This window comes from Streptomyces sp. NPDC033966, assembly GCF_055575955.1.
On sequence record NZ_JBVIRQ010000009.1, the window covers coordinates 1 to 56,694 of the forward strand.

Sequence of the window (56,694 nt, forward strand, 5' to 3'; positions counted from 1 at the left end):
CAATGGGTTCCTAGACAGCTCCCACCACACCGGAGGTCTTCGCCATGTTCAAGACCTGCCGAGTGTCAACAACGCTCGTGATCAATACACCTAGGGCCGGGGACCGGGACCAGCGCCGGCGCGCAGATCATTCCGGCACTCGCCGGACGACGGCCCCCTGGACCGGACCGGTTCCTCGGGCGCCCGCCTCCTGACATACGATCAGGAGCGCGGGACGTCGCGGTGAACGGGGGGCTGATGTTCAGGTTGCTGGTGTCGCAGACGGACCCGAGGGGCCTGCGGACGATCCTCGACGCGCTCGAGGTTCCCAGGCCTGCCGGCCCCGTCCTCATCGACGTCGCGCCGGGCCACTACCGGACCGAGGGGCTCCGCTGTTGGGGCACGGTCGCCATCAACGCGCTCGGCGGGCGCGGATCGGTCGTCATCGACGGGGCCGCCACGTACAACTTCCAGGTCGAAGGCCATATGACGCTGCGCGGCCTGGTCCTGCGCAACTGGCACGAGACGGGGCGGGCGCTGGCCGTGATGGGCGGCACGGCGGTGGTGGAGGACTGCGAGTTCCTCGCCAGGTCCGGCAACGCCGTCAGCGCCTGGGGCGGGTCCGAACTCTTCCTCCAGCGCAGCACCGTACGGGAGGGGGCCGTCGTCTACTCCGACGCCGCCGGCCTGATCGAGGGCAGCGAGGTCATCGGCTCCTCCCTCTGCGGCATCGCGCTGCGGGACGGCAGCCGGGTCAGTGTCCGCAACACCCGGGTACAGGGTGCCGCGGAACACGGCATCCTCGTGGCCTCGGGAGTGAACGCGCTGATCGAACAGTGCCGGGTCGAGGAGACCGGACAGGCGGGGATCCTGGTGCGGGAGCACGCGCAGGCCGCCATCCGGGCCAGCGAGATCCACCGTTCCACGCAGTGCGGCCTGGTGGTCCGCGACAGCGGGCAGGCCGATGTCCAGGACCTCCTCATCGCCGACCCGGCGGTCGACGGCGTCTGGTGCACGACCTCCGGCGCGCTGAACGCCGCCCGGATGACCGTCCGGGACGCCAAACGCCACGGAGCATCGGCGGACGAGCGGTCGACCGCCACCCTCACCGACTGCGAGGTCGTACGGGCCGGCGCGCACGGGATCCTGGCCGGAGACGGGGGCAAGACGGCCCTGGTCAGGGGACAGGTCTCGGAGTCCGACGTCGGGGCGGGCGTGACGGCCGACGGCTCCCTGATCATGGACGGAACCCGGGTGGCGCGCAGCGGCCGGATCGGCATTGCCGTCGACGCCGGGGCGCGGGTGGTGCTGCAGGGGTGCAGGATCACCGATACGGCCGGGCCGGGGATCGTCACCGCACAGGGCTCCCACGTCGAGATCCGGCAGCTGGTGGCGCAGGGCAACAGGGCCGAGGACCGCCTGGACGTCCCGCCCGTGGCGACGGCCGCCGGGCCGGCGCAGGCCCCGGCACCGTCGGCCGCGCCGCCCGCCCGGCCCGAGCCGGCACGGACCGGGTCCGCCCGGGAGGAGACGCCCGTGACGGCCGAGGCGGTGGACGGCCTCCTCGCCGAGCTGGACGCCATGGTCGGGCTGCGGGAGGTCAAGGACGAGATCCGCAAGCTGGTCAAGTTCCTGCGGGTCGCCGAACAGCGCCGGGCGGCGGGGCTGCCCGAAGGGCCGGTGATCGGCCGGCACATGGTGTTCTCGGGCTCCCCGGGTACCGGCAAGACCACCGTCGCGCGCGTCTACGGCCGGCTGCTGGCCGCGCTGGGCGTGGTCGCCGGCGGCCATTTCACCGAGGTCTCCCGCGCCGACCTGGTCGGATCGCACCTCGGCGAGACGACCGCGATGACCACCGCGGTCTTCAACAGGGCCCGCGGCGGAGTGCTGTTCATCGACGAGGCCTACGCCCTCTCCCGTCGGTTCGGCACCGGGACCGACTTCGGCCAGGAGGCGATCGACACGCTGGTCAAGCTGCTGGAGGACCACCGGGAGGAGGTGGTCGTCGTCTTCGCGGGCTACTCGGCCGAGATGCGCGAGTTCCTGTCCGCCAACCCGGGCCTGCAGTCGCGGATCTCCCGGACCATCGAGTTCGAGGACTACAGCCCGGACGAGCTGGTCGGCATCTTCGAACGACTGGCCGGGCAGTACGGCTTCCTGCTCGCCGAACCGACCCGGGCCGCGCTGGCGGCCCACTTCCGGCAGGCCCGGCGCACCGAGACCTTCGGCAACGGGCGGGAGGCCCGGCGGATCTTCGAGGCGGCCCTCGAACAGCAGGCGCTCAGGCTGGCCGACCGCGAGGACACCCCCTCACCCGGGGAACTGGTCCTGCTCCTGCCCGACGACCTGGACGGCGTCGTCGATCGCGGACTGGGCGCACGGTTCGCGGAGGCCAGGGATTCCGGGCAGCTGGACACGATCCTCGGCGAGCTCTCGGCCATGGTCGGGCTGGAGGGCATCAAGGCGGAGATCCGTGACCTGACCGACCTGATCGTCACCACGCGGCGGCGCCGCGAGGCCGGCCTCCCCGCCGACCCGATGCCGAGCCACCTGATCTTCTCCGGCCCGCCCGGCACCGGCAAGACCACCGTGGCCCGCCTCTACGGCTCCCTGCTCGCCGCCCTCGGCGTCCTGGCCCGTGGCCAGGTGGTCGAGGTGTCCCGCAGCGACCTGGTCGGCCGGTTCGTCGGGAGCACCGCGCTCCAGACCGCCGAGCAGTTCGAACGCGCCCGTGGCGGCGTCCTGTTCATCGACGAGGCGTACACGCTGTCCCGCCCGGGCGGGTCGGGAGCCGACTTCGGGCAGGAGGCGGTCGACACCCTGGTGAAGCTGATGGAGGACCACCGCGACGAGGTCGTCGTGATCGCCGCCGGCTACACCGACGAGATGACGGCCTTCCTCGACGTCAACCCCGGCCTGGCCTCCCGGTTCTCGGCCACCATCGCCTTCCCCGCCTACAGCCCGGAGGAACTGCTCGCCATCCTGGCCCACCACGCGGAGCGTTCCGGCTTCGAGACCCCGGACGCCACTCTCCAGGCGGTAGGCGCCCAGATCGCCGCCGACCCCGAGAGGTTCGCCCAAGGCAACGCCCGCGAGGTCAGAAAGTTCTTCGACGAGATCAAGAGCGCCCACGCCCGCCGCATCGCCGCCCTGGAACGCACCGGCCGCGAAGCGACCCTGGACGATCTCCGCGTCCTCCTCCCGGAGGACGCCGCCCGGTAGCGCGGGGCGGCCGACGGCTCAGCCGGACCGGCGTGCGGTGGCGGCGGGGGACGTCCCCGCCCGGGCCGCCGGCACGGAGCGGGTCCGGTGCTGCTGAACCTCCTCGCCTGCGGGTTTGTCCGATAACCCGAAGAAGTCGGGCTAAGATGCCACGGCACAAGCACCCTGCCCGTCGCGGCCTGCGGTTCCGTACGGGGCGTTTCGCCCAGCGCTTTGGAGAGTTCTCGCCGTGTTCGGACAGCGTTCCCGTTCCCGTGCCGCCGTGACCGGCGCCGCCGTTGTGGCCCTGGCCTTCGCGCTCGCGGGCTGCGGGAGTCACAAGGACGACAAGGGGAAGGGCAAGGGGACCCCGGCGGTGAAGGGCGGCCCGACCGCCCCCGCCGCCTCCCCGTCGGCCGCCGGGAAGGTGCAGATGCCGACCGGTCCGGCCGCCACCATGACCAAGGCCCGGGACACCGCCGTCGGCCCGGTCATGACGACCAGACTGGCCGGCCCGAAGTCCGGTGTGACCGGCCAGGTGTGGGTCTGGCTCCCTCCCGAGTACAACGACCCCAAGTACGCCAAGACCGGCTTTCCGGTGCTGACCCTGTTCGCGGGCGGTCAGAGCAACGGCTACAACACCTGGGCCGGCAGCGAGCTGCCGATCCAGGAGGAGGACGAGCGGCTGGCCAAGGCGGGCAAGGCCCACCCGTTCATCATGATCATGCCGGTGCAGAACTTCAGCGGCGACGAGAAGAAGGCGCTGGACTGTTCGGACATCCCCGGCCAGCCCAAGATGGCGACCTGGATGGCCCAGGACATCCCGGACTGGGTCCGCGCCAACTTCCGCACCCTGAAGGGCCGCGACAGCTGGGGCGTCATGGGCGCCTCCACGGGAGGGTTCTGCAGCGCCAAGCTCGCTCTGCAGTACCCGGACGTCTACAAGGCCGCGGTGCCGATCGACGGCTACTTCATCCCGGACTCGCGCCTGTGGCAGGGCCACAACGAGGAGAAGGCGGCCAACAGCCCCGACCAGCTGGTCACGCAGGGCAAGGCCGACGTGAAGATGCTGGTCACGGCCGGCGGTGCCGACGCCTACGAGAAGGGCGTGGTCAAGAGCTGGATGGCCAAGGCGGCCCCGCCGGTCACCCTGGAGTACTACGAGCAGCCCGGCGGCAAGCACCTGACCTCGGACTTCAAGAAGATGATCCCGGACGCCCTGCAGTGGCTGACCAAGAACCTGGCGGGCCCTGACCACGACTGACCTGCCGTTCAGGGCCCACGGACGATCACCGGACCGACAGCCGTGGGCGGACGCGGAGACCGCCGGCACGGACGTGGCGCAGGCCGTTGCGGCCTCGCCCGGACCGCCCGCCTCCACCGCGGCGAGGCGCGCGGTGCACCAGCTGGTCTTCTCCCGGTTCAGCCGGGAGAAGACCACGCACGGAGCCGGGCTCAGTTGACGTTGACGGCCTTCCAGGCGGCCGCCACCTGCTGGTACTCGGTGCCCGAGGCGCCGTAGAGGTCGGCCGTCGCCTTCAGGGTCGCGGTGCGCGCCCCCGCGTAGTTGGTCGTCGAGGTCATGTAGGTGGAGAGCGCCTTGTACCAGATCTTGTACGCCTTGGTGCGGCCGATCCCGGTGACGGTGGAGCCGTCGTAGGTCGGGGAGTCGTAGGACACCCCGTTGACCGTCTTGGCGCCGCTGCCCTCGGAGAGCAGGAAGAAGAAGTGGTTGGCGACACCGGAGGAGTTGTGGACGTCGAGCCGGCCCACGTTCTTCGACCAGTAGTCGGCGGATGCGCCGTCCTTGCTGGGCTTGTCCATGTAGCGCAGCGGGGTGCCGTTGCCGCGGATGTCGATCTTCTCGCCGATGAGGTAGTCGCCGGGGTCGGCGGTGTTGTTGGCGAAGAACTCCACGGAGGTGCCGAGGATGTCGCTGGTGGCCTCGTTGAGACCGCCCGACTCGCGGCTGTAGTTCAGCTTGGCGGTGGCGGCGGTCAGGCCGTGGCTCATCTCGTGGCCGGCGACGTCCAGGGAGGTGAGCGGCTTCTGGTTGTTCGCGCCGTCGCCGTAGGTCATGCAGAAGCAGCTGTCGGACCAGAACGCGTTGACGTAGGCGTTGCCGTAGTGGACGCGGGAGTACGCGGCCTTGCCGTCGCCGGCGATGCCGTTGCGGCCGAGCTCGGTCTTGTAGAAGTCCCAGGTGACGGCCGCGCCGTAGTGGGCGTCGACGGCGGCGGTCTGGCGGTTGGACGGGGTGCCGTCGCCCCACGCGTCGTCGGCGTCGGTGAAGAGGGTGCCGGTCGCGGTGGAGGAGGCGCCGTTCAGGTCGTAGGTCTTGTGGTCGCCGCGCGCCCCGTCGGTCAGGCTGTACGCGGACCCGCTCTGCGTGGTGCCGAGGGGGACGGTGCCGGAGTAACCGCTGGTGCCGGTCCCGGTGTCGATGGCCTCGTACGCGTAGAGCTCGGCGCCCGTCGCGGCGTCGGTGATGACGTGGCGCTCGCTGGGAGTGCCGTCGTGCTGGGTGCCGGTGACGACGGTCTCGTAGGCGAAGACCGGGTTGCCGGTGGCGGCCCACACGACCTGCCGGGCGCCGGCCGGGGCGGGCTTGAGGCCCCGGGCGGCGGCGGGGGCGATCTTGGCCTCGGTGCCCTTGGTCGTCTTGCGGCTGCCGTCCTTCTTCTGGTGGACCACCAGATCGCCGCCGAGGACGGGAAGTCCGGCGTACGTGCGCTCGTAGCGGGTGTGCACCGTGCCGTCGGCGTCCTTGACGACGTCCCGTGCGACGAGGCGCTCCTCGTCGGACAGGCCGATGGCGCGTGCGGTGCCGGCCGCCTCGCCCTGGGCGGCGGATATCGCCTGGGCGCGGTCGCCCGATGAAAGCGTCAGGGCGGTCGCGCCCGCCTCGCGTTCGGCCGCGGAGCTGACGGCGCCGCTCTGGGCGGCGATCGCGACCATCGCGGCGGAGGCGACGACGGCGGCGGTGCGCAGCATCCGGGTGCGGTTGCGAGAGGTGGGGGATGAGGACATGGAGTGGGTCACTCGCTCTCCTGGTGTCGTGGGGGACACCAGGGACCTTGCCAGAGGGCAGCCCCTCAATGACAGGTACGCAACAATTATTTGACCTGCTGTTATCCGGAGAGCGGAGATCGATGTCCGCTCAACGGCCGAAACCAGAGCATTCCGGCGCCCGTTGCGCGGCGGGCGCCGGAGATGCGGTCCTACTGGACGCCGGGAATCCGGCGGGCCTTGAACGCGGCCGTGACGGCGTCCGCGGCGCTCTGGCCGTACATGCTCCGGGCGGTGTCGACCGTGGCCAGCGCGGCCTCCCGGAAGCCGGTGTCCGGGGCGAAGCGGAACTGGGCGTTCACAATGATGCGGTCGGCGGTCCTGGCGCCGAGGGCGCCGCGGATGTCGAAGAGGGCGCGCGACCAGATCTCGCCGTCGGCGTGGACCTCCCCCACCCGGTCCTCGTAGACCTTCGTCCCGTCGATGCGGCGCAGGCAGTGCGGGGCGGCGCTGTACGGGACCGAGTCCCAGTCGGCGACGCACGCCCGGTCCGCCCCGCGGGGCCAGCCGTACGCGGCGGCGGCGTGGTCGCCGACCTCCACCGCCAGGTAGTCGCCGAAGGCCTCGCCGATCGCCCCGGCCTCCGGCGAGCTGCCGAAGCCGGGCACCTGGGCGTTGTGCACGGCGTGCCCGTACTCGTGGACGATGACCTCGGCGTCCTCGGCGTCGTCGACACCGCCCTTGCCGAAGCGGATCTCGGCCTTCTTGTCGGTGAAGAAGGAGTTGTCGGCGCCCCACTGGTTGATGCGGACCGGCTGGACGCGGTCGTTGGCGCCGGGCAGCTCGCTGCCGAAGCCGAGGCCCTGCAGGTACTCCTGCGCCTCGTTGACCCAGAAGTAGGCCATGACCTGTTCGAACTGCTCGTCGGAGCGGTCGTAGCGCGCGGCGTCCGCGACCGACGCGGGTGCCCCGGTCTCCGACCGCACGGACGCCCATCTGCCCGAAAGGCCCCCGCTGGAGTCGAGGTTGCGCAGGGCCGCGGTGGCGTAGGCCGAGGCGGGTATCGCCGCCGCGGAGTCCTTCGCGTCGGTGAGCGTCTGGTCGCCGGAGGACTGTACGGGGTTGACCATGAAGACGCGGCCCTGCGGAACGGCGCCGCCCGCCGGCCGGGGTGCGGTGGCCGAGGCGGGGACGGAGAGGCCGAGCAGTGCCACGGCGGCGGTGGCCGTCGCGATGAGTCCGCGGGGTGTGCGGGGCATGGACATCCTCCTGTGAGGGGCGCGGGGTGCGGGAGAAAGCGCTGTCGCGTGGTGCGGACGCGATCTTTGCCCACCCGCGGCGCCTTTGACCAGGCCCCAGGAGCACACCTGTCGTCCATTTTTCGGCAAGCACGAAGCCCGGCCCCGTTCCGCGCCGGTTTCACCGGAGCGGAACAGGGCCGGGCCCTGACCCCCGCGGACCTGCTACTGCTTGCCCTTGTCGACGACGAGGTCGGTGGTCCAGGCCTCGCCGGACTTCATCTCCTTGCCGTCGGCGTTGATGGGCGAGTAGACGCCGCCCACGGGCACCGTCTCGCCGGGCGCGGCGGACTGCAGGACGTCGCAGACCTCCGCGAGCGAGGTGACGGGACTGTCCTTCATGCTGGTGATCACGTCACCGGTACCCAGGTTGGCCTTGGCGGCAGGTGAGTTGGTCAGCGTGTACAGGACCACCATGCCGTCGACGTCCTTCAGCGCCTTCTGCGTCTGCGCCACCTTGGCGGCGTCCTCCTCGGGGAAGTAGCCGGCCAGGTCCGGGTTCTTCAGGTCCACCAGCTGCCAGCCGGGGTCGTTCTTCACGTCGCCGGCGGCCAACTGGTCGAGCAGCGGCCGGACGTGATCACTGCTGATGGCGTAGAACTGCCCCTGCACCCCGCCCCCTTCGAGGGAGAGCGTGTTGATCCCGATCACTTCCGCCCTGCCGTTCAGCAGCGGCCCCCCGGAGTTGCCCGGGTTGACGGTCGCCGAGTGCTGGATGGTCGAGGGATAGCGCGGCAGGGTCGGGTCCGGGGCGGAGTCCCTGACGTCCGGGTTCTGCACGGCACCGGTGGTGAACACGGGCTTCTGCGCACCCTGCGCCTCGATCGAGTCGGGGTAGCCGAGGGCGGTGACGTTGTCGGCGAACGCGACCTTCTCGCTGTCGCCGAACTTGACCTCCTTCAGGTCCGGTTGGGGATGGGAGAAGGTCAGCACGGCGAGGTCCTCGCACGGGTCGATCCCCAGCAGCCGGGCGGGTACGGGGGACCGGTCCTCCACGGCGACCCGCAGGGACGGCGCACCCTGCACCACGTGCGCGTTGGTGACGATGAGCCCCTTGTCCGCGTCGTAGATGACCCCGGTACCGGACGCGTAGTTCCCGATCACGTGCACCGTGGCCGGCGCGGCGCGTTCGTAGATGTCCTTGGGTGACAGATCGCCGGCGAACGCCACCCCACCGCTGCCGGCCGTGAGCACCACCATCGTGGCCATCGCCACGGCACCCCTGGTGCGTCCCCTCATGAGCCCGCCGCCTTTCTTGCTGCACGGACGACCCCTTTTCAGGCTAGCCCCGCACCCGGAAGGTGTCCTGCCGTAGCCGCGTCCGCCCGGCAGTGGGGATCAGCGGCCCGCCGTGATGTGATGGAGGCATGATCGATGAGTTCCTGGCCCATGGCCTGCCCGAGGTGGAAGAAGCCGTCCGCAAGGCCGCGGCGGTGGAGATCATGCCGCGGTTCCGGCAGCTCGCCGAGCACGAGGTGGACCAGAAGAGCGGTCCGCACGACCTCGTGACCGTCGCCGACCGGATGGCCGAGGAGCACCTCACCGCCTCGCTGACCCGGCTGCTGCCCGGCTCCGCCGTGGTCGGAGAGGAGGCCGTGCACGCCGACCCGAACGTCTACGGAGCGCTGCGCGCCGACGCCCCGGTGTGGATCGTCGACCCGGTCGACGGCACCCGGCAGTTCGTCAACGGCGAACCCGGCTTCTGCACCCTGGTGGCGCTCGCCCTGCGCGGCGAGATCCTCGCCTCCTGGACCTTCGCCCCGGTCCTGGAGGAGATGGCCACCGCCGTGCGCGGGCAGGGCGCGTACGTCAACGGCCGCCGGATCCACAGCGGTTCGCCCGAGCCCGGCGCGGAGCTGCGCGTGGCGACGGCCCATCCCCTGTACACCTCCGAGGAGGACCGCCGCGGCCTCGCCCGGCTCGACGTGCCCGGCGTCACCGCCCGGCCGTGCGGTTCGGCGGGCCTGGAGTACCTGAAGGTGGCGCGCGGGGAGATGGACGCGCTGGCCTTCACCTGGCCCTCCGCCTGGGACCACGCCGCCGGACTGCTGCTGGTCGCCGAGGCGGGCGGCGCGCAGAGCACCGTCGCGGGCGTCCCCTTCCGCGTGGACCAGGACAACGCCCTCCCGTTCGCCGTCGGCCGCGACGAGGCCACCGCGGTCCGGATCCGCGATCTGCTCCGGGGCGCGTGACCGCCGCAGCGGGCGGGTGCGGACGGGTGGACCCGGGGATCCCCCCGGACGGAGTCCGGGGGAGGGCCGGGCCCGGCCCTGATCCACACGACACCCCCTAGGGTGGAGGCAGTGGGCCGCCGCCGGACGAAGGAGCTGTTGTCAGTGCCGTCGATTCTTGACGCAGTCGTGGTGGGGGCGGGGCCCAACGGCCTGACGGCCGCGGTCGAACTGGCCCGCCGGGGCCACTCGGTGGCCGTGTTCGAGGCCGCCGGCGCGATCGGCGGCGGCGCCCGCACCGAGGAGCTGACCCTCCCCGGCTTCCGCCACGACCCCTGCTCCGCGGTGCACCCGCTCGGCGTCGGCTCGCCGGTGTTCAAGACGATGCCACTGAAGCGGTACGGGCTGGAGTGGCTGCACGCTCCGCTGCCCATGGCGCACCCCTTCGACGACGGCACGGCCGCCGTCCTCTCCCGTTCCGTGGCGGAGACGGCGGCCTCCCTCGGACCCCGCGACGCGGGCGCGTACCGGCGGCTGGTGGAGCCGTTCCTCGGCAAATGGGACACCCTCGCCCGGGACTTCATGTCCCTGCCCAGCACCGCCCTGCCCCGCGACCCCCTCACCCTGGCCCGCTTCGGCCTCACCGGACTGCCGCCCTCCACCTGGCTGCTGCGCCGCTTCCGCGACGACCGCGCCCGCGCCCTGTTCGCCGGGCTCGTCGCGCACGTGATCGCCCCGCTGAACGGGATCGCCACCGGGGCCGTCGGACTGGTCTTCGCCCTCGCCGCGCACGCAGGCGGCTGGCCGATGCCGCGCGGCGGTTCGCAGTCCGTCTCCGACGCCCTCGCCGGCTACCTGGCCGACCTCGGCGGCACCGTCCACACCGGCTTCGAGGTCAAGCGGCTCGACGACCTGCCCCCGGCCCGCGCGTACGTCTTCGACACCTCGCCGACCGCGCTGGCCCGCATCGCCCGTCTCGGCCGCGCCTACGACGGCTACAGGTACGGTGCGTCCGTCTTCAAGCTGGACTACGCCCTGGACGGCCCCGTCCCCTGGACCGCCGAGGCCCCCCGCCGGGCCGGCACCGTCCAGATCGGCCCGGGCAGCCGGGACATCGACGCCGCCCTCCAACTGGCCTCCGGCGGCCGGGCCCCGCGCAACCCCTTCCTCATCACCGCCCAGCCCAGCCTGGTCGACCCCGGCCGGGCGCCCGAGGGCAAGCACGTCTTCTGGGCGTACGGCCACGTCCCCGCGGGCTGGGACGGCGACCTCACCGAAGCCGTCGAACGCCGGCTGGAGCGCTTCGCCCCCGGCTTCCGGGACCTGGTCCTGGCCCGCGCCACGGCCGGCCCGCCGCAGCTCGCGGCACGCAACCCCAACTACGTCGGCGGGGACATCGCCTGCGGCGCGGCCTCCGGCCTCCAGCTGCTGCTCCGCCCCAAACTCACCCTGTCCCCGTACACCACCGCCCACCCCGCGGTGTTCCTCTGCTCCTCGGCGACCCCGCCGGGTCCGGGCGTCCACGGCATGTCCGGCCACAACGCCGCCAAGGCGGTCTGGCGGCACCTGCGAAAGGCGAACTGATGGTCCGCATCACCCTCGTCCAGGGCGACATCACGGCCGAGAAGGCCGACGCGATCGTCAACGCCGCCAACTCCTCCCTGCTCGGCGGCGGGGGAGTGGACGGCGCCATCCACCGCCGCGGCGGCCCCGAGATCCTCGCCGCCTGCGAGGACCTGCGCCGCTCCCACTACGGCAAGGGGCTCCCCACCGGCCGGGCGGTCGCCACCACGGCCGGCCGGCTGGCCGCCGGGCACGTCATCCACACCGTCGGCCCCGTCTGGTCGCGCGAGGAGGACCGCTCGCACCTGCTGGCGTCCTGCTACCGCGAATCCCTGCGCGTGGCCGACGAGCTGGGGGCGCGTACGGTCGCCTTCCCGGCGATCTCCACCGGGATCTACGGCTGGCCGATGGACGACGGCGCCCGCATCGCGATCGAGACCGTCCGGGCCGCCCGCACCTCGGTGGAGGAGGTCCGCTTCGTCCTCTTCGACGCCGCCGCCCACGCGGCGTTCGAATCCGCCCTGGACGCCGCTTAGGGAGTGCGCGTCCCGCCCCCCGGGGTGGGGCGCGGATAGGTGCGGGACTGCTTGACGCTGCCGTACGCGAAGCTGGACTCGATCGACGCGATGCCGGGGATGGCGTGGATGCGGTGGCGCACGAGGGACTCGTACGCCTCCAGGTCCTCGATGACCACCCGGAGCAGGTAGTCGCTGCTGCCCGCCATCAGGTAGCAGTCCTGGATGTGCTCGATGACCGCGACGTGCTCCTCGAAGAGGGCGACCGCCTCCGCCGTGTGCCGTTCCAGGCGGATGCGTACGAAGACGGTGATCGGGAGCCCGAAGGACACCTGGTCCACCACGGCCGTGTAGCCGCGGATCAGCCCCGCCTCCTCCAGCCGGCGGACCCGGCGCAGGCACGGGGAGGGGGAGAGGCGGACCCGGTCCGCCAGGTCCTGGTTGGAGAGCCGGCCGTCGGCCTGCAACTCCCGGATGATCTGCAGATCGACCGCGTCCACGACTGCTCCCGAGGGCTTTCCCGGGGGTTCCGGGGGGCTTCTCCGCCGTTTCTTGGCAGATCCTGCCCCAAACGTATGTCCGAGCGACAGAACTGGCAATCGGCTGCCCCGGCAAAAGCCCTAACGTTGCCCGCGAACGGGCCGGACCGGCCCGCTCTCACAGGCTGGAGCAGATTCCTTGGTCGCGACCAACACCACCGGCGCGGCCGCGCCTCACGACACGGCGGTCCCGCCGGCCGGAAACCCCGTCCGGCGCGGACCGTCACCGCAGGCCCGCGGCATGGCCGCGCTGCTGGTGACCGTGGCGATCTGGGCGGCCTTCGCCCTCAGCGCCCGGGGCCTGAGCGCCTCCACCCTCCTGCCCGCCGACGCGGCCCTGCTGCGCTTCGGCGTCCCGCTGCTCGTCCTGCTGCCGGCCCTGTGGCGGCGCAGGCGCCGCATCGCCGCCGTGAAGCCGGGCGCCGCGATCAAGATCGTCTGCGGGGCGGGGGTGCCGTTCTTCCTCGCCGCCATGCACGGCGGATCCCTGACCTCGGCGGCCTTCGTCGGCTCGATCGTCCCCGGCATGGTCCCGCTCTTCGTCGCAGCGCTGATGGCCGCCCGCGGCCACGGACTGCCCAGGGGCACCCAGGTCGCCGGGCTCGCGCTGATCGCGGCCGGGGTGGGCGCCCTCGTCTGGCGCTACGTCGTCCCCGTCGACACCGACGTCCTGGAGGGCGCCGGCACCCTCCTGGTGGCCAGCGGCCTGTGGGCCCTCTACACGGTCGGGCTGCGGGACGTGGACCTCGACCCCGTCGGGTCGATCGGCCTGCTGTGCCTGCCCTCCTTCGCCGTGATCGGGCTGCTGGTCCTGACCGGGGGGCTCCCGACGGGCCTCGCGCACGCGACGGGCGGCGACATCGTCACGTTCCTCGTGGTGCAGGGCCTCGGGGTCGGGCTGTGCGCGGGGCTGCTCTACGCCTACGCCATCCGCAGCCTCGGCGCCGAGCGCAGCTCCGTCGTCGGCAGCCTCAGCCCCGTCGCCGTCGTCCTCCTCGCCATCCCCGTCCTCGGCGAGTCCCCGACCCCGGCCGTGCTGATCGGCGTACCGCTGATCACCGCCGGCGTCGTGCTCGCCAACCGCCGCCGCACCCCCGTCCGTCCCGCCGCCGTCCGTCCCGCCCCCCGCCCCGAGGTTCCCGCAGATGCTTGAGCTCCTTGCCCCGCCGCCCACCGACCCGCTGTGGGACCTGACGTACGAGTTCGGCACCGACGAGCGGGCCGAGCGGCTCAACCTGGTCCTCGGCGTCTACCGCGACCACACCGGCCGCACCCCGGTGATGGCCGCCGTCCGCGAGGCCGAGATACGCCTCGCCGAGCGCTCCGAGTCCAAGGAGTACCGCGGGCTCTCCGGCAACGCGGCCTTCAACCGGGCCCTGCTGGACCTGGTGCTCGGTCCGCAGGGGCCCTCCGACCGGGCCGCGGCCGTACAGACCGTCGCCGGCTCCGGGGCGCTGCGGCTGCTGGCCGACCTGATCTGCCGGACCCGCCCGGGCACCACGGTGTGGATCAGCGACCCCGCCTACGTCAACCACCGCCCGATCCTGGAGGCCGCCGGCCTGGAGGTCCGCACCTTCGGCTGGTGCGACGCCGAGGGCGGATTCGACGCCGCGGGGGTCCTGCGCGACCTGGCCGGGGCGCGCCGCGACGACGTCGTCCTGCTCCAGGGGTGCTGCCACAACCCGACCGGCGCCGACCCGGAGCCCGAGGACTGGGCGGCGCTGGCGGAGCTGGCCGCCCGGGACGGCTGGGTCCCGTTCGTCGACCTCGCCTACCACGGGCTCGGCGACGGTCTGGAGGCCGACCTGGCGGCCACGCGCCTGCTGGCCGAGCGGGTCCCGGAGATGCTGATCGCCGTGAGCTGCTCCAAGAACTTCGGCCTCTACAGCGACCGCACCGGCTGCGCCATCGTCCTCGGCGCGTCGGCCCGGGCGGTGCGGCACGCCGAGACGGCCCTGCAGAACGCCGCCCGGACCCTGTACTCCATGCCGCCCGAGCACGGCGCCGCCGTCGTCACCACGGTCCTGGAAGACGCGGGGCTGCGGGACCTGTGGCGCGCGGAGCTGGACGTGATGCGCGGCCGCATCGAGGCCAACCGGACGGACCTGACCGCACGCCTGACCGCCATGGGGTGGCAGGCGCAGGCGCGCTCGCTCGCGCGCCAGCGCGGGATGTTCTCGATGCTGCCGCTGACGGCGCAGGAGATGCTCCGGCTGCGCCGGGAGTACGCGATCTACGGGACCACCGCCGGGCGCATCAACATCGCGGGCATCCCGGCCGACCGGGTCCCCTGCCTCGCGCGGGGCATCGCGGGAGTGCTGGCGGGCCGCTGACGGCCGACTCGGCAGGGGCAGCAGGCAGCAGGCACACACCAGGCGCCAGGCAGCAGGGCCGGGGCCCGGGGTCGGAGAGCAGCGCCGGGGGCGCGCGGAGCGGGGGAACGCGGAAGTGAGGGAACGCGGTCCCCGCTCCGCGGGCTCCCCGGACGTGACAGTCCCCGGCGGTCCCGCAGGTGCCATGAGCCATCCGCCGTCGCCGATGGCTCCCGTGGCTCCGCGAGAACGGCCGGGGGCCTGGCCAGAGCCTGGACAAGGGTCACGCGGGCCTCGGGACGTCTCCCGAGGGAGGTGCGGCTCTTTCCGGTATTCCGGTGTATCACCGATTTTCCTCCGCGTCATCCCATAGTCAAGGGAAATCGGCAGGCGAAATTCCGGACCGAATGGCCGGATAGAACTGGCCCTGAGCAGGGCCGAGTTGGGGTGTGGCATCATGGCCGCATTGTCCGACCGCTGGGTTCGCCGGAGGACTGAGGGATGAAGTTACCGGGCTCCGCGTTACCGGCGTCGGAGGACAGGCGGCTCAGGCGCCGTCTCAAGAAGGTCCGCCACACCTGCGAGGGTCTGCTCGCCGAGTGGGGCATGGAGCACGGCTGCGGCATCGACGAACTGCACGCATATCTCAGCGAGCAGCGCGGGCGGCCCATCCATTTGATTCCGACGGCCTTCCCCGAACGGCATCTCTTCGGCATATGGCTGAAAACCGATGACTTCGACATCATCGCCTTCGAGAAGGCCGCTTCGGCGTCGCACAAGGAACACATCATTGCCCACGAGCTCGCCCACATCGCCTTCGACCACAACGGATCCGTACAGCTGGACCAGCTCGGCGGCGCGGTGGGCGGAGACATGTCCGGGAGTCCGGCGCCCGCCGCCGCCGGCCCCGCCGCCGGCGGCGGGGCCGGCGGGCTGTTCTCGGACGTCGACCCCGAGGCGGTCCGCGGCGTCCTCATGCGCTCCCGCTACAGCGACGACGAGGAGCAGGAGGCCGAGACCATGGCCTCGCTGATCCTGGCGCGCGCCACCAAGCGCTGGACCGAGCGGGCCTGGGGCGTACCGGACGAGGCCGCCGAGATCGTGGCCCGCATCGAGAGCGGGCTCGGCCGGCCCGACCAGGGGCCCGCGTGATCTACACCGTCCTCGCGTGGGTCTGCGCCTTCGTGGGCCTCGCGGCCTTCGCCTACCGTCTTCCGGACCTGCTGCGCCGCAGGAACGACATCGCCCTGTGGGCGCTGTGCACCTACTTCCTGTGCTCCGGTATCAGCTTCCTGGTCGACCTGGACCAGCTCCGCCTGCACATCTCCGCCTTCTTCGGCCTGCCGAACATCACCTCGCTGATCACCCAGGTCGCCGTGGTCGTGCTGACGGCCGCCCAGCAGGTCGTCCTCGTGTACTGGTCCTCGCCGCCCGCCGAGGCCCGGCGCATGGCGCGCCACCGCGTCCTGTTCTTCGCCGCGGCCCTCGCCGTCCTGGTCGTGGCGTCCTTCGCCGTCGGCCCGGTGGCGCACTCGGAGACGGCCACCTCCACGATCCTGCTCAGCATCCAGCACGGCAGCTACGCCCTCTACATGTCCTTCTACCTGCTGATCTGCGCCATCGGGCAGTTCGAGACGGTCCGGCTGTCGCTGCGCTTCACGACGATGGCCAACCGGCAGTGGCTGAAGGTCGGCATGCGCACCGTCACCGTCGGCGCCAGCATGATCCTCGTCTACTGCGTCACCCGGAGCATCCAGATCGCCGGTACCCGCCTGGACTTCGACGCGGCCGTGCTGGACCCGGTCCAGTGGACCTGCGGCAGCGTCGGCGCCCTCCTCCAGATCGCCGGCTGGACCATCCCCTCCTGGGGCATCCGCATCACCCGCGCCCGCGGCTGGGCCCGCAGCTACGCCTCCTACCGCCGGCTGCGGCCCCTGTGGTGGGCGCTGTACGAGGCCTCCCCGGACATCGCCCTGGACCCGCCCCGCTCCTGGCTGCGCGACCTGGTGCCGCCCCGGGACCCGCACTACCGCCTCTACCGGCGCGTCATCGAGATACGCGACGGCCAGCTGATCCTGCGCACCTCCCTCTCCCTGGAGGACTTCGTCCGGGTGGCCCGCTCCCTGGGCCTCCCCGAGGACCCCACCTCACCCCTGGGCGAGGCGCTCCAGGTGCGCGCCGTGCTCAGCCGCCCGGCACGGGAGCGGGCGGAGCGGGCCGAGCGGTCCGAAGTCTCCGACATCCCCGCGCGGCCCCCCTACCAGGACTTCCGCGACGAGGTGGACTGGCTCAGCAAGGTGGCCTCCTCCTTCGACGACCTCGGCCAGCGCAGCGCCGGCCCGGTCGACGCCGGCCTGCTGTCATGACGGCGCCGGCCGCCCCGCCCGGGGGAGCCGAGGAGCAGGAGGCGGCGCTCCGGCTGGCCGTGCGCACCATCGGCCGCCTGGTGGCCCTGGACGCCGGGCACGGCGCGCGGGCCGCCGTGCCCGCCGTACGGGAGGCCGTGCGGCGGATCCCGGAACTGGCCGCCGACCCCCGGGCCCTGCGCGCGTACGGCCCGGACCGGCTCGCGGCCCTCGCCGAGCTGAGCGAGGTCATCGGCTGGATCCTCTTCGACGCGGGACGCTACCGGGGGGCCCGCCGGATGAACGCGCGGGCGCTGGCCCTGGCGGAGCTCTGCGGCGACCGCTGGACGGCGAGGCTGGTCCTGCTGAACCACAGCATGCTCACCACCCACACCGGGCGGCCGCGCGCCGCCCTGGCGGCGGCCGCCCGGGTGAGCGGGCCCCGGCCGCTCCCCGCCCGCGTCGACGGCCTCGTACTGATCCGGCAGGCCCACGCGACGGCCCTGCTCGGGGCCCGAGAGGAGCCCCTGGAACTGATCGCCCGGGCCCGCGGCCGCTTCCTCGACGGGGTATCCCGCCGGGACCCGCACTGGGCCTGGTGGATCGACGAGGCCGAACTGCTGGGCCACGAGGGCTGGGTCCAGGCCAGGCTGCGCCGCTGGGAGCGGGCCATCCCGCTGCTGCACCGGGCGGCCACCGCCCCGGGCCCCTCCTACCGGCACCTGTTCACCGCGGAGCTGCTCTCGGCCCTGGCCGGGGCCGGGGCCTGGCGCGAGGCGGAGGAGCTGATCGCGCGGGTCGCACCGGCAGCCGCCGCCATCGGCTCGGTACGCGCCACCGAGACCCTCCGCCGGACGGCGGCGGCCCTGCGTCGGGACGCGGCCGCCCCGGCCCCGCTGCGGGACGCGGCGGCCTTCCTGCGGGAATCGCTGCCCGCCTAGACCTCCCGGGCCGGCACCGGGTCCGCCTCCGGGCGGTCCCGCGCACCCGCCGGTCCGCGGACCGCGTACGACACAAGGACTGATTGGACGACTGCATGCGCAGCATAAGGATCTCCACACCCGCCGCGGGCCTGCTGGCGGCGGCCGCGCTCCTCCTCGCCTTCGGCGGACCGGCGCCGCAGGCCTCCCTGGGGACCGGCACCGTCTCGGCGGCGTCGGACGAGGCGGACGCCGCCCGGACGGGCAGCCCGTACATCTCGACGCACCTCTACTTCGGCACCGGCCGGCACGACGGGCACCCGCCGATCACCGAGGAGGAGTTCAACAAGTTCATCGCCGACGTGGTCACGCCGCGTTTTCCCTCCGGGCTGACCCTCCAGGAGGGAAACGGCCAGTGGCGTGACAAGGAGGGCGACATCAACCGGGAGAGATCGTACGAGCTGACGGTCATGTACCCGGTGCGCGAGGCCCGCGCCCGGAACGCGGACATCGAGTACATCCGCCGCCTCTACTGCACCATGTGGGAGCTCGAATCGGTCGGCCGGGAAGACGTCCGCGCCCAGGTCGATTTCTGACGGAGCGGGCCCCGGTCCGGCGATTCCGGACCGGGGCCCCCTCCGCCGTCGCCGGGAACGTGCGGAGCGCCCCGCGCCGGGGGCTCGGATAGGGTGAATCGGTACGAATTAGGCCCCCTCGGGGTGAGGTCGGTGCATTGGACACTTACCAGTCGGCGAGCAAGGTGCCCGATCCGCCGGCAGCGGCGGTCGGGTACGCGGGCGTACTGCGCGAGCTGCTCCCGATCGCCCTGTGGCGGGAGGACGCGGACGGCCGCGTCGTGGAGTGGTCGCTGGCCGCCCAGGACCTGCTGGGCCACCGCCCCGAGGACATCCTGGGCCGCCCCGGCACCGCCGTGCTCGTCCCGGAGGCCAACCGCGAGCTCGCCGACGACCTGACCCGCCGGGTCCAGGCCGGCGAGACCGTCGTCGGGACCCTGCCCGTCCGCCACCGCGACGGACACCGGGTGGCCATGGAGATGTGGATCGTGCCCGCCGCCGACCCCCAGGGCCGTACCGGCGCCATGCTCATCGCCGTCGAGACCTCCGAGGTCCTGCTCATGCGGGACTCCCTCGCCGCCCTCCAGAGCCTCTTCACCCAGTCCCCGATCGGCCTCGCCACCCTCGGCCCCGACCTGCGCTTCCTGCGCGTCAACGACGCCCTCGCCCGGATGAACGGCGTCTCCGCCGCCGAGCACCTCGGCAGACGCCTCACCGAGGTCGTCCCCGGAGTCAACGCCGCCGCCCTGGAGGCCACGATGCGGCAGGTGCTCGAAGAGGGCACCGCCGTCGTCGACGTCCGCCGCACCGGCCGCACCCCCGCCGACCCCGACCACGACCGCACCTGGTCCTGCTCCTACGCCCCGCTGCTCGACGGCGGCGGCCGCCGCCTCGGCCTGATCGCCTCCCTCATCGACATCACCGAGGGCCAGCGGGCCCTGCTGGAGGCCGAACGGGCCCGGTCCCGCTTCGCCCTGCTCGCCGAGGCCGGCACCCGCATCGGGACCACCCTCGACCTGCGCCAGACCGCCCAGGAGATCACCGGCCTGCTGGTCCCGCAGCTCGCCGACTCGGCCGACGTACAGCTCCTCGAAGCCGTCCTGGACCCCGACGAGAGCTCCGTCGCCGCCGCCTCCACCCACGGGGTGCTGCGCAGGCTCGCCGCCACCTTCCCCGACCCCACCGCCCCCACCGCCCGCCTCGCACCGGGCCAGACCTTCCAGATCCCCGCCGGAACCGTCTACGAGCGCGTCATCGCCGAGGGCGTGCCCATGAACCTGTACGTCTCCGACATCCCCGCGCTGATCACCGACCCCCGCGCGGACGCCCTGCGCGACTACCTGGCCACCCTCGGATCGGCCCGCATGGTGCCCCTGGTCGCCCGCGGCAAGGTCCTCGGGGCCGTCGCCGTGACCCGGCTGCGCTCCCGCGAGCCCTTCGACGAGCAGGACTGCGTACTCATCGACGAACTCGTCGCCCGGGCCGCCCTCAACATCGACAACGCCCGCATGTACACCAGCCAGCGCCAGGCCGCCCTCACCCTCCAGCGCAGCCTCACCAACAGCGCCCTCCCCGAGGTCCCCGGCCTGGAACTCACCGGCCGCTACCTGCCCGCCAGCGAGCACGACGTCGGCGGCGACTGGTTCGACGTCATCCAGCTGCCCCGCGGCCGCACCGGCCTCGTCATCGGCGACGTCATGGGCCACGGCATCCACGCGGCCGCCGTCATGGGCCAGCTGCGCACGGCCGTGCGCACCCTCGCCCGCCACGACGTACCGCCCGCGCGGATGCTCCGCTCCCTCGACGAGGTCGTGGCCGACCTGGGCGAGGACGAGATGGCGACCTGCGTGTACGCCGTCCACGACCCCGCGGCCGGCGGCTGCGTCGTCGCCCGCGCCGGGCACCCGCCGCCCGCCGTGGCCACCCCCGACGGACGGGTCGCCTTCCTCCAGGGACCGCCCGGCACCCCGCTGGGCACCGGCGGGCGGGAGTTCCGCACCGAGGAGGTCCCGCTGCCGCCCGGAACCCTGCTCGCCCTGTACACCGACGGGCTGATCGAGTGCCGCCACCGGGACCTCGACGAGGGCATGGACCGCCTCGCCCGGACCCTGCGCCGGGCCGGCCGGCCGCTGGAGGAGCTGTGCGACGGCATCCTGGCCCGGCTGCTGCCCGACGCCCCGCAGGACGACGTGGCCGTACTGCTGGCCCGTACCGCCCGCACCCCGTGAGGAGGTGCCGGGCGGCCCTCACCAGGCCAGGTCCTCCAGGGCGTCCAGGTCCATCCCCAGCGGCACCGGGGGCTCGCCGGCCGACGACGACAGCTCCGCCCAGATGACCTTGCCGCGCTCCGTGTAGCGGGTGCCCCACCGCTCGGCGTACTGGGCCACCAGGAACAGGCCCCGGCCCCCTTCGTCCGTCGTGGCCGCGTACCGCAGGTGCGGGGAGGTGCTGCTGCCGTCGGCGACCTCGCAGATCAGCGCCCGGTCGCGCAGCAGCCGGACCCGGATCGGCTCGTTCCCGTACCGGATGGCGTTGGTGATCAGCTCGCTGAGGATCAGCTCGGCGGTGAAGGAGGCTTCCTCCAGTCCCCAGTCCAGCAGCTGCGCGGCGGCCTCGCGGCGCACCCGCGACACGGCCGCCGGATCGTCGGGCACGTCCCACTCCGCGATCCGGCCCGGCTCCAGCCGCCGGGTGTCGGCCACCAGCAGCGCGATGTCGTCGCTCGGCACCGGGAACAGCATCGCCGCCAGCACGTCCGCGCAGGCCTGCTCGGGGCTGCGGCCCGGCCGCGACAGGGTTTCGCTCAGCAGCGTGAGCCCGCTGTCGAAGTCCCGGTCGCGGTCCTCCAGCAGCCCGTCCGTGAACAGCACCAGCCGGCTCCCCTCGGGCAGCACCAGACGCGCCGTCTCGAAGGGCATCCCGCCCACCCCGAGCGGCAGCCCGGTGGGCAGCTCGGGGAACTCCACCCGCCCGTCCGGGTGCACCAGGGCGGGCCCGGGGTGCCCGGCGCTGGCCATCGTGCACTGCCCGGACACCGGGTCGTAGACGGCGTACAGGCAGGTGGCGCCGGTGATCCCGGTCGGCGGTTCCTCCGCCCCCTCGGCCAGGCGCGGGCCCCCGGCGCCGCCCTCGCCGAGCTCCCCGCCCTCCAGCTGGTCGATCCGGCCGGTCAGCTCGTCCAGGTGGCCCAGCAGCTCGTCCGGCGGCATGTCCAGGGTGGAGAAGTTGTGCACCGCGGTCCGCAGCCGGCCCATCGTCGCCGCCGCGTGCACCCCGTGCCCCACCACGTCGCCGACCACCAGCGCCACCCGCGTCCCCGGCAGCGGGATCACGTCGAACCAGTCACCGCCCACCCCCGCCGTCGCGGGCAGGTAGCGGAACGCCGTGTCCACCGCGCTCAGCTCCGGCAGCACCCGGGGCAGCAGGCTGCGCTGGAGGGCCACGGCGGTGGCGTGCTCGCGGGTGAAGCGGCGGGCGTTGTCGACGGACACCGCCGCCCGCTTCCCCAGCTCCTCCGCGAAGGACAGGTCCTCCTCGTCGAAGGCCTCCGGGGTGTCCGCCGCCCGCCAGAAGTTCGCCATGCCCAGGACCACCCCCCGGGCCTGGAGCGGTACGGAGATCAGCGAGTGCAACCCGTAGTCCAGGGCCTGCTTCGTCCCGGGCTCGTCCTGCGCCCGCCAGCCCATCGCCGCGTGCAGGTCGGCGGCCAGCACCGCGTGCCCGGCGGCCAGGGCCGCCGCCATCGGAGCCGTCGGCACCTCGAAGCGGATCACGTCCCCGACCGGCTGGAGCGGCTGGTCGGTGCGCGTCCCGCTCATCGCCGCCCGGCGCATCCGCGTGTGCGCCCCCGCCGCGGGCGAGGGCTCGTCCCCGCGCAGCACCGGCTCCAGCAGCTCGACGGTGACGAAGTCCGCGAAGCGCGGTACGGCCACCTCCGACAGCTCCTCCGCCGTCCGCACCACGTCCAGGGTGGTGCCGATCCGCACGCCCGCCTCGTAGAGCATCTGGAGCCGTTCCCGGGCCACCTCGGCGCGCCCGGACAGCGCCGCGAGCTCGGTGGTGTCGCGCAGGGTGGTGACACTGCCGGACGGCCGTCCGGCGAAGGGCTCGGTGGGCCGTACGTTGACCGCGAGGAGCCGGTCGCCCGCGAGGTGGACCTCGTCGGTGGCGACCCGCCCCGACAGCAGCAGCTCGGTGGTGCGCGGGTCCAGGCCGAGCTCGCCGACGTACCGCTGCTCGGCGTCGGGCGGCAGGTTCAGCAGCCGCCGCGCCTCGTCGTTGGCGAGCAGCAGCCGGTGGTCGGCCCCGACGATCAGCACGCCCTCGCGCACGGCGTGCAGCACCGCCTCGTGGTGCTCGTTCATCCGGGCCATCTCCACGGCGCCCAGGCCCCGGGTCTGGCGCCGCAGCCGGCGGCTGACCAGGGCGGCGCCGCCGGTGCCCAGCAGCAGGGCGCCAGCCGCCGCGCCGAGCAGCAGCGGCAGCTGGCCCTCCACGGCGTGGCCCACGTTCTCCACCTCGATGCCGGTGGCCACCAGCCCCACGACGGTGCCCCGCGCGTCCCGTACGGGGACCACGGCGCGGACGGCGTCGCTCGGGTCGCCCCTGAACACCTCCGTGAAGGCGTTCCCGGCCGCCGCGCGGGCGAGGTCCCCGGTGGCGCGCTGCCCGATCAGCTCGGGTCTGGAGTCGGTGTAGCGGATCCCGTCGGTGGTCATGACGGCGACGAAGTCCACCCCCGAGGCGCGGCGGGCGCCCTCGGCCAGCGGCTGCAGTTCGGCCGTCGGGTCGGCGGACTTCAGGGCCGCGGGCAGGCCGGGGGCATGGGCGAAGGCCTCGGCGGCGGCCAGCGAACGGTCCCGGGCGCCCCGCTCGCTGTCGTAGCGGGCCTGGAACACCAGGGCCAGCGCGGCCGCGGTGATCAGCACCAGCACGATGACGGCGGTGACGGAGAAGACCTGGCCGGCGATGCTGTTCCGGGCCAGCCACAGGCGCGCGGGCAGGCTCGCGGGCCGCCTCTCCCTGTGCCGACCCGAACGTCCGGTCATGAGCCATTTCTAACACTGTCGCCGCCCGCGGGAGCGCTGGCCGCGGCCGCCCGGTACGCGCGGGGGCTCTGGCCGAAGGAGGCGCCGAAGTGCTGGCGGAAGGTGACCTCGCTGGCGAACCCGGCGCGCCGGGCCACCTCCGGCACCGGATGGTCCGTGCGCTCCAGGAGCTTGCGGGCCTCGTCCAGACGGCGGCTCAGCAGCCATTTGTGCGGCGTGGTGCCGGTGGCCGCGGTGAAGTGCCGGGCGAAGGAGCGCGGGGACATGCCCGCCCAGCGGGCCAGGGTGGCCACGTCCAGCGGCTCGTGCAGCCGGCGCAGGGCCTGCTGCCGTACGGCGGCCAGCGCCTCGGCGGTACGGTCCGCCGCCGGGGTGGGCCGGTCCAGGTACTGGGCGTGGTCCCCGGTGCGGAAGGGGCCGGTCACCATCGAGCGGGCGACGGCGGCGGCGGCCTCCGCGCCGTGGGCCTCGCGGACCAGGTGCAGGCACAGGTCGATCCCGGAGGCCACCCCGGCCGAGGTCCACAGCCCGTCGTCCTCCACGAAGAGCGGGGCCTCCTCGACCAGCACCGCCGGGTAGCGGGCCGCCAGCTGCGGGGCCAGCCACCAGTGCGTCACCGCCCGGCGGCCGTCCAGCAGCCCGGCCTCGGCGAGGACGAACGCCCCGGCGCAGAGCGCGGCCACCGGCACCCCGCGGGCGTGCGCGGCGCGCAGGGCGGCGAGGACGGGCTCGGGCGTCGGGTCGGCGGGTTCGGCCAGTGCCGGTACGACGACCAGGTCGGCCCGGCCGAGCCAGTCGAGGCCCCGGTCGGGCATCAGGGTCAGCCCGCCCGGCAGGGCGATCGGCCCGTCGTCCAGGGCGCAGCGGCGCAGTTCGAAGGGAGGCACCCCGACGCGGCTGCGGTCGGGGCCCCAGACCTCGGTGATGACGGCGAGGTCGAAGCTGCGGATCCCGGGCTGGGCGACGATGGCGACGCGCTGCATGGAGCCACTGTGCCAGAGCCTTCGAGGGTGGTACTGCCAGTCTGGCAGGATCCCATCGGTTCGCGGCCCCGGGGCCCCTGGGGCGGGTGGGGCCGGGCGGACACGATGGAGCCATGACAGAGAACGCGATCGAGATCGCCGCCGACAGCGCCCTGCTCGTGATCGACGTCCAGAAGGGCTTCGACGACGCCTCCTTCTGGGGGAAGCGCAACAACCCGGACGCCGAGGGGAACATCGCCGCCCTCATGGACGCCTGGCAGGAGACCGGCCGCCCGGTGGTGCTGGTGCAGCACGCCTCGCGGCCCGGCTCCGTGCTGGCCCCGGACCAGCCCGGCCACGCCCTGAAGGACTTCGTCGAGGCCCGCCGCGGCCAGGAGGCGTTGCTGGTCACCAAGACCGTCAACTCGGCCTTCTACGGCACCCCGGACCTGGCCGGGTGGCTCACCGCGAGCGGCATCCGCCAGCTGGTGGTGGCCGGGATCCAGACCAACATGTGCGTCGAGACCACCGCCCGGATGGCGGGGAACCTCGGCTACGAGGTGCTGGTGCCGCTGGACGCCACCCACACCTTCGACCTCGCCGGCCCGGCCGGCCTGTCCCTGACCGCCGACGAACTGGCCGCCGCCACCGCGGTCAACCTCCAGGGCGGCCGCTTCGCCCGCGTGGTGACCACGGCCGAGCTGCTCGAAGCCGCTCCGGCGGCTCACACCCCGTAGGGGGTGTCCTGGAGGCGGACGCCCCCGGGCCGGCCCCGGGAAACGGCGAGGCCCGCTACCCCACGGGGTAACGGGCCCCGGGGCCGCGGGCGGCCCGGGTCAGAGGACCTCGGCGGCGATGTTCTCCGCGACGCGCTCCAGCAGCGGACCGGCGTTCGGGATGGACTTCGCCGGGTCCGGCTCCAGGTCCGTCAGCGGGTACGCCTTGCGGATGCCCGCCGCCTCCAGGGCCTCCTGCCCCAGCAGCAGCCGCCCGCACACCGCGACCACCGGCTTGCCCGCCGCCCGCGCCGCCGCCGCGACACCGGCCGGGGCCTTGCCGTGCAGGGTCTGCTCGTCGAGGGAGCCCTCACCCGTGATGACCAGCGTGGCCCGCTCCAGCGCCGGGGCGAAGCCCAGCACCTCCAGCATCAGCTCGATGCCGGGCCGGAACGTCGCGCCGAGCAGCAGCGCCCCGTAGCCGATGCCGCCCGCGCCGCCGGCACCCGGCAGCACCGCGCACTCGGCCGCCTTCGCGCCGATCGACTTCTCCAGCACCACCGCGAAGTGCGCGAGGGCCGCGTCGAGCGCCGCCACGTCCTGCGGCGAGGCGCCCTTCTGCGGGCCGTACACCGCCGCGCAGCCCTTGGGGCCGGTCAGCGGGTTGTCCACGTCGCTGGCGAGGACGAATTCCACCTCCGCGAAGCGGGGGTCGACCCCGGACAGGTCGGCCGACGCCAGGGACGCCAGGGCGCCACCGCCCGGACCGACCGGTTCGCCGTTCGCGTCCAGGAACACCGCGCCCAGCGCGGCCAGCATGCCCGCGCCGCCGTCGGTGGTGGCGCTGCCGCCCACGCCGAAGACGATCGAGCGCGCGCCCGCGTCCAGCGCGGCCTTCAGCACCTCGCCGGAGCCGTACGTGGTCGCCGTCAGCGGGGCGAAGGTGCCCGCCGGCAGCAGCTGGAGCCCGGAGGCCTCCGCCATCTCGACCACGGCGGTGCCGTCGCGCAGGGCGAAAGCGGCCGTGACCTGGTCGCCGAGGGGTCCGGTGACCCGTACCTCCCGGCGTTCGAAACCGGCCGCCACGGCGGCCGCGACCGTGCCGTCGCCGCCGTCCGCGACGGGGAGGGTCTCGATCTCCACGCCCGGTACGGCCTTGCGAAGGCCGGCCGTCACCCGCTCGGCGACCTGAACGGCCGTGAGCGAGCCCTTGAATTTGTCCGCGGCGATGAGCACGCGCGCGGCCTCAGTTACTGCTCCGTCCGTCACCTTTGCTATCCCTTGCTATCGAACAGTGCAGTCGCGCCACCATGAGCTTATCCGGAGGATCCTCCTATGCCCATGAGTGGCCTGGGCCACATGCGGCGCGCCATGCGCGTAAATAGGGATATATCCCCGCATAGTGTGGCCCCATGAGCGCGGAATCACTGGAACAAGCACGTCCGGATGCCCCGGGAACGGGGTCCGGGAGTCCGGCGGGCGACTCTCCCGACCTCGGGGTCGTCGCCGTCGGGGTGGTCGCCGTGCTCGCCGTCGTCTGCTGGGCCGCCCTCGGCAAGGACTCCTTCGACACCGCCTCCGCCGCCGCCCTGGCCTGGGTGCTGGACAACTTCGCCTGGCTCTTCGTGATCGCCGCCGACGTCTTCCTCGTCATGTGCGTCGTCCTCGCGATCAGCCGCTTCGGCCGGATCCGGCTCGGCGCCGACGACTCCGAGCCCGAATTCGGCAACCTCGCGTGGATCGCCATGATGTTCAGCGCCGGCATGGGCATCGGCCTGATGTTCTACGGGGTGGGGGAGCCGCTCACCCACTACCTCGACCCGCCCCCCGCCAGCGGCGCGGCCCCCGGCACCGGGGCCGCCGCCCGCGCCGCCCTGGACTACTCCTTCTTCCACTGGACCCTCACCCCCTGGGCGATCTACGGCATCGCCGGCCTCGCCCTGGCCTACGCGACCTTCCGCAAGGGCCGCGGCAACCGCCTCAGCTCCGCCTTCGTCCCGCTCATGGGCGAGGAACGGGCCAACGGCCGGCCCGGCAAGGCCATCGACCTCCTCGCCGTCTTCGCCACCGTCTTCGGCACCGCCACCAGCCTCGGCCTCGGCGCGCTCCAGGTCTCCAAGGGCCTGAACATCACCACCGGCATCGAGGACTCCACCGGCGTCGAGCTGGTCATCATCGCCTCGCTCTCCGCCGCCTTCGTGCTGTCCGCCTTCTCCGGACTGCACAAGGGCGTCAAATGGCTCAGCACCATCAACATCGTGCTCGCCGCCGCCCTGATGCTCTTCGTCTTCGTCCTCGGGCCGACCGTCTACGTCCTCGACGTCATCCCGGCCGGCGTCGGCAGCTACCTGCACGAACTGCTGCCCATGGCCTCCCGCACCGGCGCCTTCACCGACAGCGCCTGGCTCGGCGCGTGGACCATCTTCTACTGGGCCTGGTGGCTCTCCTGGGCCCCCTTCGTCGGCACCTTCATCGCCCGCATCTCCCGCGGCCGCACCATCCGCGAGTTCCTCGTCGGAGTCCTGCTCGTCCCCAGCGGAGCCACCGTCGTCTGGTTCTGCGTCATGGGCGGCACCGCGATCCGCCTCGACTCCACCGGCGCCGCCGACCTCGCCTCCAAGGTCAAGGAGGGCGCGGAGGCCTCCCTCTTCGCCATGCTCGACGCCCTCCCGCTCGGCACCCTCACCTCCTGGGTGGCCATGGCCCTGGTCATGACGTACTTCGTCACCAGCGCCGACTCGGCCTCCCTGGTCATGGGCTCCCTCACCAGCCGGGGCTCCCTGCACCCGCCCACGTGGCTCGTCGTCACCTGGGGCGTGCTGATGGCCGGGGTGGCCGCCGTACTGCTCGTCGCGGGCGGCCTGAAGTCCCTGCAGACCGCGACCATCCTGGTCGCCCTGCCCTTCGTGATCGTCATGCTGCTGCTGTGCTGGGCGCTGCTGAAGGAACTGCGCGAGGACCCCGGCGCGGGACCGGCCCGCCACCCCGCCCTCCACGGGCTGCGGGACGCCGTCAAGGCCATGGTCGGCGACGCCATCACCGAGCAGGGCCAGACCCGCCACCCCCGGCTGCGCCGCATCGCCGAATCCCGGGGGCGCGACCGCGAGGACGGCGGAGACACCTGAGGGTGATCCGGGCGGGCCCCGCCCGGCGTGGCGGCCCGTACCGCCGGTTAGGGTGGCCGCGTGACCACCACGGATGACTTCGCCACCTACATCGCGAGCCTGCCCCGGGTGCTGGCCGGCGCCGCCGCCCTCTTCCGCGACGAGCGGGGCCGGGTCCTGCTCGTCGAGCCCAACTACCGCGAGGGCTGGGCCCTGCCGGGCGGAACGGTCGAATCGGACAGCGGTGAGTCACCCCGTACGGCCGCCCGGCGCGAGAGCGCCGAGGAGATCGGCATCGACGTCCCGCTCGGCCGGCTCCTCGCCGTCGACTGGAGCGTCGGCGCCGGCCGCCCGCCGCTCGTCGCCTACCTCTACGACGGCGGCGTGCTCGACGCCGCACAGCTCGACTCCATCAGGCTCCAGGAGGAGGAACTGCTCTCCTGGAAGCTCGTCGAGCCCGCCGAACTCACCCACCACCTCCTCGGATCGCTCGGCCTGCGCACCCAAGAGGCGTACCGCGCCCTGGAGTCGGGCGAGGGCACCGTGGAACTGGAGAACGGCCGCCGGCCGGTCAACCCCTGAACGACCCCGCGTACTTGGACTCCTCCGACCAGGGCAGAATCAACAGATGATCACGATGTACGCCTGGCCGAGCACGGCCGACGGGCCCGACGCCCTCCCCATGGTCCACTTCACCACCGACGAGCAGTCGGGCGGCGAGGTCTCCGAGGAGGGGATGCCGATCTGGCTGTTCGACACCGCGATACGCGAGGGCGGCTGGTCCGCCTTCGAGGACTTCGAGGGCTGGTCCGCGCCCGCCGAGGGCTGGCAGGCCTTCTACCGCCGCGAGGACGACGTCCTCGCCGTCACCGGCCCCGGCGCCTGCGAGGGCTGGTACCAGGGCCGGCTCGGCGCCGACGAAGAGTGGATCAAGGCGGCCGCCACCCAGAGCAGCGTGGTCCTGCTCGCCGCCCCCGTCCAGCACCCGTCCCTCTACGCCTACGCCGTCGAAGCCGGCGCCGGCTTCGCCCTGCTCGCCCCGCTCGTGGTGATCTGACCCGGACCGGCCCGCCTCAGCGGGCCGCGCCGTTCTCGAACTCCAGCAGCCGCACCTTGCGCTCGATGCCGCCGCCGTACCCGGTCATCGAGCCGGAGGCGCCGATCACCCGGTGGCAGGGCACGATGATGCCGACCGGGTTCTTCCCGTTCGCCAGGCCGACCGCGCGCGAGGCGTTCGGCTTGCCCAGCTCCGCGGCGAGCTGCCCGTAGGACCACGTCTGCCCGTAGGGGATCCGGACGAGCTGCTCCCAGACGCTGCGCTGGAACGCGGTGCCCTCCAGCCGCACCGGCACGGTGAACTCGGTCAGCTCCCCGGCGAAGTACGCGGCCAGCTGCCGCCGCACCTCGGGGAAGGGCTCCTCGGAGTCCGCCACCCGCTCGCCGAAGGACTCCTCGGCCGGCCGGTGGCGCTGCCCGGTCATGTACAGACCGCTGAGGACCCCGTCGGTGGCGACCAGGGTGAGAGGCCCGTACGGGCTGTCGACGACGGTGTGGATCTTGGTGCTGGCGCTGCTCACGACGGTGCTCCTTGTGCTACGGGCAGATGGTTGATCGGGTGGTCGTCGGTGGCCCACAGGTACTGGACGGCGTACGCGCGCCAGGGCCGCCAGCCGCCCGCCCGGGCGGTCAGGGCGGCCGGCGTGGACGGCAGGCCCAGCGCCCGCGCGGCCTTGCGCACCCCCAGGTCGGACGGGAGGAACGCGTCGGGGTCGCCCAGCGCCCGCATCGCGATGACCTCGGTGGTCCACGGCCCGAAGCCGGGCAGCGCGGACAGCCGGGCGCGGGCCGCCCCCCAGTCGCTGTCGATGCCGAGCGGGAGCGAGCCGTCGGCCAGGGCCGCGACCAGGGTGGTGAGGGTCGTACGGCGGGTGCGCGGCATCGACAGCGACTCGGGGTCGATGCCGGCCAGCGCGGCGGGGGAGGGGAACAGGTGGGTCAGCCCACCGTGCGGGTCCTCCACCGGCTCCCCGTACGCGGCCACCAGCCGGGCCGCGTGGGTACGGGCGGCCGCGGTGGACACCTGCTGCCCGAGCACCGCCCGCACGGCGAACTCCGCCGCGTCGACGGTACGCGGGACCCGGCGCCCGGGAGCCTTGTCCACGAGCGGGGCCAGCAGCGGATCCGTGCGCAGCTGGCCGTCGACGGCCTCCGGGTCGGCGTCCAGGTCGAGCATCCAGCGGCAGCGGCTGATGGCGATGGTCAGGTCCCGCAGGTCGGTCAGCGCGAGCCGGCAGCCGATGTGGTCCGGGCCGGGCGTCAGCGCGACCACCCCGGAGCCGTACGGGAGCCGCAGCGTCCGCCGGTAGGCCCCGTCACGCCACTCCTCCACCCCCGGGACGGCGGTCGCGGCGAGGTGCCCGAAGAGGTTGTCGGGGTTGAGCGGGGCCCGGTACGGCAGCCGCAGGCTGATCGTCCCCGGGATCCGCGGCTCGTCCCGGCCGGCCCCCTTCCGGCCCGCCCGCAGCCGCAGCTCGCCGGGGGTCAGGGCGAAGACCTCCCGCACGGTCTCGTTGAAGTTCCGGATCGAGGAGAACCCGGCGGCGAAGGCCACGTCCCCCATCGGGAGCTCGGAGGTCTCGATGAGCAGCCGGGCGGTCTGGGCGCGCTGCGCCCGCGCCAGGGCCAGGGGGCCGGCACCGAGCTCGGCGTTGAGCTGCCGCTCGACCTGCCGGGTCGAGTACCCGAGCCGCAGCGCCAGCCCCGGCACCCCTTCGCGGTCGACGACGCCGTCCTGGATCAGCCGCATCGCGCGTGCGACGGCGTCGGCACGGGCGTTCCACTCGGGGGAGCCGGGGCTGGTGTCGGGCCGGCACCGCTTGCAGGCCCGGTACCCGGCCTGCTGGCAGGCGGCCGCGCTGGGCAGGAAGCTCATGTTCTCGACCTTGGGCGGAACGGCCGGGCAACTGGGCCGGCAGTAGATCCCGGTCGTCCGGACGGCCGTGAAGAACCACCCGTCGAACCGGGCGTCCTTCGACTGCACGGCCCTTACGCAGCGCTCGGTGTCGGTGTGCATGGCTCCAGCCTGCCGGTCGGCCCGGTGCGGGGCTGGCAGTTTTCCGACATCAAGCCTAGGGCCTGTCCGGTGGACAGGCCCTGGCGCCGCCGGGGACCGGGCCAGGCTCCCGCGGCCCCGCAGCCCCGCGGGCCTGCGGCACCGGCGGCGCACGGTGCGGCCCCCGGCCAGGGGACGTGGCCGGGGCCGTGGCAATATGGGCGACCGATTTCGGCCATCAATCCTGCCAGTGGCTTGAACCAGCCCTACGCCGACATCGGAACGAGCCGGAAGGACCCGCGCGTGAGACCCGAGGCCATCATCTGGACCGTCGTCTGGCTCCTGTTCCTGGGAGCCTCCCCCGTACTGCTGCGCCGGCACTGGCGCGGGGGCGGCATCGCGAGCCGGCCGGATCTGGACTGGGTGTCCTGGTCCCTGCCCTGGGGGATCTCCGCCGGCCCGGCGCTGCGGCGGGGCGTCAACCGGGCCTTGCCCGTCCTGCTCGGCGGCGTCTGGGTCCTCGCCCTCGGCATGGGCGTGCGCGGTGCGCTGCCGATGCTCGGGGTGGAGCTGGGGGACGCGGCGAAGGTCGGCATCCCGGCCACCACCCTGGGGCTGATGGCGTTCGGGACGGTGGTGCTCATACCGGCGGTCGTCCTGTTCAACCGACCCGGGCTGCTGGTGGCGCCCGGCCTCCGAGGGGAACCCGGGCTGCTGGCCGAGCGGCGCGCCGACCGGCGGCTGCGGGCCGAGGCGTCCACGGCGGCGGGCACGCGCGGCCGGCCGTCCCGCCGCGCACAGGGCGGCATGGCAGCGGCCATCGCCCTGCTGGGGCTGGCCGCCTTCGCGATCCTGAGCACCCTGTACGCGGCCGACTGGTGGCGCGCCGGCGCCCTGCACTGGCCGGGCGGCGGCCACGCCTTCGCCGCCTGCCTCGGCCTCGCGGTGCCCCTGCTCGCCGCCGGGGCGTACGCCGCCGGCGTCCGGGCAGCCGACGAGCCCGGGCTCCGCGCGGTCCCGTACTGGCTGCTGACCGGCGCGACGGCGGCCACGCTCGCCGTCACCCTCATGCTGGCCTTCCACACGATGCCCGGCCGGCGGGAGCGGGTCCGCGGCTGCCGCGACCGCTGCTGGCTCCTGTACTCCTACCCGCACGCCGTGGCATGGCAGGTCACCGGCTTCGTCCTGGGCCTGGCACTCACCGCCCTGCTCGTCTTCGCGCTGCTCCGCCTGCGCGCCCGTCTGCGCGCCCGCCGCCGCGCCCTCGCCCCGGCCTGACGGACTCGGCCCGGGCCGCCTGCCGGCCCATCCCGGCCAGGGCCCGCCCCGGCCCGGTGGCCCCGGCCCTGAGGCCGCACGACGAGAAGGGCCCCGGTCGTCTGATGACGTCCGGGGCCCTTCGTGGTGTTGCCGCGTGCTAGGGCAGCTGCGCCGCCCGCGCCTCCCGCCGGTTGTGGCGGAAGGTGTTCGCGCGACGGGTCGTCGCGAACAGCGGGATGGTCGCCGCCAGGGCGATCTGGAGCGCGCAGCCGGTCTGGAGGAGCAGCTGGCCGCCCGGGGCGTCGAACGCCCAGGCCGCCAGGAGACCCATGGCCCCGACGATCCAGCTCAGCATGGCCGCCGCGAGGACACCCCGCGGCTTGGGGTACTCGACCCGGCTCACCATCAGCCAGGCCACCCCGATGATCGCCAGCAGCGTCGGGACGAACGGCAGCTCCAGCAGCACGATGGAGACGACCGTCAGCGCGCCGAAGGGGCTCGGCATGCCCTGGAACATGCCGTCCTTCATCGTCACGCAGCTGAATCTCGCCAGCCGCAGCACGACCGCCAGCAGGACCACGATCGCCGCGAGCGCCGACATCTTCTGGTGCGCGTCGTCGGCGACCATGCCGTAGACCAGCACGAAGTACGCCGGCGCCAGCCCGAAGCTGATCAGGTCGGAGAGGTTGTCCAGCTCCGCGCCCATCGGCGAGCTGCGCAGCTTGCGGGCCACGATGCCGTCGAAGAGGTCGAAGACCGCCGCGAGCAGCATCAGTATCACCGCGGTCGCCGCGCTGTGCCGGGCCATGCCCGACTCGCCGCCACCGGTGAGGTGCGGGATGAGGATCCCGGTGGTGGTGAAGTACACCGCCATGAATCCGCACGTGGCGTTACCGAGGGTGAGGGTGTCCGCTATCGACAGCCGCAGCGAGAGCGGCATGTCGTCCTCGGCGGACTCCTCCTCGGCGGACTCGGGAACCCAGCCGGTGGCAGGAGTCTCGGGGTCAGTCACGGTCAATTCGGGTCACCCCCGCGGTGGTGGCCTGACCGACCTCGACCGCGACCTCGACGCCCTCCGGGAGGTAGATGTCGACGCGGGAGCCGAAGCGGATCAGACCGATGCGTTCGCCCTGCTCCACCTTGGTTCCGGCCGGCAGGTACGGGACGATGCGACGCGCGACGGCGCCGGCGATCTGCACCATCTCGATGTCGCCGAGCTCGGTGTCGAAGTGCCAGACAACGCGCTCGTTGTTCTCGCTCTCCTTGTTGAACGCCGGGACGAACCCGCCGGGGATGTGCTCCACGGACGTCACCGTGCCCGCCAGGGGCGCGCGGTTGACGTGGACGTTCAGCGGGCTCATGAAGATCGCGACGCGGGTGCGCCCGTCCTTCCACGGCATGATGCTCTGCACCACGCCGTCGGCGGGCGAGATGACGCGGCCCTGGGCGATCTCGCGCTCGGGGTCGCGGAAGAACCACAGCATGCCCGCCGCGAGAGCGGTGGCGGGCACGGCCGCCGCGGCCCAGCGTCCGGACTTGCGGGCCCGGGCGAGGCTGAGCGCCGCGGTGGCGACGGTCGGCAGAAGCCACGGCGATGCTCCGCGCGCGAGGCGTACGCCGGAGAGGCTGTCGCGGTGTGCAGAGGTTTGGCTGTGGGGCATGGATGACCTTCGTAGCGGGTGATTGCCGCGCCGCAAACGGGGGGACGGGACGGCGGCTTTACTGGAATGCTATCGGTTGCGCGCAACAACTGGGCAAGCCAGAAGCCGAGTCGATGGCCGCCGACCAGTGACTGCTGGTGACTCTTCTGCGGTGGATCATCGGATGATCCACCGCAAAAGGGACATTCAGCCCTGGAGTCGGTACTCCTCGAGCAGGCGTCGCCCGATGATCATTTTCTGGATCTCGGCGGTTCCCTCACCGATCAGAAGCATCGGCGCTTCACGGTAGAGGCGCTCGATCTCGTACTCCTTCGAGAACCCGTAGCCGCCGTGGATACGGAAGGCATCCTCGACGACCTCCTTGCAGTATTCGGAGGCGAGGTACTTCGCCATCCCGGCTTCGAGGTCGTTTCGTTCCCCGGAGTCCTTTTTGCGTGCCGCGTTCACCATCATGGCATGGGCGGCCTCGACCTTGGTAGCCATCTCGGCCAGCTTGAACTGGATGGCCTGGTGCTCGGCGATCGCCTTGCCGAAAGTGTGACGTTGCTGGGCATAGGAGACACCCAGTTCGAAAGCACGCTGCGCGACGCCGCAGCCACGCGCCGCCACGTTGACGCGGCCGACCTCGACGCCGTCCATCATTTGGTAAAACCCTCGGCCCGTCTGGCCTCCGAGGACCCGATTGGCCGGAATGCGCAGTCCGTCCATGATGAGCTCGGTCGTGTCGACGCCCTTGTAGCCCATCTTGTCGATCTTGCCCGGGATCGTCAGACCCGGACGGACCTCCCCGAAGCCCGGCTCCTTCTCCACGAGGAAGGTGGTCATCGACTTGTGGGGCGCGGTGCCCTCGGGGTGTCCTTCGTCACTCCGGACCAGAACGGCCACGAGGGTGGAGGAGCCGCCGTTCGTCAGCCACATCTTCTGGCCGTTCAGGACGTACTCGTCGCCGTCCTTCACCGCCTTGGACGTGATGGCCGACACGTCCGAGCCCAGCCCCGGCTCCGACATCGAGAAGGCGCCGCGCACCTCGCCCAGCGCCATGCGCGGGAGGAAGTGGTCCTTCTGCTCCTGCGTGCCGTGCTGCTTGAGCATGTACGCCACGATGAAGTGCGTGTTGATGATGCCCGAGACGGACATCCAGCCGCGGGCTATCTCCTCGACGCACAGCGCGTAGGTGAGCAGCGACTCACCCAGGCCGCCGTACTCCTCCGGGATCATCAGGCCGAAGAGGCCCAGCTCCTTGAGCCCGTCGACGATCTGCTGCGGGTACTCGTCGCGGTGCTCCAGCTCGGTCGCGACCGGGATGATCTCCTTGTCGACGAACTCCCGGACGGTCTTGAGGATCTCCTGCTGGACGTCCGTGAGCCCGGCGGTCTGGGCGAGTCGTGCCATGGCTACTTCCCCTGTTCCTTCAGCTGAGGCCGGCCGGGCTGCTCGCCGCCGCGCGCCGTGATGTACGTCTCGGTCGGGACCATCACCTTGCGCCGGAAGACGCAGACGAGGGTGCCGTCCTGCTTGTAACCCTTGGTCTCCACGTAGACGATGCCGCGGTCGTCCTTGGACTTGGACGGGGTCTTGTCCAGGACCGTGGTCTCGCCGTAGATCGTGTCGCCGTGGAAGGTCGGCGCCACGTGCCGCAGGGACTCGATCTCCAGGTTGGCGATGGCCTTCCCGGAGACGTCCGGCACGGACATGCCGAGCAGCAGCGAGTAGACGTAGTTGCCCACGACCACGTTCTTGCCGAAGTCGGTCGTGTTCTCGGCGTAGTTGCTGTCCATGTGCAGCGGGTGGTGGTTCATGGTCAGCAGGCAGAAGAGGTGGTCGTCGTACTCCGTGACCGTCTTCCCGGGCCAGTGCTTGTAGACCGCCCCGACCTCGAACTCCTCGTAAGTGCGTCCGAACTGCATGGCTCAGGCTCCCGGGATCTCGAACTTGGTGGTGCGCTGCATGCCGGCGGCCCGGCCCTTGCCGGCGATGACCAGGGCCATCTTGCGGCTGGCCTCGTCGATCATCTCGTCGCCGAGCATCGCGGAGCCCTTCTTGCCGCCCGCCTCGGAGGTGCACCAGTCGTAGGCGTCGAGGATCAGCTCGGCGTGGTCGTAGTCCTCCTGGGAGGGGGAGAAGACCTCGTTGGCCGCGTCGACCTGGCCGGGGTGCAGCACCCACTTGCCGTCGAAGCCGAGGGCGGCGGCGCGGCCGGCGACCTCGCGGTAGGCGTCCACGTCGCGGATCTGGAGGAAGGGGCCGTCGATCGCCTGGAGGTTGTGCGTACGGGCCGCCATCAGGATCCGCATCAGGATGTAGTGGTACGCGTCCGCCGGGTAGCCGGGCGGCTGCATGCCCACGACCAGGGACTTCATGTTGATCGAGGCCATGAAGTCGGCCGGGCCGAAGATGATGGTCTCCAGGCGCGGCGACGCGGCGGCGATCTCGTCGACGTTGACCAGGCCCTTGGCGTTCTCGATCTGCGCCTCGATGCCGATCTTGCCGACCTCGAAGCCCATCGTCTTCTCGATCTGGGTCAGCAGCAGGTCCAGCGCGACGACCTGCTGCGCGTCCTGGACCTTCGGCAGCATGATGCAGTCGAGGTTCTGGCCCGCGCCCTCCACGACGGTGATGACGTCGCGGTACGTCCAGTGGGTGGTCCAGTCGTTGACGCGGACCACGCGGGTCTTGCCGGTCCAGTCGCCGTTGTTCAGCGCGTCCACGATCGTGTGGCGGGCGCCTTCCTTGGCGAGCGGGGCGCAGGCGTCCTCCAGGTCCAGGAAGACCTGGTCGGCCGGCAGGCCCTGGGCCTTCTCCAGGAACCGCGGGTTCGAGCCCGGGACCGCGAGGCAGGAGCGGCGCGGACGCAGCCGGTTCACGGGGGAGAGGGGCGTGGTCATGCGGGGACCTCCGTGCTTTCAGCGATGTTGAGAGGGTGGAGCTTGTTGGCCTTGCGGATCTCGTCGACGATACGTCCGATGATCTCCGTGATGCCGAAGTCCTTCGGGGTGAACACTGCCGCCACCCCGGCGGCCTTCAGCGTGACGGCGTCGGCGTTCGGAATGATGCCCCCGACGATGACGGGGATGTCGCCCGCCCCCGCCGTGCGGAGCCGTTCCAGGACGTCCGGGACCAGCGCGCTGTGCGAACCGGACAGGATGGACAGTCCCACGCAGTGCACGTCCTCGGCCAGGGCCGCCGAGGAGATCTCCTCGGGAGTCAGCCGGATGCCCTGGTAGACCACCTCGAAGCCGGCGTCGCGGGCCCGTACGGCGATCTGCTCGGCACCGTTGGAGTGCCCGTCCAGGCCCGGCTTGCCGACCAGCAGGCGCAGCCGGCCGGAGCCCAGCTCGTCCGCCGTCCGGGAGACCTTCTCACGGACCAGGGCCAGCGGGGTGCCCTCCTCGGCGGTGACCGCGACCGGGGCCGAGGAGACCCCGGTCGGGGCGCGGAACTCGCCGAAGACCTCGCGCAGGGCGTTCGCCCACTCACCGGTGGTGACACCGGCGCGGGCGCACTCCAGGGTGGCCTCCATCAGGTTCTCGGTCCCGGCGGCGGCCTCCTTCAGCCGGTCCAGGGCCTGCCCGGCGGTCGGGAAGACGAACGGGTCGCCGTTCCCCTGCCGGTCCGAGGACTCCTGCCGCTCGGCCCGCCAGCGGGTGATCCGCTCGACGGTGAACGCCTCCACGGCCGGGTCGACGGTCATGATGGCGCCGTCGAGGTCGGCGGTGAGGGGGTTCTCCTCGGTCTGCTGGAAGCAGTTCACCCCGACGATCTTGTCGTCGCCCGCTTCGATCCGGGCGCGCCGCTCGGCGTGCGAGGAGACCAGCTGGGACTTCAGGTACCCGGACTCGACGGCGGCCATGGCGCCGCCCATCTCCTGGATCCGGTCGATCTCCGCCAGGCAGTCGGCGACCAGGGAGTCGACCTTGGCCTCGATGACGTGGGAGCCGGCGAAGATGTCCTCGTACTCCAGCAGGTCGCTCTCGTGGGCGAGGACCTGCTGGATGCGCAGCGACCACTGCTGGTCCCAGGGCCGGGGCAGGCCCAGCGCCTCGTTCCAGGCGGGCAGCTGCACCGCGCGGGCGCGGGCGTCCTTGGAGAGGGTGACCGCGAGCATCTCCAGCACGATCCGCTGGACGTTGTTCTCGGGCTGCGCCTCGGTCAGGCCGAGGGAGTTGACCTGGACGCCGTAGCGGAACCGGCGCTGCTTGGCGTTCTCGATGCCGTAGCGCTCCTTGGTGACCTTGTCCCAGATGCGGCCGAAGGCGCGCATCTTGCACATCTCCTCGATGAAGCGGACGCCCGCGTTCACGAAGAAGGAGATACGGGCGACCACCTCGCCGAAGCGCTCCTCGGGCACCTGGCCCGAGTCGCGCACCGAGTCCAGCACGGCGATGGCGGTGGACATCGCGTACGAGATCTCCTGGACCGGCGTGGCCCCGGCCTCCTGCAGGTGGTAGCTGCAGATGTTGATCGGGTTCCACTTCGGGATGTGGTTGACCGTGTAAGCGATCATGTCCGTCGTCAGGCGGAGCGAGGGCCCGGGCGGGAAGACGTGCGTCCCGCGCGAGAGGTACTCCTTGACGATGTCGTTCTGGGTGGTGCCCTGGAGCTGGGCGATGTCAGCGCCCTGCTCCTCGGCGGCCACCTGGTAGAGCGCCAGCAGCCACATGGCGGTGGCGTTGATCGTCATCGAGGTGTTCATCTGCTCCAGGGGTATGTCCTGGAACAGCCGCCGCATGTCGCCGAGGTGGGAGACCGGGACCCCGACCCGGCCGACCTCGCCGCGGGCGAGGATGTGGTCGGGGTCGTAGCCGGTCTGCGTCGGGAGGTCGAACGCGACCGACAGGCCGGTCTGGCCCTTGGCGAGGTTGCGGCGGTACAGCTCGTTGGACGCCTCGGCCGTGGAGTGGCCGGCGTACGTCCGCATGAGCCACGGACGGTCCTTCTGGCGCTCTGTCATCTCAGGCGATCCTTATGGCCTTTGAGTGGGCTCGGATTCAGACGTTGCGGAAGCGGTTGATCGCGTCGAGGTGCTCGGCGCGCATCTCGTGGTCGCGGACGCCGAGGCCCTCCTCGGGGGCGAGCGCGAGGACGCCGACCTTGCCCTGGTGGAGGTTGCGGTGGACGTCGTACGCCGCCTGGCCGGTCTCCTCCAGGGAGTAGACCTTCGAGAGGGTGGGGTGGATCTTGCCCTTGGCGATCAGGCGGTTGGCCTCCCACGCCTCGCGGTAGTTCGCGAAGTGCGAGCCGATGATCTTCTTGAGGGACATCCACAGGTAGCGGTTGTCGTACTCGTGCATGTAGCCCGAGGTCGAGGCGCAGGTGGTGATCGTGCCGCCCTTGCGGGTGACGTAGACGGAGGCGCCGAAGGTCTCGCGGCCCGGGTGCTCGAAGACGATGTCGATGTCCTCGCCGCCGGTCAGCTCGCGGATCTTCGAGCCGAAGCGCTTCCACTCGCGCGGGTCCTGGGTGCGCTCGTCCTTCCAGAACCTGTAGCCCTCGGCGTTGCGGTCGATGACGGCCGTGGCGCCCATCTTGCGGCAGATCTCCGCCTTCTCCGGGGAGGAGACGACACAGATCGGGTTGGCGCCGCCGGCCAGCGCGAACTGGGTGGCGTAGGAGCCGAGGCCGCCGCTGGCGCCCCAGATCAGGACGTTGTCGCCCTGCTTCATGCCGGCGCCGTTGCGGGAGACCAGCTGGCGGTAGGCGGTGGAGTTGACCAGGCCGGGGGAGGCGGCCTCCTCCCAGCTCAGGTGGCCGGGCTTCGGCATCAGCTGGTTGGACTTGACGAGCGCGATCTCCGCCAGGCCGCCGAAGTTGGTCTCGAAGCCCCAGATCCGCTGCTCGGGGTCGAGCATCGTGTCGTTGTGGCCGTCCGAGGACTCCAGCTCGACCGACAGGCAGTGCGCGACGACCTCGTCGCCCGGCTTCCAGGAGTTGACGCCGGGGCCGGTGCGCAGCACGACGCCCGCGAGGTCGGAGCCGATGACGTGGTACGGGAGGTCGTGGCGCTTGGTGAGCTCCGACAGGCGCCCGTAGCGCTCCAGGAAGTTGAAGGTGGAAACCGGCTCGAAGATCGAGGTCCACACCGAGTTGTAGTTGACCGAGGAGGCCATGACGGCCACCAGGGCCTCGCCCGGGCCGAGTTCCGGAACCGGGACCTGGTCCAGGTGCAGGGACTTGCGCGGGTCCTTCTCGCGGGTGGTGAGACCCGCGAACATCTCCGCCTCGTCCTTGTGCACGGTGATCGCGCGGTACGAGTCGGGGAGCGGCAGGGCGGCGAAGTCTGCGGCGGTGGCGGACTGCGACTGAATCGCGTCCAGGATGTCCTTCACGGTATTGCCTCCGGCGAGCGCTGATGAGGGTGCGCTGAGGGATACGCGGGTGCGCGGGTACGTGTGGTGTGGTGCTGCGAGGTGCCGTCGGTCCGGCTGAGCTGTGGTGCTGGCGCGCCTGTGGTGAGGGCGAGCGGGGGGCCTGGTGACGCAGGCATCCGGGGCGCGTTCCGTACCGAGTGGGTGTGGGCCGCGGGGACATCCGGACGGGACTCAACGTATGGCACCCCGTGTCACTCGGCAAGGCACTGGGTGCCAAAAATTTCTCTCACTTGCCGATTGACCTGCGCAGATGAGCGATGATCGATCAGAGTTACCCGCGAGTAGGGGCAACTCGGACAAAGGAAAGCGGCCGCCCCCGGAACGGGAGCGGCCGCTGTGACGGAGGTCGCCTTCTGCTGCTGGAGAGGGACCGCCTACTTGTTCTTGAGCGCCTCTTCGATGGTCCGCATGACCTCGTCGAGCGGAGCGTCCGTACGCGCCACCGCGACCAGGACCTCGCCCTCCGTGCGCACCGCCGCCTGTGGGGCCCCGGTGCTCGCGCCCGGCGTGCGGCCGGCGCCGATCCCCGACCCGAAGGTCTTGCGGACGATCGCGAAGGCGTGGTCCAGCTGCGCCTCCACGTCCCCCTGGCCCCCCGCCCGCAGCCAGCGCCGCAGCACGTGGTTGTGGGCGGTCACCACCGCGGAGGCGGCCACCTCGGCCAGCAGCGGGTCGTCGTTGCCGTCGTGGTGGTCGGTCTCGTCGAAGTGGGCGAGCAGATAACGGGTGAAGAGCCGCTCGTAGCGGGCCACCGAGGCGATCTCCCGCTCCCGCAGCGCCGGCACCTCGCGGGTCAGCCGGTAGCGCTCCACCGACACCGCCGGCGAGGCGGCGTACATCTTCATGACTTCCTTGATCCCCCGGCACACCGTGTCGAGCGGGTGCTCGTGCGCCGGAGCCACGTCCAGGACGGCCTCGGCGCGGATCAGGGTGTCGTCGTGGTCCGGGAAGATCGCCTCTTCCTTGGAGCGGAAGTGCCGGAAGAAGGTCCGGCGTGCCACCCCGGCGGTCGCGGCGATCTCGTCGACCGTCGTGGCCTCGTACCCCTTGGTCGCGAAGAGCTCCATCGCCGCGGTGGCGAGCTCGCGGCGCATCTTGAGCCGCTGGGCGGCGGCCCGGGTGCCGGCCGCGCTCTCCTGGGAGTCGGCGGCCGGCGTGGCGCGGGGTGAGGTCTTGGCGGGCTGGGACATAGAGCGAAAGTACTTCATTCGCGCAGGCGCGCGCGCCGGAGGGGGGTGAGAGGGGGGTGGATGCGGGGGAGGGCCCGCACTGGGCTCGGGAGGGTATGTCCGCCGTGAGGGTCCGGCGGACCCGAGCAGCCCTCCCCACGCATCCTGATCGGGGCCCGGCCGGGGGTCAGGGGGCGTCCCCCTACCGGCGGGCGTACTCACGGAATCCGCGGCCGGTCTTCCGGCCCAGGCAGCCCGCCGCCACCAGGTGCTCCAGCAGCGGGGACGGTGCCAGGGCCGGATCGCGGAACTCCTGGTAGAGGACCTTCTCGATGGCCAGCGACACGTCCAGGCCGACCACGTCGAGGAGCTCGAAGGGCCCCATCGGGTAGCCGCCGCCCAGCTTCATCGCGGCGTCGATGTCGTCGATCCCCGCGTAGTGCTGCTCGACCATCTTTATCGCGTTGTTCAAGTACGGGAACAGCAGCGCGTTCACGATGAAGCCGGCCCGGTCCCCGCAGTCCACCGGGTGCTTGCGCACCTTGGCGCAGACCTCGCGGACCGTGGCGTGCGCGTCGTCGGCGGTCAGGACCGTCCGGACCACCTCGACCAGCTTCATGGCCGGAGCCGGGTTGAAGAAGTGCATGCCGATCACGTCCTGCGGACGCGAGGTGGCCCGCGCGACCGCGATCACCGGCAGCGAGGAGGTGGTGGTGGCCAGCACCGCGCCCGGCTTGCAGACCTTGTCCAGGCCGGCGAAGAGCTGCTGCTTGACCTCCAGGTCCTCGGCGACCGCCTCGACCGCCAGGTCCACGTCCGCGAAGGCCTCCAGCGACCCGGCCGGGGTGATCCGGTCCAGGGTCTGCGCGGCGGCCTCCTCGGTCAGTCGGCCCTTGGACACCGCACGGCCCAGGGACTTCCCGATCGCGGCCTTCGCGGCCCCGGCCTTCTCCTCGCTGCGGGCGGCCAGCACCACGTCGTAGCCGGCCTGCGCGAAGACCTGCGCGATGCCGCTCGCCATGGTCCCCGAGCCGGCCACGCCGACCGAGGAGACCGGACGGCCCGCGCCCAGCAGGGACCCGTCCAGCGGGGTCTGCAGGTCACGGACGACCACCGGGCTGCCCGGGGCCTCGTACGTGTAGAAGCCGCGCCCGGCCTTCTGCCCGGTCAGACCCGCCTCGACGAGCTGGCCCAGGATCGGCGCCGGGGCGTGCAGCCGGTCGCCCGAGGAGGCGTACATGGCCTCCAGCACGGTGCGCGCGGTGTCCACGCCGACCAGGTCGAGCAGGGCGAGCGGACCCATCGGCAGGCCGCAGCCCAGCTTCATCGCCGCGTCGATGTCCTCGCGGGAGGCGTACTTGGCCTCGTACATCGCGGCGGCCTGGTTGAGGTAGCCGAAGAGCAGGCCGTCGGCCACGAAGCCGGGCCGGTCGCCGACCGCGACGGGCTGCTTGCCCAGCTCCACCGCCAGCTCGGTGACCGCCTCGACGGCCGTCGGCGCGGTCAGCACGCTGGAGACGATCTCGACGAGCTTCATCGCCGGGGCCGGGTTGAAGAAGTGCATGCCCAGCACCCGCTCGGGGTGCAGGGACTCGGCGGCGAGCCGGGTCACGGACAGCGCGTTGGTGCCGGTGGCGAGCACCGTGTCGGGCCGGACGACCGCGTCGAGCTCGCCGATGATCCGGCGCTTGAGGTCGTAGTCCTCCGGGACCACCTCGATGACGAGGTCGGCCTCGGCGGCGGCGGCGAGGTCCGTGAAGGTGCGGAAGCGGGCCAGGGCCGCCTCGCGCTCCTGCTCGGTGAGCTTGTTCCTGGCCACCGAACGGGCCGTGGCGGCCGCGAGGGCCCCGGCGGCACGGCGGGTGGCGGCCTCGCTGACGTCGATGCCGATGACCTCGCGGCCGGCCCGGGCGAGCACCTCGGCGATGCCGGTGCCCATGGTGCCGAGACCGACGACGGCGACGGTGCGGAGGGAGGACTGACTGGACGTGGACGGAAGGTCCATCGCGGGACTCCAGTGGAAGAGGGTGACGACTGAGGGAGCGCGCGGCGCACAGCGCGCGCGGATGCCGTACGGAAGAGCCGTGCGGAGCACGCCCGGCGGTGCGCCCGGAGAGGGATGGGGGCGCGGCGGGCGGAAACGGCGGAACCCTGTCCCGGGGTCCAGCCGTACGGGTGAAACGGTCGAGCGAACGGACCGACTGGTACGGGGCGGCTGCGTCACCAGGCCGCGTCCGTACGTGTTGGGAGCGAGACTAACCGGCCGGTAACTGGTCCGCCAGAGCGCGGAGATGTGACCTGTACCGCCCAAATGTACCGATCATCGATCATCGATCAACGACCTCCGTGGAACCCCGCCTACCGGTGCCCGCAACCCCCTAGGGTGTCCGCGTGAACGACGTGCTGGAACGCCTGAGGGCGGAGGCCGACGGGTCGGCCGCGTACCCGGAACTGCTCGCGGCGGCGCCGGACGCCCTGGCCGCCTCCCTGACCTCCGCCGGGCTGCCCCTGTGGGCCCGCGAACTCGCCGCGTACCGGCTCGGGATGGCAGGGGACCGGCGGGCCTTCGAGCCCCTGGTCCTGCTGCTCAACCACCGGGACCCGGCCCGCTGCGCCGCCGCCGCGCAGGCGCTCGGAGTCCTCGGCGACCCGCGCACCGCCCGCGCGGCCGCGGCCCTGGCGACGAACTCCCTGCGCACGGCCTACGCCCTGCACCCGGTCCGGCTGCTGACCGCGCTGCGGGCGCCGGAGTCGGCCCCGGCCCTGATCAAGACCCTGTCGCGGCTGCTGGCCCCGCACGACCCGTACTGGCGGGTGGCCCTGGCCTGCGTCGAGGGCCTGGGCACCCTCGCCGACACCCGGGCCCGTGACGTCCTGGTCCGCGCCCAGGCACACCCCCGCCTCGCCCTGGCGGCGACGGACGCCCTGAACCGGCTGATGGCGGGACACCCGGACGCGTAGGCCCTGGCCGGGCGGGGCGGGGACCGCACCGCGCAGCGGCCCTCAGCCCGTCGTCGGGACCACCGCGAAGGCCTCGACCTCCAGCAGGAGCTCCGGCCGGAACAGGGCCGCGACCTGGACCGCCGAGGAGGCCGGCAGCCGGTCCGGGGCGATCACCTCGTCCCGGGCCGCACGGACCGCCGGCAGGTGGGCCACGTCCGTGACGAAGTACGTCAGCTTCACCACGTCCTCGAAGCCCGCCCCGGCCGCCGCCAGGCACCGCCGCAGGTTCTCGAACACCTGCCGGGCCTGCGCGGCCGGGTCGCCCTCGCCGACCACCGCGCCCTTCTCGTCGAAGGCGCACTGCCCCGAGACGGCCACGAACCGTCCGGTGCCCCAGACGACGTGGCTGTACCCGGTGCCCGGGCTGACGCCCTCGGGCGCGGCGACCCGGGTGAGGTGGTTGTCATCGTAAGAAGGAGAAGTCATGCGGGCGATCTTGCCCGCTCCGTGTCAGCCCCGGAAGCCCAGGAGCCCGTGCAGGGCCGCACCGCCCGCCGAGGGCGGCACCGCGCGGGTCGCGGCGGCCGGCTTCGGCGCGGGCTGCGCCTGGCAGGTCGCGTCCGCCGCCTGGCCCGTCCGCAGGTACGCGGACAGCTTCTCGTCGAGGCACTTGTTGCCGCTCAGGGCGATGCCGTGGTTGCCGCCGCCCTCCTCCACCACCAGCGCCGAGCCCGCCAGCTTGTCCCGCATGCTCACCGCCCCCTCGTACGGGGTGGCCGCGTCCTCCGTCGCCTGGAACAGCAGCGCCTTCGGCAGCGCCGTGTTCGTCACGTCCGGAGCCTCGAGAGGCTTCGTCGGCCAGAACGCGCACGGCGCGTTGTACCAGGCGTTGTTCCAGGTCATGAAGGGCGCCTTGGCGTGCGTGCGCCACATGTCGGCCCGCCAGCGGTTCCAGTCCCTCGGCCACGCCGAGTCCCGGCACTGCACCGCCGTGTACACGCTGTAGCTGTTGGTCGCCGACGGGTCCACCGCGCCCAGCCGCTCGTACGCCGCCACCAGCGGCTTCGGGTCCTGCTTCACCGCGTACGCCGCGAAGGCCTCGGCCAGCGACGGCCAGTAGCCGTTGTAGTAGCCGCCCGGCATGTACGTGTCCTCCAGCTCGGCCGGGCCCACCTTCCCGCCCGCCGGTGCCGCGCGCAGCGCGTCGCGCATCCCGTACCAGCGCTCCTCGACCCGGGCCGGGTCGGTGCCCAGGTGGTACGTGGAGTCGTACCGGGCCACCCAGGCCAGGAACGCCTTGTGGCGGGCGTCGAAGGCCAGGTCCTGCGAGAGGTTGTCCTCGTACCAGACGCCGCCCGGGTCGACCACCGAGTCCAGCACCAGCCGGTGCACCCGGTCCGGGTGCAGCTTGGCGTACACGGCGCCCAGGTAGGTGCCGTACGAGTAGCCGAAGTAGCTGAGCTTCTGCGCGCCCAGCGCGGTGCGCAGCACCTCCAGGTCCCGGGCCGCCGAGACGGTGCCCACGTACGGGAGCACGTCCGCGTGCTTCTCCTGGCAGGACACCGCGAAGGAGCGCACCCGCTCCAGGTTGGCCCGCTCGGTCGCCCCGTCCCGCGGCACGGAGTCGGGCCGTACGGGCTTGAAGTGGCCGGACCCGCAGTCGAGGGCGGGCTCGCTCTTGCCCACGCCCCGGGGGTCGAAGCCGATCACGTCGTACTGGGCGGCCACGTCCTTGGGCAGGGCCGAGGCGACGAACCCCGCCAGCGCGCGGCCGCTGCCGCCCGGCCCGCCGGGGTTGACCAGCAGCGGCCCCTGGGAGGTGGCGGCGGTGTGCGGGACGCGGGTCAGGGCCAGGGAGATCTGCCGCCCGGCGGGCTGCTCGTGGTCCAGCGGGACCTTGAGGGAGGCGCACTGCAGCGAGGGGTAGCGGGGGGTCGCGCACCCGGTCCAGCGCAGGCCGGCGGCGGCCGGGGCGGGCGCCTCGGCGGTCGCGGCCGGTGCGGCGGTGAGGGGGGTCGCGAGGGCGGCGGCGACGGTGGAGATCGCCAGCAGGACGGCGGCCCGCTTCTTCGCGGGGCGCAGCTTCGAGGGATGGAGCATGGGGCCTCCCAGCCGAGGGTTCTGGGCGGAATCGTCCCGGAAACCGTGGCGGGAAGACGGGATTGGGCCGCGCATTGGCCCGATGTGATGACCCGTCGGGAGGCGTCCGGGTCACGGGCGGTGCGCGTACGGGCTCACAGCGGCCTCGGCTGCGCCGGTCCGGCGGGAGCCGGGCCGGCCGCCCGCACCGGCGCGGCGGCAGCCCGCGGCCGCCCGCGCCGGGCGGGTCCGATGTCGAATTCGGCGGCGGGTCCGTGGACTTGGCGGGTGATCCGGCGCTGGTAGCGGGTGGGCGCGTACGACCCGCCCGCGTACATCCGTCCGTACCGTTCGGACGGGTGCGGGTGACGCCGGCCGAGCCGGGCCGTGAACCACTCGCGCGCCCCCGGCCGCAGATGGAGTACCAGGGGTGTCACGGAGACCGCCCGGCGCCCCCGGAAGGGAACAGACGTCCCCATGGCCGTGCGGACGGCGCCGCGCGGGGAGCTTCCGGCGGTGGTGCGAGTGGCCCCAGTCGGTGCACCGAAGGGGTTGCCTCCCCGTGTCCGACGCCATCCGGCCCTCCCCGCCGGGAAGACAATCCTGCGTTCCGACCACTCACGAACGGAGTCGAAATGCGCAACCTCCTCAAGTCCTCCCTGGTGACGGTCGCCGCGATCGTCGTCTGCGGCGTCTCGACGACCGCCGCCAACGCCGCGGCCCTCGGCGGCGACGGGCTCGGCGGCAGCGTCATCGGCAGCGCCAACTCGTACCACTACGACGTGAACTTCGCCACCATCGCCCTGGGCTCCCTCCTCGGCCTCCTCTCCTGAGGGCCGGTCAGGGCGGCAGCGGTACGTCCCTCCGGCCGGGGGCCCGCGCCTCCGGCCGGGGCCGTCCGGTGGCAGAGGGCGGATTTGGGCGCCCGCCCCGGAGGTGATTGGCTTGCCGCCGCAACGTTCACGACTGCTGGAGGAACAGGTATGGCGCAGGTCGAGGCCACCACGGAGCGCATCATCGAAGCCGACGCGGACACCGTGTTCGACGCGCTGGCGGACTACACCGGCACCCGGAACAAGCTGCTCCCCGAGCACTTCAGCGAGTACGAGGTGCGCGAGGGCGGGGACGGCGAGGGCACCCTGGTCCACTGGAAGCTCCAGGCCACCAGCAAGCGCGTACGGGACTGCCTGCTGGAGGTCACCGAGCCCACCGACGGCCAGCTCGTGGAGAAGGACCGCAACTCCTCCATGGTCACCACCTGGACCGTGACCCCCGCCGGCGAGGGCCGCTCCCGGGCCGTGGTCAGCACCGTCTGGAACGGCGCGGGCGGCATCGGCGGCTTCTTCGAGCGCACCTTCGCCCCCAAGGGCCTCGGGCGCATCTACGACACCGTGCTCGAGAACCTGGCCAAGGAAGTCGGCGCCTGACGGGGCCCCTCGGCCGCCGGCGGCACAACGCCCGGGGACGGCTCACCGGTTCGGGTGGAATTCCCGGCCGCCGTGAGCCGCCCCGCACCCCGCCCCGCACCCCGCCCCGTGACCCGCCGCGCACCCCGCCCCGGCTCCGGGCGTGGCCCGGAGCCGCGAACGTGCCGGGCGGCTAGGGTGGGGCAGACACTCCCTAGCCACCCGGGGGGCCCGATGAAGATCCTCGTCTCCGCCGACATGGAAGGCGCCACGGGCGTCACCTGGCCCGCCGACGTGCTGCCCGGCACCCCGCAATGGGAGCGCTGCCGGGGCATGTTCACCTCCGACGTGAACGCCGCCGTGCTCGGCTTCCACGACGGCGGCGCCGACCAGGTCCTCATCAACGAGGCCCACTGGACCATGCGCAACCTCCTCCTGGAGAAGCTCGACGCCCGCGCCGAGATGATCACCGGCCGCCACAAGTCCCTCTCCATGGTCGAGGGGGTCCAGCACGGAGACGTCGACGGCATCGCCTTCGTCGGCTACCACACCGGCGCGGGCAGCGAAGGGGTCCTCGCCCACACCTACCTCGCCAACTCCATCACCGGCGTCTGGCTCAACGGCCTGCGCGCGAGCGAGGGCGTCCTCAACGCCCACGTGGTCGCCGAGTACGGGGTCCCCGTCATCCTCGTCACCGGAGACGACCTGACCTGCGCCGACGCCGCCGGATACGCCCCTGACGCCCGCACGGTCGCCGTCAAGGACCACGTCTCGCGCTACGCGGCCGTCTGCCGCACGCCGGCCCGCACCGCCGCCGACATCCGCGCCGCCGCCACCGAGGCGGTCAAGCTCGCGGTCCGGCACGAGCCGGTGCGCGGCGGCCCCTTCGTGATGGAGGTCGAGTTCGACGCCGAGCACCTGTCGATGGCCGCGACCGTCGTCCCCGGCGTCGAGCGCTCCGGCGAGCGCAGGATCGCGTACACCAGCGAGACGATGTACGAGGGGATCCGGACCTTCAAAGCGGTCACGACGGTCGTCTCGGCGGCCGTGGAGGAGCAGTATGGCTGACATGCACCGGGTGGAAGGCGCTCCCCGAGGGGGCGCCCACGAAGAAGCAGCGGCCCCGGACGGGGGCTGCGCCGACGAGACGGCCCTCGCCGAGGCGGTCGAGTTCACCTCCGGCCTGATCAGGATCGACACCACCAACCGCGGCGGCGGCGACTGCCGCGAGCGGCCCGCGGCCGAGTACGCCGCCGAGCGCCTCGCCGGAGCCGGACTGGAGCCCGTGCTGCTGGAGCGCACCCCGGGCCGCACCAACGTCGTGGCCCGGATCGGTGGCACCGACCCCTCCGCCCCCGCCCTCCTGGTCCACGGCCACCTGGACGTGGTCCCCGCCGAGGCCGCCGACTGGAGCGTGGACCCCTTCTCCGGAGAGGTCCGCGACGGAGTGGTCTGGGGCCGCGGCGCCGTCGACATGAAGAACATGGACGCGATGGTCCTGGCCGTCGTACGCGCCTGGGCGCGTCACGGCGTACGGCCGCGCCGGGACGTCGTCATCGCCTACACCGCCGACGAGGAGGACAGCGCGGCCGACGGGTCCGGCTACCTCGCCGACGAGCACCCGCACCTGTTCGAGGGCTGTACGGAAGGCCTGAGCGAGTCCGGGGCCTTCACCGTGCACCCCCGGCCCGGGCAGGCCCTCTACCCGATCGCCGCCGGTGAACGCGGCACCGCCTGGCTCAAGCTGACCGCCCACGGCACCGCCGGGCACGGCTCCAAGCCCAACCGGGCCAACGCCGTCAGCCGGCTCGCCGCCGCCGTCGCCCGCATCGGCGAGTACGACTGGCCGGTCCGCCTCACCGACACCGTCAGCGCCTGCATCGCCGAACTTGCCGCCCTCCAGGGCCTCACCGTCGACCCGCGCGCCCCCGGCACCGACCTGGACGGCCTCCTCGGCAAGCTCGGCCCGGCCGCCGCCCTGGTCGAGGCGACCGTCCGCAACAGCTCCAACCCGACGATGCTCAGCGCCGGCTACAAGCTCAACGTCATCCCGGGCCGCGCCACCGCCTACGTCGACGGACGCACCGTGCCCGGCGGCGAGGCCGAGTTCACCGAGACCCTGAACCGGCTCACCGGCCCCGACGTGCACTGGGAGTTCGAGCACCGGGAGGTGGCCCTCCAGGCCCCGGTGGACGGACGGACGTACGGGATCCTGCGCGAGTCCGTCGAGCACTTCGACCCCGACGGGCACGTGGTCCCCTTCTGCATGGCCGGCGGCACCGACGCCAAGCAGTTCTCCCGGCTCGGCATCACCGGCTACGGCTACTCCCCGCTCAAGCTGCCGCCGGGCTTCGACTACTGGTCCCTCTTCCACGGCGTGGACGAGCGGGTCCCGGTCGACGCCCTGCACTTCGGGGTCCGCGTCCTCGACCGCGCGCTGCGGGCCCTGTGATGGGAGCCCGGTGATGGCGGCGGCCGCCGTCGGGGCCCCCTACGGCAGCTGGCCCTCCCCGATCACCGCCGCGCACGCCGCCGCGCACGACGGCCGGCCCGAGTACGTGGGCACCGTCGGCGCCGAGGTGTGGTGGACCGAACCCCGCCCCGAGGAGGGCGGCCGCCGCACCCTGGTGCGCCGGCCCGCCGACGGCGGCGCCGCCCGGTCGGTACTGCCCGCCCCGTGGAACGTGCGCAGCCGCCTCACCGAGTACGGGGGCCTGCCCTGGACGGGCGCCGAACAGGCCGGCCGGGGGCCGGTGGTGGTCTTCGTCCACCACGCCGACCAGCGGCTGTACGCGTACGAACCCGACGCCCCCGGCAGCCCCCGGCCGCGCCCGCTCACCCCCGTCTCGGCGGTCGGCGGCGGCCTGCGCTGGGCCGACCCGGTGCTGCGCGGTGGCGAGGTGTGGTGCGTGCTGGAGGAGTTCACCGGCCCCGGCCCGGGCGACCTGCGGCGGGTCGCGGCCGCCGTACCGCTGGACGGCTCCGCCGCCGGGGACCGGGCCGCGGTACGGGAGCTCACCGACGACCGGCACCGCTTCCGGACCGGGCCGAAGCTCTCCCCCGACGGGCGCAGCGCGGCCTGGCTGGTGTGGGACCACCCCCGGATGCCCTGGGACGGCACGGAACTCCAGCTGGCCGCCGTACGCCCCGACGGGACGCTCGCCGCCGCCCGCACCGTGCTGGGCGGCCCGTCCGAGGCCGTGGCCCAGGTGGCGTGGGCGGCCGACGGGACCCTGCTCGCGGTGAGCGACCGCTCCGGCTGGTGGAACCCGTACCGGGTGGACCCGGACAGCGGGGAGGCGGTCAACCTGTGCCCCCGGGAGGAGGAGTTCGGCGGCGCCCTGTGGAAGCCGGGGCTGACCTGGCTGGCCCCGCTGCCTGGGGGCACCACCCGGGCCGGAGGCCCTGGGGGAGGGCCGGTGGCCGTACTGCACGGACAGGGCTCCTCGGTGCTCGGCGTCCTGGACCCCGACACCGGCGACCTGGTGGACGCGGCCGGGCCCTGGACGGCCTGGCAGCCGGCCCTGGCCGTCAGCGGCACCCGCGTGTACGGGGTCGCCGCCAGCCCGCGCAGCGCCTACGAGGTCGTCGAGCTGGACACCGCCACCGGGCACGCCCGGGTCGTCGGAGCCCGGGCCGCCGACCCGGTGGACCCGGCGTACTACCCGGAGCCGCAGAGCCGCACCTTCCCCGGGCCCGGCGGCCGCGAGATCCACGCCCACGTCTACCCGCCGCACCACCCCGCCCTGCGGGCACCCGACGACGAACTGCCCCCGTACGTGGTGTGGGCGCACGGCGGCCCCACCGAGCACGTACCGCCCGTACTGGACCTGCACATCGCCTACTTCACCTCGCGCGGCATCGGCGTCGTCGAGGTCAACTACGGCGGGTCCACCGGCTACGGCCGCGCCTACCGGGAGCGGCTGCGCGAGCAGTGGGGCGTGGTCGACGTCGAGGACTGCGCGGCCGTGGCACGGGCGCTGGCCGCCGAGGGCACCGCCGACCCGGCCCGGCTCGCGATCCGCGGCGGCAGCGCGGGCGGCTGGACGGCGGCGGCCTCCCTGGCCGCCACCGACCTGTACGCCTGCGCGGCGGTCATCTACCCGGTGCTCCACCTGCGGGGTTTCGCCGCCGAGACCCACGACCTGGAGTCGCGCTACACGGACGGCCTGGCCGGACCGGCGGGCACCCTGGCGCTGCGCTGCCGGGAACGCTCCCCGGTGGCCCGGGCCGACCGGATCGAGGCCCCCTTCGTCCTGCTCCAGGGCCTCGACGACCCCGTCTGCCCGCCAGCCCAGGCCGAACGCCTGCTGGCCGCCCTGCGCGGCCGCGAGCCGGCGGTCCCGCACGCGTACCTCACCTTCGAGGGCGAGGGCCACGGCTTCCGGCGCGCGGACACGATGGTGCGCGCGCTCGAAGCGGAACTGTCGCTGTACGTCCAGGTGTTCGGCATCGAGCGCGGCGACGTGCCCCGCCTGGACCTGCGTACGGAGTAGGGCCTTCTAGGCCCTGTCCGGGCGATCTTCGTGGATCAGCACACGTCTCGCCCAGCTACCGCTGGGAGGGGCCCCGGGCGTGGTGCATCGCAAGGCGGAGGGCCGCGGCTCGTACTGGACGTACGTGCGCGGACCGACAACGCGGCGAGGTGCCGTGCCGGGCGGCGTGGGCCCGCGAAGATCGCCCGGACAGGGCCTAGGCGGTGTGCACCCAGATCCGCAGCGGGCCGAGCGGGGTGAACCCGGCGCGTACGGCGGTGTCGAGGTCCTCGCCGTGCTCGTAGCCCACGACCGGCAGCTCCGGCCAGTGGCGGGCCGCCGCGTCGAGGGCGGCCGCCCGGGCGGCGTCGGCGTCCGCGTCGTTACGGGCGAACACGTTGGAGACGCCGACGACCCCGCCGCCGGTGCTGACCACGGCCCCGGCGGTGATCCGGGCCCCGTCGCGGCCCGCGAGGAAGACGATCCCCTCCCGCAGCAGCCCCTCGTGGAACAGGCCGGTGCTCTCCTCGCCGTCCCAGGCGGCCTCCCAGGCCGCCAGCTCCCCGGGGCCCTCCAGCTCGTCCCACTCCAGCCGGCCGCCCGCCGGTCCGGAGGGCCCCGCCGGGCGGTGGATCCACTGCGCCTCGAACAGCACCTCGAAGCCGGCCGGGGCCAGGTCGAGCGAGGCGAAGCTGTCCTTCACCGAGCAGCCGGGCGCGGCCGTGTCGACCCCGGCGAGCACGTCGGCGGCCGCGGCCCCGGGGGTGAGGGTGACCGCGTCGGGGTACAGCGGCGGGGTACGGCGCGGGCTGCACCAGAGCGAGTCACGGAAGTGTCCGCTGCGGGAAACGGCGGCGCACCACTCGGCGTTGTTGCGGGCGGCGGCCGCGCGAAGCTGCTCGGCGGTGTTCGGGGTGATGATCACCCCGGGATGCTGCCACACCGCCTAAGCTGGGGCGATGCCCTGTTCCGCCGAGTACGTCAGTACGGGCGCCCGGGTCGGCCTGCGCCCCTTCCGGACCGCCGACGGCCCCGAGTTCACCGCGCGGGTGCGCGAGAGCCGCGAGCTGCACCGGCCCTGGCTGTCCCCGCCCGCGACCCTGGAGGAGTACGGGCCCTACGCGGCCGGGCGCGCCGGGAACGGGTTCCTGGTCTGCGAGCTGGCCGGCGGTGGCATCGCCGGGTTCGTCAACGTCAACAACATCGTCCGCGGCGCCTTCCAGTGCGGGGCACTGGGCTACGGGGCCTTCGCGCACGCCGCCGGGCGCGGGCTGTTCGGAGAGGGTTTCGACCTGCTGCTGACGCACGCCTTCGGGGCCGGTGGCCTGGACCTGCACCGCCTGGAGGCGAACATCCAGCCGGGCAACACCGCGTCGATCGCCCTGGTCCGGGGCCGGGGCTTCCGCCTGGAGGGGCTGTCGCCGGATTTCCTGTACGTCGACGGCGCGTGGCGCGACCACGAACGATGGGCCCTGACCCGGCCGTCCTGACGCGCCGCGCCCGATACCGGCCTTTGCGTAATCCTGACCGGTGGTGATGTGCGGAACCCCTGTGCACAGGACCGCACCCGAGTGTTCCATTCCCCCATGGCCACCACAGTCCGACGTGCCCAGCTGACCCTCCCCGCCGCCCCCTTGGGCCCCGACAACCCGCTGCCCGCGCTGCGCGCCCCCGACGGGGTGCACGAACTGGACAAGTGTTCGCGCCAGGGGCTGCCGCGCGACATGGCCCGCCAGATCGGCTACGAGCCGCTGCGCTCCCTGCTGCCCGTACGGATCCGCGACGGATACGGACGGCGGCGCACGGAGCGGGAGTTCGAGGCGGTCGTCATCGAGAACGGGCGGCTGCGCGTCACCGTGCTGCCCGGGCTCGGCGGGCGGATCCACTCGCTCGTCCACCTCCCCACCGGCCGCGAACTCCTCTACCGCAACCCGGTGTTCCAGCCCGCCGACTTCGCGCTCAACGGGGCCTGGTTCTCCGGCGGCGTCGAGTGGAACATCGGCGCCACCGGGCACACCGCCCTGTCCTGCGCCCCGCTGCACGCCGCGCTCGTACCGGCGCCCGACGGGGGCGTGATGGTGCGGCTGTGGGAGTGGGAGCGCTTGCGCGACCTGCCCTTCCAGGTGGACCTGTGGCTGCCCGCGGACTCCGACTACCTGTACGCCGGGGTCCGCGTGCGCAATCCGCACGAGCGGCCCGCCCCCGTCTACTGGTGGTCCAACACCGCCGTTCCCGAGGGCGCCGGCACCCGCGTCCTGGCGCCCGCCGAGGAGGCCTGGCACTTCGGCTACGAGCGGGCGCTGAGGCGGATCCCGGTGCCGGACTGGGAAGCCGCCGACCGTACGTACCCGCTGAACAGCACCTACCCGGCCGACTTCTTCTACGAGGTCCTCGGCGAGGACGCCGACCGCCCCTGGATCGCCGCCCTGGACGCGGACGGGCACGGCCTGGTGCAGGCCTCCACCGGGCGGCTGCGCGGGCGCAAGCTGTTCGTATGGGGCGCGGGCCCGGGCGGCCGGCGCTGGCAGGAGTGGCTGACGGAGCCCGGTACGGGCGGCTACGCCGAGATCCAGGCGGGGCTGGCCCGGACCCAGCTGGAACACGTACGGCTGGACGCCGGGGCGGAGTTCAGCTGGCTGGAGGCGTACGGGCCGCTGTCGGCGGAGCCCTCGGCGGTGCACGGGGCCGACTGGGCGGCGGCGCGCGGGGCCGCCTCGGCGGCGCTCGACGCGGTGCTGCCGGCCGGGACCCTGGACGCGGCGTACAAGGCGTGGCGCGGGCACGCCGACACCGAACCGGGGGAGCGGCTGGCGGACGGCTCGGGCTGGGGCGCGCTGGAGGTGCTGTGCGGGGGCTTCGAGCTGCCCGGCACCCCCTTCCCGGAGTCCACCCTGCGGGAGGAGCAGGAGCCCTGGCTGGAGCTGTGGCGCACCGGGGTCTTCCCCGCCCCGGCGGCGGACGCCCCGCCCGGCCCGGGGCTGGTCGCCGCGCACTGGCGGGACATGCTGGAGACCGCCCCCGCCGATCCGCTGACCGAGTACCACCTCGGGGTGGCCCAGTGGCACGCCGGCGACGTCGCCCAGGCGGTGCGCAGCTGGGAGCGCGGGCTGGCGCAGGCGCCCTCGCGCTGGCCGCTGCTGCGCTGCCTGGCGGCGGCCGACGCCCTGGCCGGGAACACGGAGCGGGCCGCCGACCGCTACGAGGCGGCCTTCGAAGGCCTGGCGGGGGAGGGCGGGGGCGGTGAGCCCTGGGCGGCGGCCGAGGCCGCCCTGGGGCGGGAGGCGATGACCGCCCTGCTCGCCGCCGGGCGCCTGGCGGCGGCGCGGGCCGTCTGGGACCGGCTGCGGCCGTCGCTGCGCGAGCAGGGCCGGTTCCGGCTGCTGGCCGCCCGGCTGCTGGCGGCCGAGGGGCACGTGGGCGCGGCCCGGCGGGTCTTCGAGGACGGCTTCGAGATCGCCGACCTGCGGGAGGGGGAGGAGACCCTGTCGCAGGTGTGGGCCGCGCTGACGGACCGCCCCCTGCCCCCGGAGTACGACTTCCGGATGCGCCCGCCGCGGTGAGGCGGGCGCATCCCGGTCAGGCACGGCACAGCAGCTCGCCGTTCAGGACCGAGAACCATGCGTCGGGGGCCTTCCCCCAGGCGTGCCAGGCTTCGGCGACGGCGGTCAGCTCCTCCGGGGTGGCGTGGCCGCCCTCCGTCGCGACGGAGGCGTAGGAGGAGGCGGTGGTGCGGTCCGCCCACAGCGAGGACCACCAGGAGACCTCGTCCGGCGTGGCGTAGCACCAGGCCGTCGCCGAGGCCGCCACGTCGGTGAAGCCGGCCTCCCGCGCCCAGGACAGCAGCCTGCGTCCGGCGTCGGGTTCGCCGCCGTTGGCCCGGGCGACGCGCCGGTACAGGCTCTGCCACTCCTCCAGGCCCGGCGTCGCCGGGTACCAGGTCATCGCCGCGTAGTCGGCGTCCCGTACCGCGACGATCCCGCCGGGCCGGCACACCCGGCGCATCTCGCGCAGGGCCTGCACCGGG

48 protein-coding genes (1 of these 48 only partly in view) are annotated in these 56,694 nt (G+C 73.2%); 25 read left to right on the forward strand and 23 right to left on the reverse strand.

The window, feature by feature from the left end:
- The first annotated feature begins 237 nt into the window (after nt 1–237).
- Together ACZ518_RS24545 and ACZ518_RS24550 are read left to right on the forward strand one after the other, a co-directional pair.
- Entirely contained in the window at nt 238–3,201 is a 2,964-nt protein-coding gene (locus tag ACZ518_RS24545) for an AAA family ATPase (protein WP_469115146.1), read from the forward strand.
- Nucleotides 3,202–3,463: 262 nt separating this feature from the next.
- A complete protein-coding gene (locus ACZ518_RS24550) occupies nt 3,464–4,444 on the forward strand; it encodes an alpha/beta hydrolase (RefSeq protein ID WP_469115147.1) in 981 nt (326 codons plus the stop codon).
- A 191-nt stretch (nt 4,445–4,635) separates the two neighbouring features.
- Here ACZ518_RS24550 and ACZ518_RS24555 read toward each other — a convergent pair whose 3' ends face one another.
- From ACZ518_RS24555 to ACZ518_RS24565, 3 genes are all read right to left on the reverse strand, one after another.
- On the reverse strand, nt 4,636–6,210 hold the full coding sequence (locus ACZ518_RS24555) for a M4 family metallopeptidase (RefSeq protein WP_469115438.1): 1,575 nt from the start codon (nt 6,208–6,210) through the stop codon (nt 4,636–4,638).
- 191 nt (nt 6,211–6,401) lie between these two features.
- On the reverse strand, nt 6,402–7,448 hold the full coding sequence (locus ACZ518_RS24560) for a M4 family metallopeptidase (protein ID WP_469115148.1): 1,047 nt from the start codon (nt 7,446–7,448) through the stop codon (nt 6,402–6,404).
- A gap of 204 nt (nt 7,449–7,652) precedes the next feature.
- Nucleotides 7,653–8,726 carry a S1C family serine protease gene (locus ACZ518_RS24565; protein WP_469115149.1) on the reverse strand — a complete coding sequence of 358 codons (1,074 nt, stop codon included), beginning with the start codon at nt 8,724–8,726 and terminating at the stop codon, nt 7,653–7,655.
- A 128-nt stretch (nt 8,727–8,854) separates the two neighbouring features.
- On the opposite strand from ACZ518_RS24565, the gene ACZ518_RS24570 reads away from it, so the two are divergent.
- The 3 genes from ACZ518_RS24570 (at nt 8,855) to ACZ518_RS24580 (ending at nt 11,757) form a co-directional block, all read left to right on the forward strand.
- Nucleotides 8,855–9,679, forward strand: coding sequence for an inositol monophosphatase family protein (locus ACZ518_RS24570; RefSeq protein WP_469115150.1), 825 nt, complete (start codon nt 8,855–8,857; stop codon nt 9,677–9,679).
- A gap of 138 nt (nt 9,680–9,817) precedes the next feature.
- Complete coding sequence (locus ACZ518_RS24575) at nt 9,818–11,242, forward strand: phytoene desaturase family protein (protein ID WP_469115151.1); 1,425 nt, start codon at nt 9,818–9,820, stop codon at nt 11,240–11,242.
- Nucleotides 11,242–11,757 (forward strand): O-acetyl-ADP-ribose deacetylase, encoded by a 516-nt coding sequence (locus ACZ518_RS24580; protein ID WP_469115152.1) that lies wholly within the window; start codon nt 11,242–11,244, stop codon nt 11,755–11,757. The genes ACZ518_RS24575 and ACZ518_RS24580 overlap by 1 nt, the downstream gene beginning before the upstream one ends.
- On the opposite strand, the gene ACZ518_RS24585 is transcribed toward ACZ518_RS24580, so the two are convergent.
- A complete protein-coding gene (locus ACZ518_RS24585) occupies nt 11,754–12,236 on the reverse strand; it encodes an Lrp/AsnC family transcriptional regulator (RefSeq protein ID WP_469115153.1) in 483 nt (160 codons plus the stop codon). The two genes, ACZ518_RS24580 and ACZ518_RS24585, sit on opposite strands and share 4 nt — an antisense overlap.
- Nucleotides 12,237–12,414: 178 nt before the next feature.
- On the opposite strand from ACZ518_RS24585, the gene ACZ518_RS24590 reads away from it, so the two are divergent.
- From ACZ518_RS24590 to ACZ518_RS24620, 7 genes are all read left to right on the forward strand, one after another.
- On the forward strand, nt 12,415–13,428 hold the full coding sequence (locus ACZ518_RS24590; protein ID WP_469115154.1) for a DMT family transporter: 1,014 nt from the start codon (nt 12,415–12,417) through the stop codon (nt 13,426–13,428).
- Complete coding sequence (locus ACZ518_RS24595; RefSeq protein WP_469115155.1) at nt 13,421–14,608, forward strand: amino acid aminotransferase; 1,188 nt, start codon at nt 13,421–13,423, stop codon at nt 14,606–14,608. The genes ACZ518_RS24590 and ACZ518_RS24595 overlap by 8 nt, the downstream gene beginning before the upstream one ends.
- 480 nt (nt 14,609–15,088) lie before the next feature.
- Complete coding sequence (locus ACZ518_RS24600) at nt 15,089–15,739, forward strand: hypothetical protein (RefSeq protein WP_469115156.1); 651 nt, start codon at nt 15,089–15,091, stop codon at nt 15,737–15,739.
- Entirely contained in the window at nt 15,736–16,953 is a 1,218-nt protein-coding gene (locus ACZ518_RS24605) for an MAB_1171c family putative transporter (protein ID WP_469115157.1), read from the forward strand. Before ACZ518_RS24600 ends, ACZ518_RS24605 begins: the two co-directional genes overlap by 4 nt.
- Nucleotides 16,950–17,873 (forward strand): DNA-binding protein, encoded by a 924-nt coding sequence (locus tag ACZ518_RS24610; RefSeq protein WP_469115158.1) that lies wholly within the window; start codon nt 16,950–16,952, stop codon nt 17,871–17,873. The genes ACZ518_RS24605 and ACZ518_RS24610 overlap by 4 nt, the downstream gene beginning before the upstream one ends.
- 95 nt (nt 17,874–17,968) lie before the next feature.
- Entirely contained in the window at nt 17,969–18,448 is a 480-nt protein-coding gene (locus tag ACZ518_RS24615) for a DUF3574 domain-containing protein (protein WP_469115159.1), read from the forward strand.
- A gap of 137 nt (nt 18,449–18,585) precedes the next feature.
- Nucleotides 18,586–20,655: a SpoIIE family protein phosphatase gene (locus tag ACZ518_RS24620; protein WP_469115160.1), complete on the forward strand. Its 2,070-nt coding sequence runs from the start codon at nt 18,586–18,588 to the stop codon at nt 20,653–20,655.
- Between the two features lie 18 nt (nt 20,656–20,673).
- On the opposite strand, the gene ACZ518_RS24625 is transcribed toward ACZ518_RS24620, so the two are convergent.
- Nucleotides 20,674–23,475 carry a SpoIIE family protein phosphatase gene (locus ACZ518_RS24625; RefSeq protein WP_469115161.1) on the reverse strand — a complete coding sequence of 934 codons (2,802 nt, stop codon included), beginning with the start codon at nt 23,473–23,475 and terminating at the stop codon, nt 20,674–20,676.
- Nucleotides 23,472–24,458 (reverse strand): GlxA family transcriptional regulator, encoded by a 987-nt coding sequence (locus ACZ518_RS24630; RefSeq protein WP_469115162.1) that lies wholly within the window; start codon nt 24,456–24,458, stop codon nt 23,472–23,474. Before ACZ518_RS24630 ends, ACZ518_RS24625 begins: the two co-directional genes overlap by 4 nt.
- Before the next feature lie 113 nt (nt 24,459–24,571).
- On the opposite strand from ACZ518_RS24630, the gene ACZ518_RS24635 reads away from it, so the two are divergent.
- A complete protein-coding gene (locus tag ACZ518_RS24635) occupies nt 24,572–25,174 on the forward strand; it encodes a cysteine hydrolase family protein (protein ID WP_469115163.1) in 603 nt (200 codons plus the stop codon).
- Nucleotides 25,175–25,273: 99 nt separating this feature from the next.
- On the opposite strand, the gene ACZ518_RS24640 is transcribed toward ACZ518_RS24635, so the two are convergent.
- The gene (locus ACZ518_RS24640; protein WP_469115164.1) at nt 25,274–26,422 is read right to left on the reverse strand and encodes a glycerate kinase; all 1,149 of its coding nucleotides are present in this window, start codon (nt 26,420–26,422) and stop codon (nt 25,274–25,276) included.
- Between the two features lie 143 nt (nt 26,423–26,565).
- On the opposite strand from ACZ518_RS24640, the gene ACZ518_RS24645 reads away from it, so the two are divergent.
- The 3 genes from ACZ518_RS24645 to ACZ518_RS24655 are packed head-to-tail and all read left to right on the forward strand — an operon-like array spanning nt 26,566 to nt 29,314.
- The gene (locus ACZ518_RS24645) at nt 26,566–28,278 is read left to right on the forward strand and encodes a BCCT family transporter (RefSeq protein ID WP_469115165.1); all 1,713 of its coding nucleotides are present in this window, start codon (nt 26,566–26,568) and stop codon (nt 28,276–28,278) included.
- Nucleotides 28,279–28,338: 60 nt separating this feature from the next.
- Nucleotides 28,339–28,839: an NUDIX domain-containing protein gene (locus ACZ518_RS24650; RefSeq protein WP_469115166.1), complete on the forward strand. Its 501-nt coding sequence runs from the start codon at nt 28,339–28,341 to the stop codon at nt 28,837–28,839.
- Nucleotides 28,840–28,885: 46 nt separating this feature from the next.
- Nucleotides 28,886–29,314, forward strand: a complete 429-nt coding sequence (locus tag ACZ518_RS24655; RefSeq protein WP_469115167.1) for a hypothetical protein — start codon at nt 28,886–28,888, stop codon at nt 29,312–29,314.
- A 16-nt stretch (nt 29,315–29,330) separates the two neighbouring features.
- Here the strand turns inward: ACZ518_RS24655 and ACZ518_RS24660 are convergent, their stop codons facing one another.
- Both ACZ518_RS24660 and ACZ518_RS24665 read right to left on the reverse strand, forming a co-directional pair.
- The gene (locus tag ACZ518_RS24660; protein ID WP_469115168.1) at nt 29,331–29,834 is read right to left on the reverse strand and encodes a methylated-DNA--[protein]-cysteine S-methyltransferase; all 504 of its coding nucleotides are present in this window, start codon (nt 29,832–29,834) and stop codon (nt 29,331–29,333) included.
- A complete protein-coding gene (locus ACZ518_RS24665; protein WP_469115169.1) occupies nt 29,831–31,330 on the reverse strand; it encodes an AlkA N-terminal domain-containing protein in 1,500 nt (499 codons plus the stop codon). Before ACZ518_RS24665 ends, ACZ518_RS24660 begins: the two co-directional genes overlap by 4 nt.
- Nucleotides 31,331–31,612: 282 nt before the next feature.
- Here ACZ518_RS24665 and ACZ518_RS24670 point away from each other — a divergent pair, with 282 nt between their 5' ends.
- Nucleotides 31,613–32,587: a hypothetical protein gene (locus ACZ518_RS24670; protein ID WP_469115170.1), complete on the forward strand. Its 975-nt coding sequence runs from the start codon at nt 31,613–31,615 to the stop codon at nt 32,585–32,587.
- A 139-nt stretch (nt 32,588–32,726) separates the two neighbouring features.
- Here ACZ518_RS24670 and pssA read toward each other — a convergent pair whose 3' ends face one another.
- From pssA to ACZ518_RS24715, 9 genes are all read right to left on the reverse strand, one after another.
- Nucleotides 32,727–33,587, reverse strand: a complete 861-nt coding sequence (gene pssA / locus ACZ518_RS24675; RefSeq protein ID WP_469115171.1) for a CDP-diacylglycerol--serine O-phosphatidyltransferase — start codon at nt 33,585–33,587, stop codon at nt 32,727–32,729.
- Nucleotides 33,574–34,230, reverse strand: coding sequence for a phosphatidylserine decarboxylase (locus tag ACZ518_RS24680; protein ID WP_007267473.1), 657 nt, complete (start codon nt 34,228–34,230; stop codon nt 33,574–33,576). Before ACZ518_RS24680 ends, pssA begins: the two co-directional genes overlap by 14 nt.
- Before the next feature lie 186 nt (nt 34,231–34,416).
- Nucleotides 34,417–35,622: an acyl-CoA dehydrogenase family protein gene (locus ACZ518_RS24685; RefSeq protein ID WP_362472370.1), complete on the reverse strand. Its 1,206-nt coding sequence runs from the start codon at nt 35,620–35,622 to the stop codon at nt 34,417–34,419.
- Between the two features lie 2 nt (nt 35,623–35,624).
- The gene (locus ACZ518_RS24690) at nt 35,625–36,137 is read right to left on the reverse strand and encodes a MaoC family dehydratase (RefSeq protein ID WP_388942681.1); all 513 of its coding nucleotides are present in this window, start codon (nt 36,135–36,137) and stop codon (nt 35,625–35,627) included.
- 3 nt (nt 36,138–36,140) lie between these two features.
- Complete coding sequence (locus ACZ518_RS24695; RefSeq protein WP_427710806.1) at nt 36,141–37,115, reverse strand: HpcH/HpaI aldolase/citrate lyase family protein; 975 nt, start codon at nt 37,113–37,115, stop codon at nt 36,141–36,143.
- Nucleotides 37,112–39,181 carry a protein meaA gene (locus ACZ518_RS24700; protein WP_469115172.1) on the reverse strand — a complete coding sequence of 690 codons (2,070 nt, stop codon included), beginning with the start codon at nt 39,179–39,181 and terminating at the stop codon, nt 37,112–37,114. The genes ACZ518_RS24695 and ACZ518_RS24700 overlap by 4 nt, the downstream gene beginning before the upstream one ends.
- A gap of 37 nt (nt 39,182–39,218) precedes the next feature.
- On the reverse strand, nt 39,219–40,556 hold the full coding sequence (gene ccrA, locus ACZ518_RS24705) for a crotonyl-CoA carboxylase/reductase (protein ID WP_469115173.1): 1,338 nt from the start codon (nt 40,554–40,556) through the stop codon (nt 39,219–39,221).
- A 416-nt stretch (nt 40,557–40,972) separates the two neighbouring features.
- Nucleotides 40,973–41,788, reverse strand: coding sequence for a TetR family transcriptional regulator (locus tag ACZ518_RS24710; protein ID WP_469115174.1), 816 nt, complete (start codon nt 41,786–41,788; stop codon nt 40,973–40,975).
- A 181-nt stretch (nt 41,789–41,969) separates the two neighbouring features.
- Nucleotides 41,970–43,772 carry a 3-hydroxyacyl-CoA dehydrogenase family protein gene (locus ACZ518_RS24715; RefSeq protein WP_469115175.1) on the reverse strand — a complete coding sequence of 601 codons (1,803 nt, stop codon included), beginning with the start codon at nt 43,770–43,772 and terminating at the stop codon, nt 41,970–41,972.
- A 386-nt stretch (nt 43,773–44,158) separates the two neighbouring features.
- Here ACZ518_RS24715 and ACZ518_RS24720 point away from each other — a divergent pair, with 386 nt between their 5' ends.
- Nucleotides 44,159–44,728, forward strand: coding sequence for a HEAT repeat domain-containing protein (locus ACZ518_RS24720; RefSeq protein WP_469115176.1), 570 nt, complete (start codon nt 44,159–44,161; stop codon nt 44,726–44,728).
- Nucleotides 44,729–44,770: 42 nt separating this feature from the next.
- Here the strand turns inward: ACZ518_RS24720 and ACZ518_RS24725 are convergent, their stop codons facing one another.
- From ACZ518_RS24725 to ACZ518_RS24735, 3 genes are all read right to left on the reverse strand, one after another.
- Entirely contained in the window at nt 44,771–45,196 is a 426-nt protein-coding gene (locus ACZ518_RS24725) for a RidA family protein (RefSeq protein WP_469115177.1), read from the reverse strand.
- Between the two features lie 24 nt (nt 45,197–45,220).
- Nucleotides 45,221–46,810, reverse strand: coding sequence for an alpha/beta hydrolase (locus tag ACZ518_RS24730; RefSeq protein ID WP_469115178.1), 1,590 nt, complete (start codon nt 46,808–46,810; stop codon nt 45,221–45,223).
- Nucleotides 46,811–46,944: 134 nt separating this feature from the next.
- Nucleotides 46,945–47,226 carry a hypothetical protein gene (locus tag ACZ518_RS24735; protein ID WP_469115179.1) on the reverse strand — a complete coding sequence of 94 codons (282 nt, stop codon included), beginning with the start codon at nt 47,224–47,226 and terminating at the stop codon, nt 46,945–46,947.
- Between the two features lie 198 nt (nt 47,227–47,424).
- Here ACZ518_RS24735 and ACZ518_RS24740 point away from each other — a divergent pair, with 198 nt between their 5' ends.
- From ACZ518_RS24740 to ACZ518_RS24760, 5 genes are all read left to right on the forward strand, one after another.
- The gene (locus tag ACZ518_RS24740; RefSeq protein ID WP_469115180.1) at nt 47,425–47,622 is read left to right on the forward strand and encodes a hypothetical protein; all 198 of its coding nucleotides are present in this window, start codon (nt 47,425–47,427) and stop codon (nt 47,620–47,622) included.
- Between the two features lie 150 nt (nt 47,623–47,772).
- Nucleotides 47,773–48,216 carry an SRPBCC family protein gene (locus ACZ518_RS24745; protein ID WP_469115181.1) on the forward strand — a complete coding sequence of 148 codons (444 nt, stop codon included), beginning with the start codon at nt 47,773–47,775 and terminating at the stop codon, nt 48,214–48,216.
- Nucleotides 48,217–48,429: 213 nt separating this feature from the next.
- Nucleotides 48,430–49,263 (forward strand): M55 family metallopeptidase, encoded by an 834-nt coding sequence (locus tag ACZ518_RS24750; protein ID WP_469115182.1) that lies wholly within the window; start codon nt 48,430–48,432, stop codon nt 49,261–49,263.
- Nucleotide 49,264: 1 nt separating this feature from the next.
- Nucleotides 49,265–50,647: a M20/M25/M40 family metallo-hydrolase gene (locus tag ACZ518_RS24755; protein WP_469115439.1), complete on the forward strand. Its 1,383-nt coding sequence runs from the start codon at nt 49,265–49,267 to the stop codon at nt 50,645–50,647.
- A 13-nt stretch (nt 50,648–50,660) separates the two neighbouring features.
- Nucleotides 50,661–52,691 (forward strand): prolyl oligopeptidase family serine peptidase, encoded by a 2,031-nt coding sequence (locus tag ACZ518_RS24760; protein ID WP_469115183.1) that lies wholly within the window; start codon nt 50,661–50,663, stop codon nt 52,689–52,691.
- A 196-nt stretch (nt 52,692–52,887) separates the two neighbouring features.
- Here the strand turns inward: ACZ518_RS24760 and ACZ518_RS24765 are convergent, their stop codons facing one another.
- Nucleotides 52,888–53,595 (reverse strand): hypothetical protein, encoded by a 708-nt coding sequence (locus tag ACZ518_RS24765; protein ID WP_469115184.1) that lies wholly within the window; start codon nt 53,593–53,595, stop codon nt 52,888–52,890.
- Between the two features lie 34 nt (nt 53,596–53,629).
- On the opposite strand from ACZ518_RS24765, the gene ACZ518_RS24770 reads away from it, so the two are divergent.
- Nucleotides 53,630–54,160 carry a GNAT family N-acetyltransferase gene (locus ACZ518_RS24770; RefSeq protein WP_469115185.1) on the forward strand — a complete coding sequence of 177 codons (531 nt, stop codon included), beginning with the start codon at nt 53,630–53,632 and terminating at the stop codon, nt 54,158–54,160.
- Between the two features lie 96 nt (nt 54,161–54,256).
- A complete protein-coding gene (locus ACZ518_RS24775; protein ID WP_469115186.1) occupies nt 54,257–56,230 on the forward strand; it encodes a DUF5107 domain-containing protein in 1,974 nt (657 codons plus the stop codon).
- A 16-nt stretch (nt 56,231–56,246) separates the two neighbouring features.
- Here the strand turns inward: ACZ518_RS24775 and ACZ518_RS24780 are convergent, their stop codons facing one another.
- On the reverse strand, nt 56,247–56,694 hold the 3' portion of the coding sequence (locus ACZ518_RS24780) for a methyltransferase domain-containing protein (protein WP_469115440.1). 383 nt of this gene lie beyond the right edge of the window; the window shows 448 of its 831 coding nt (coding positions 384–831); the start codon falls outside the window, past its right edge; its stop codon occupies nt 56,247–56,249.

Bases quoted from the DNA above. Each gene is read 5' to 3' on its own strand.
- ACZ518_RS24695 (WP_427710806.1), bottom strand. From the start codon at position 37,115: ATGACCACGCCCCTCTCCCCCGTGAACCGGCTGCGTCCGCGCCGCTCC.
- ACZ518_RS24630 (WP_469115162.1), bottom strand. From the start codon at position 24,458: ATGCAGCGCGTCGCCATCGTCGCCCAGCCCGGGATCCGCAGCTTCGAC.
- ACZ518_RS24625 (WP_469115161.1), bottom strand. From the start codon at position 23,475: ATGACCGGACGTTCGGGTCGGCACAGGGAGAGGCGGCCCGCGAGCCTG.
- ACZ518_RS24700 (WP_469115172.1), bottom strand. From the start codon at position 39,181: ATGACAGAGCGCCAGAAGGACCGTCCGTGGCTCATGCGGACGTACGCC.
- ACZ518_RS24665 (WP_469115169.1), bottom strand. From the start codon at position 31,330: ATGCACACCGACACCGAGCGCTGCGTAAGGGCCGTGCAGTCGAAGGAC.
- ACZ518_RS24730 (WP_469115178.1), bottom strand. From the start codon at position 46,810: ATGCTCCATCCCTCGAAGCTGCGCCCCGCGAAGAAGCGGGCCGCCGTC.
- ACZ518_RS24565 (WP_469115149.1), bottom strand. From the start codon at position 8,726: ATGAGGGGACGCACCAGGGGTGCCGTGGCGATGGCCACGATGGTGGTG.
- ACZ518_RS24710 (WP_469115174.1), bottom strand. From the start codon at position 41,788: ATGTCCCAGCCCGCCAAGACCTCACCCCGCGCCACGCCGGCCGCCGAC.
- ACZ518_RS24690 (WP_388942681.1), bottom strand. From the start codon at position 36,137: ATGCAGTTCGGACGCACTTACGAGGAGTTCGAGGTCGGGGCGGTCTAC.
- ACZ518_RS24545 (WP_469115146.1), top strand. From the start codon at position 238: ATGTTCAGGTTGCTGGTGTCGCAGACGGACCCGAGGGGCCTGCGGACG.
- ACZ518_RS24750 (WP_469115182.1), top strand. From the start codon at position 48,430: ATGAAGATCCTCGTCTCCGCCGACATGGAAGGCGCCACGGGCGTCACC.
- ACZ518_RS24655 (WP_469115167.1), top strand. From the start codon at position 28,886: ATGATCACGATGTACGCCTGGCCGAGCACGGCCGACGGGCCCGACGCC.
- ACZ518_RS24555 (WP_469115438.1), bottom strand. From the start codon at position 6,210: ATGTCCTCATCCCCCACCTCTCGCAACCGCACCCGGATGCTGCGCACC.
- ACZ518_RS24595 (WP_469115155.1), top strand. From the start codon at position 13,421: ATGCTTGAGCTCCTTGCCCCGCCGCCCACCGACCCGCTGTGGGACCTG.
- ACZ518_RS24685 (WP_362472370.1), bottom strand. From the start codon at position 35,622: ATGGCACGACTCGCCCAGACCGCCGGGCTCACGGACGTCCAGCAGGAG.
- ACZ518_RS24600 (WP_469115156.1), top strand. From the start codon at position 15,089: ATGAAGTTACCGGGCTCCGCGTTACCGGCGTCGGAGGACAGGCGGCTC.
- ACZ518_RS24635 (WP_469115163.1), top strand. From the start codon at position 24,572: ATGACAGAGAACGCGATCGAGATCGCCGCCGACAGCGCCCTGCTCGTG.
- ACZ518_RS24740 (WP_469115180.1), top strand. From the start codon at position 47,425: ATGCGCAACCTCCTCAAGTCCTCCCTGGTGACGGTCGCCGCGATCGTC.
- ACZ518_RS24560 (WP_469115148.1), bottom strand. From the start codon at position 7,448: ATGCCCCGCACACCCCGCGGACTCATCGCGACGGCCACCGCCGCCGTG.
- ACZ518_RS24570 (WP_469115150.1), top strand. From the start codon at position 8,855: ATGATCGATGAGTTCCTGGCCCATGGCCTGCCCGAGGTGGAAGAAGCC.
- ACZ518_RS24760 (WP_469115183.1), top strand. From the start codon at position 50,661: ATGGCGGCGGCCGCCGTCGGGGCCCCCTACGGCAGCTGGCCCTCCCCG.
- ACZ518_RS24610 (WP_469115158.1), top strand. From the start codon at position 16,950: ATGACGGCGCCGGCCGCCCCGCCCGGGGGAGCCGAGGAGCAGGAGGCG.
- ACZ518_RS24725 (WP_469115177.1), bottom strand. From the start codon at position 45,196: ATGACTTCTCCTTCTTACGATGACAACCACCTCACCCGGGTCGCCGCG.
- ACZ518_RS24680 (WP_007267473.1), bottom strand. From the start codon at position 34,230: ATGCCCCACAGCCAAACCTCTGCACACCGCGACAGCCTCTCCGGCGTA.
- ACZ518_RS24615 (WP_469115159.1), top strand. From the start codon at position 17,969: ATGCGCAGCATAAGGATCTCCACACCCGCCGCGGGCCTGCTGGCGGCG.
- ACZ518_RS24755 (WP_469115439.1), top strand. From the start codon at position 49,265: ATGCACCGGGTGGAAGGCGCTCCCCGAGGGGGCGCCCACGAAGAAGCA.
- ACZ518_RS24770 (WP_469115185.1), top strand. From the start codon at position 53,630: ATGCCCTGTTCCGCCGAGTACGTCAGTACGGGCGCCCGGGTCGGCCTG.
- ACZ518_RS24745 (WP_469115181.1), top strand. From the start codon at position 47,773: ATGGCGCAGGTCGAGGCCACCACGGAGCGCATCATCGAAGCCGACGCG.
- ACZ518_RS24775 (WP_469115186.1), top strand. From the start codon at position 54,257: ATGGCCACCACAGTCCGACGTGCCCAGCTGACCCTCCCCGCCGCCCCC.
- ACZ518_RS24715 (WP_469115175.1), bottom strand. From the start codon at position 43,772: ATGGACCTTCCGTCCACGTCCAGTCAGTCCTCCCTCCGCACCGTCGCC.
- ACZ518_RS24645 (WP_469115165.1), top strand. From the start codon at position 26,566: ATGAGCGCGGAATCACTGGAACAAGCACGTCCGGATGCCCCGGGAACG.
- ACZ518_RS24580 (WP_469115152.1), top strand. From the start codon at position 11,242: ATGGTCCGCATCACCCTCGTCCAGGGCGACATCACGGCCGAGAAGGCC.